Source organism: Polaromonas sp. P4_F9, assembly GCF_056401235.1.
Window position 1 is genome coordinate 172,342 of record NZ_JBFUJT010000003.1, and the last position, 57,671, is coordinate 230,012.

General features: G+C 61.6%; 49 protein-coding genes, 1 tRNA gene and 1 riboswitch (2 of these 51 only partly in view). Of the genes, 31 read left to right on the top strand and 19 right to left on the bottom strand.

Going from position 1 to position 57,671, the window contains the following annotated elements; translation table 11 throughout:
- A protein-coding gene (locus AC1DUB_RS04465) for an RNA-binding S4 domain-containing protein (protein ID WP_477728483.1) crosses the window boundary here: on the top strand, positions 1–398 show its 3' portion. 16 nt of this gene lie to the left of the window's left edge; the window shows 398 of its 414 coding nt (coding positions 17–414); the start codon falls outside the window, past its left edge; the stop codon is at positions 396–398.
- 221 nt (positions 399–619) lie between these two features.
- Here AC1DUB_RS04465 and AC1DUB_RS04470 read toward each other — a convergent pair whose 3' ends face one another.
- Positions 620–1,606 carry a Bug family tripartite tricarboxylate transporter substrate binding protein gene (locus AC1DUB_RS04470; RefSeq protein ID WP_477717089.1) on the bottom strand — a complete coding sequence of 329 codons (987 nt, stop codon included), beginning with the start codon at positions 1,604–1,606 and terminating at the stop codon, positions 620–622.
- Between the two features lie 39 nt (positions 1,607–1,645).
- Positions 1,646–3,001 (bottom strand): FAD-dependent oxidoreductase, encoded by a 1,356-nt coding sequence (locus tag AC1DUB_RS04475; RefSeq protein WP_477728537.1) that lies wholly within the window; start codon positions 2,999–3,001, stop codon positions 1,646–1,648.
- 137 nt (positions 3,002–3,138) lie between these two features.
- Between AC1DUB_RS04475 and AC1DUB_RS04480 the strand changes: the two genes are divergently transcribed.
- Positions 3,139–4,065, top strand: a complete 927-nt coding sequence (locus tag AC1DUB_RS04480) for a LysR substrate-binding domain-containing protein (RefSeq protein WP_477717090.1) — start codon at positions 3,139–3,141, stop codon at positions 4,063–4,065.
- Positions 4,066–4,071: 6 nt separating this feature from the next.
- Here the strand turns inward: AC1DUB_RS04480 and AC1DUB_RS04485 are convergent, their stop codons facing one another.
- The 3 genes from AC1DUB_RS04485 to pcaB form a co-directional block, all read right to left on the bottom strand.
- Positions 4,072–5,580, bottom strand: coding sequence for a fumarate hydratase (locus AC1DUB_RS04485; RefSeq protein WP_477728484.1), 1,509 nt, complete (start codon positions 5,578–5,580; stop codon positions 4,072–4,074).
- Between the two features lie 77 nt (positions 5,581–5,657).
- The gene (locus AC1DUB_RS04490) at positions 5,658–6,653 is read right to left on the bottom strand and encodes a tripartite tricarboxylate transporter substrate-binding protein (protein ID WP_477717092.1); all 996 of its coding nucleotides are present in this window, start codon (positions 6,651–6,653) and stop codon (positions 5,658–5,660) included.
- A gap of 50 nt (positions 6,654–6,703) precedes the next feature.
- Complete coding sequence (gene pcaB / locus AC1DUB_RS04495; RefSeq protein WP_477728485.1) at positions 6,704–8,077, bottom strand: 3-carboxy-cis,cis-muconate cycloisomerase; 1,374 nt, start codon at positions 8,075–8,077, stop codon at positions 6,704–6,706.
- A gap of 146 nt (positions 8,078–8,223) precedes the next feature.
- Here pcaB and AC1DUB_RS04500 point away from each other — a divergent pair, with 146 nt between their 5' ends.
- Positions 8,224–8,976, top strand: a complete 753-nt coding sequence (locus tag AC1DUB_RS04500; protein ID WP_477717094.1) for a GntR family transcriptional regulator — start codon at positions 8,224–8,226, stop codon at positions 8,974–8,976.
- Between the two features lie 126 nt (positions 8,977–9,102).
- Here AC1DUB_RS04500 and AC1DUB_RS04505 read toward each other — a convergent pair whose 3' ends face one another.
- Entirely contained in the window at positions 9,103–9,852 is a 750-nt protein-coding gene (locus AC1DUB_RS04505; protein WP_477728486.1) for an aspartate/glutamate racemase family protein, read from the bottom strand.
- A 191-nt stretch (positions 9,853–10,043) separates the two neighbouring features.
- Positions 10,044–10,928, bottom strand: coding sequence for a transporter substrate-binding domain-containing protein (locus tag AC1DUB_RS04510; protein WP_477728487.1), 885 nt, complete (start codon positions 10,926–10,928; stop codon positions 10,044–10,046).
- A 252-nt stretch (positions 10,929–11,180) separates the two neighbouring features.
- Here AC1DUB_RS04510 and AC1DUB_RS04515 point away from each other — a divergent pair, with 252 nt between their 5' ends.
- Entirely contained in the window at positions 11,181–12,392 is a 1,212-nt protein-coding gene (locus AC1DUB_RS04515) for a D-amino acid dehydrogenase (protein WP_477728488.1), read from the top strand.
- A 60-nt stretch (positions 12,393–12,452) separates the two neighbouring features.
- Here the strand turns inward: AC1DUB_RS04515 and AC1DUB_RS04520 are convergent, their stop codons facing one another.
- A complete protein-coding gene (locus tag AC1DUB_RS04520) occupies positions 12,453–13,352 on the bottom strand; it encodes a LysR family transcriptional regulator (RefSeq protein WP_477728489.1) in 900 nt (299 codons plus the stop codon).
- Between the two features lie 226 nt (positions 13,353–13,578).
- Between AC1DUB_RS04520 and AC1DUB_RS04525 the strand changes: the two genes are divergently transcribed.
- The gene (locus tag AC1DUB_RS04525) at positions 13,579–14,442 is read left to right on the top strand and encodes a class I SAM-dependent methyltransferase (protein WP_477728490.1); all 864 of its coding nucleotides are present in this window, start codon (positions 13,579–13,581) and stop codon (positions 14,440–14,442) included.
- A 57-nt stretch (positions 14,443–14,499) separates the two neighbouring features.
- Here the strand turns inward: AC1DUB_RS04525 and AC1DUB_RS04530 are convergent.
- The 7 genes from AC1DUB_RS04530 to cysS form a co-directional block, all read right to left on the bottom strand.
- Positions 14,500–14,592: transfer RNA gene (locus tag AC1DUB_RS04530), tRNA-Ser, on the bottom strand.
- Positions 14,593–14,628: 36 nt separating this feature from the next.
- Entirely contained in the window at positions 14,629–15,897 is a 1,269-nt protein-coding gene (locus AC1DUB_RS04535) for an aspartate kinase (protein WP_477728491.1), read from the bottom strand.
- Positions 15,898–16,030: 133 nt separating this feature from the next.
- Positions 16,031–17,032 (bottom strand): tRNA lysidine(34) synthetase TilS, encoded by a 1,002-nt coding sequence (tilS, locus tag AC1DUB_RS04540; RefSeq protein ID WP_477728492.1) that lies wholly within the window; start codon positions 17,030–17,032, stop codon positions 16,031–16,033.
- The gene (locus AC1DUB_RS04545) at positions 17,001–17,807 is read right to left on the bottom strand and encodes a phytanoyl-CoA dioxygenase family protein (protein WP_477728493.1); all 807 of its coding nucleotides are present in this window, start codon (positions 17,805–17,807) and stop codon (positions 17,001–17,003) included. Before AC1DUB_RS04545 ends, tilS begins: the two co-directional genes overlap by 32 nt.
- 37 nt (positions 17,808–17,844) lie before the next feature.
- Positions 17,845–18,825 carry an acetyl-CoA carboxylase carboxyltransferase subunit alpha gene (locus AC1DUB_RS04550; RefSeq protein WP_477717103.1) on the bottom strand — a complete coding sequence of 327 codons (981 nt, stop codon included), beginning with the start codon at positions 18,823–18,825 and terminating at the stop codon, positions 17,845–17,847.
- A 43-nt stretch (positions 18,826–18,868) separates the two neighbouring features.
- Positions 18,869–19,564 (bottom strand): DNA-3-methyladenine glycosylase family protein, encoded by a 696-nt coding sequence (locus AC1DUB_RS04555; protein WP_477717104.1) that lies wholly within the window; start codon positions 19,562–19,564, stop codon positions 18,869–18,871.
- 67 nt (positions 19,565–19,631) lie between these two features.
- Positions 19,632–21,008, bottom strand: a complete 1,377-nt coding sequence (cysS, locus tag AC1DUB_RS04560; protein WP_477728494.1) for a cysteine--tRNA ligase — start codon at positions 21,006–21,008, stop codon at positions 19,632–19,634.
- A gap of 315 nt (positions 21,009–21,323) precedes the next feature.
- On the opposite strand from cysS, the gene AC1DUB_RS04565 reads away from it, so the two are divergent.
- From AC1DUB_RS04565 to AC1DUB_RS04585, 5 genes are all read left to right on the top strand, one after another.
- The gene (locus AC1DUB_RS04565; RefSeq protein ID WP_477728495.1) at positions 21,324–21,959 is read left to right on the top strand and encodes a tetratricopeptide repeat protein; all 636 of its coding nucleotides are present in this window, start codon (positions 21,324–21,326) and stop codon (positions 21,957–21,959) included.
- A gap of 185 nt (positions 21,960–22,144) precedes the next feature.
- The gene (locus tag AC1DUB_RS04570; RefSeq protein ID WP_477728496.1) at positions 22,145–22,870 is read left to right on the top strand and encodes a peptidylprolyl isomerase; all 726 of its coding nucleotides are present in this window, start codon (positions 22,145–22,147) and stop codon (positions 22,868–22,870) included.
- Positions 22,871–22,899: 29 nt separating this feature from the next.
- A complete protein-coding gene (locus AC1DUB_RS04575; protein ID WP_477717108.1) occupies positions 22,900–23,409 on the top strand; it encodes a peptidylprolyl isomerase in 510 nt (169 codons plus the stop codon).
- A 34-nt stretch (positions 23,410–23,443) separates the two neighbouring features.
- Positions 23,444–24,298, top strand: a complete 855-nt coding sequence (locus AC1DUB_RS04580) for a UDP-2,3-diacylglucosamine diphosphatase (RefSeq protein WP_477728497.1) — start codon at positions 23,444–23,446, stop codon at positions 24,296–24,298.
- A 51-nt stretch (positions 24,299–24,349) separates the two neighbouring features.
- Positions 24,350–25,135 carry a M90 family metallopeptidase gene (locus tag AC1DUB_RS04585; protein WP_477728498.1) on the top strand — a complete coding sequence of 262 codons (786 nt, stop codon included), beginning with the start codon at positions 24,350–24,352 and terminating at the stop codon, positions 25,133–25,135.
- A gap of 327 nt (positions 25,136–25,462) precedes the next feature.
- Here AC1DUB_RS04585 and AC1DUB_RS04590 read toward each other — a convergent pair whose 3' ends face one another.
- A complete protein-coding gene (locus tag AC1DUB_RS04590; RefSeq protein ID WP_477728499.1) occupies positions 25,463–28,339 on the bottom strand; it encodes a DUF349 domain-containing protein in 2,877 nt (958 codons plus the stop codon).
- A 243-nt stretch (positions 28,340–28,582) separates the two neighbouring features.
- Positions 28,583–32,674, bottom strand: coding sequence for a DUF748 domain-containing protein (locus AC1DUB_RS04595; protein WP_477728500.1), 4,092 nt, complete (start codon positions 32,672–32,674; stop codon positions 28,583–28,585).
- Positions 32,675–33,436: 762 nt separating this feature from the next.
- Here AC1DUB_RS04595 and AC1DUB_RS04600 point away from each other — a divergent pair.
- The 3 genes from AC1DUB_RS04600 (at position 33,437) to nrdR (ending at position 36,330) form a co-directional block, all read left to right on the top strand.
- Positions 33,437–34,300: a lytic transglycosylase domain-containing protein gene (locus tag AC1DUB_RS04600; RefSeq protein WP_477717228.1), complete on the top strand. Its 864-nt coding sequence runs from the start codon at positions 33,437–33,439 to the stop codon at positions 34,298–34,300.
- A 129-nt stretch (positions 34,301–34,429) separates the two neighbouring features.
- Positions 34,430–34,561: riboswitch (ZMP/ZTP riboswitch) on the top strand.
- A gap of 47 nt (positions 34,562–34,608) precedes the next feature.
- Positions 34,609–35,853 (top strand): serine hydroxymethyltransferase, encoded by a 1,245-nt coding sequence (glyA, locus tag AC1DUB_RS04605; RefSeq protein ID WP_477728501.1) that lies wholly within the window; start codon positions 34,609–34,611, stop codon positions 35,851–35,853.
- 27 nt (positions 35,854–35,880) lie between these two features.
- On the top strand, positions 35,881–36,330 hold the full coding sequence (nrdR, locus tag AC1DUB_RS04610; protein ID WP_477717114.1) for a transcriptional regulator NrdR: 450 nt from the start codon (positions 35,881–35,883) through the stop codon (positions 36,328–36,330).
- Positions 36,331–36,337: 7 nt separating this feature from the next.
- On the opposite strand, the gene AC1DUB_RS04615 is transcribed toward nrdR, so the two are convergent.
- The gene (locus AC1DUB_RS04615; RefSeq protein WP_477728502.1) at positions 36,338–36,889 is read right to left on the bottom strand and encodes a GspH/FimT family pseudopilin; all 552 of its coding nucleotides are present in this window, start codon (positions 36,887–36,889) and stop codon (positions 36,338–36,340) included.
- Positions 36,890–37,207: 318 nt separating this feature from the next.
- Here AC1DUB_RS04615 and AC1DUB_RS04620 point away from each other — a divergent pair, with 318 nt between their 5' ends.
- The 16 genes from AC1DUB_RS04620 to tolA all read left to right on the top strand — a co-directional run bounded on the left by AC1DUB_RS04620 (position 37,208) and on the right by tolA (position 51,947).
- Positions 37,208–37,651 carry a type IV pilin protein gene (locus AC1DUB_RS04620; RefSeq protein ID WP_477728503.1) on the top strand — a complete coding sequence of 148 codons (444 nt, stop codon included), beginning with the start codon at positions 37,208–37,210 and terminating at the stop codon, positions 37,649–37,651.
- Positions 37,652–37,656: 5 nt separating this feature from the next.
- Positions 37,657–38,139: a GspH/FimT family pseudopilin gene (locus AC1DUB_RS04625; RefSeq protein ID WP_477728504.1), complete on the top strand. Its 483-nt coding sequence runs from the start codon at positions 37,657–37,659 to the stop codon at positions 38,137–38,139.
- Positions 38,130–38,795, top strand: coding sequence for a type IV pilus modification PilV family protein (locus AC1DUB_RS04630; protein ID WP_477728505.1), 666 nt, complete (start codon positions 38,130–38,132; stop codon positions 38,793–38,795). Before AC1DUB_RS04625 ends, AC1DUB_RS04630 begins: the two co-directional genes overlap by 10 nt.
- Positions 38,796–38,832: 37 nt before the next feature.
- Positions 38,833–39,792, top strand: coding sequence for a PilW family protein (locus tag AC1DUB_RS04635; protein ID WP_477728506.1), 960 nt, complete (start codon positions 38,833–38,835; stop codon positions 39,790–39,792).
- Between the two features lie 68 nt (positions 39,793–39,860).
- Complete coding sequence (locus AC1DUB_RS04640; RefSeq protein WP_477728507.1) at positions 39,861–40,403, top strand: hypothetical protein; 543 nt, start codon at positions 39,861–39,863, stop codon at positions 40,401–40,403.
- Positions 40,404–40,450: 47 nt separating this feature from the next.
- Positions 40,451–43,777 carry a pilus assembly protein gene (locus tag AC1DUB_RS04645; RefSeq protein ID WP_477728508.1) on the top strand — a complete coding sequence of 1,109 codons (3,327 nt, stop codon included), beginning with the start codon at positions 40,451–40,453 and terminating at the stop codon, positions 43,775–43,777.
- Between the two features lie 104 nt (positions 43,778–43,881).
- Positions 43,882–45,030: a bifunctional diaminohydroxyphosphoribosylaminopyrimidine deaminase/5-amino-6-(5-phosphoribosylamino)uracil reductase RibD gene (gene ribD, locus AC1DUB_RS04650; RefSeq protein ID WP_477728509.1), complete on the top strand. Its 1,149-nt coding sequence runs from the start codon at positions 43,882–43,884 to the stop codon at positions 45,028–45,030.
- A 100-nt stretch (positions 45,031–45,130) separates the two neighbouring features.
- The gene (locus AC1DUB_RS04655; RefSeq protein ID WP_477728510.1) at positions 45,131–45,784 is read left to right on the top strand and encodes a riboflavin synthase; all 654 of its coding nucleotides are present in this window, start codon (positions 45,131–45,133) and stop codon (positions 45,782–45,784) included.
- Entirely contained in the window at positions 45,781–46,884 is a 1,104-nt protein-coding gene (gene ribBA, locus AC1DUB_RS04660) for a bifunctional 3,4-dihydroxy-2-butanone-4-phosphate synthase/GTP cyclohydrolase II (protein WP_477728511.1), read from the top strand. The genes AC1DUB_RS04655 and ribBA overlap by 4 nt, the downstream gene beginning before the upstream one ends.
- A gap of 45 nt (positions 46,885–46,929) precedes the next feature.
- Entirely contained in the window at positions 46,930–47,394 is a 465-nt protein-coding gene (gene ribH / locus AC1DUB_RS04665) for a 6,7-dimethyl-8-ribityllumazine synthase (protein WP_477728512.1), read from the top strand.
- 39 nt (positions 47,395–47,433) lie between these two features.
- Positions 47,434–47,949 carry a transcription antitermination factor NusB gene (gene nusB / locus AC1DUB_RS04670; RefSeq protein ID WP_477728513.1) on the top strand — a complete coding sequence of 172 codons (516 nt, stop codon included), beginning with the start codon at positions 47,434–47,436 and terminating at the stop codon, positions 47,947–47,949.
- Positions 47,950–47,973: 24 nt separating this feature from the next.
- Positions 47,974–49,170: a pyridoxal phosphate-dependent aminotransferase gene (locus tag AC1DUB_RS04675; protein ID WP_477728514.1), complete on the top strand. Its 1,197-nt coding sequence runs from the start codon at positions 47,974–47,976 to the stop codon at positions 49,168–49,170.
- Positions 49,167–49,643, top strand: a complete 477-nt coding sequence (ybgC, locus tag AC1DUB_RS04680; RefSeq protein ID WP_477728515.1) for a tol-pal system-associated acyl-CoA thioesterase — start codon at positions 49,167–49,169, stop codon at positions 49,641–49,643. Before AC1DUB_RS04675 ends, ybgC begins: the two co-directional genes overlap by 4 nt.
- A gap of 26 nt (positions 49,644–49,669) precedes the next feature.
- Positions 49,670–50,362, top strand: coding sequence for a protein TolQ (gene tolQ / locus AC1DUB_RS04685; RefSeq protein ID WP_011483803.1), 693 nt, complete (start codon positions 49,670–49,672; stop codon positions 50,360–50,362).
- A gap of 209 nt (positions 50,363–50,571) precedes the next feature.
- The gene (locus AC1DUB_RS04690; protein WP_477728516.1) at positions 50,572–51,006 is read left to right on the top strand and encodes an ExbD/TolR family protein; all 435 of its coding nucleotides are present in this window, start codon (positions 50,572–50,574) and stop codon (positions 51,004–51,006) included.
- 50 nt (positions 51,007–51,056) lie between these two features.
- Positions 51,057–51,947 carry a cell envelope integrity protein TolA gene (gene tolA / locus AC1DUB_RS04695; protein ID WP_477728517.1) on the top strand — a complete coding sequence of 297 codons (891 nt, stop codon included), beginning with the start codon at positions 51,057–51,059 and terminating at the stop codon, positions 51,945–51,947.
- 110 nt (positions 51,948–52,057) lie between these two features.
- On the opposite strand, the gene dnaE is transcribed toward tolA, so the two are convergent.
- On the bottom strand, positions 52,058–55,540 hold the full coding sequence (gene dnaE, locus AC1DUB_RS04700) for a DNA polymerase III subunit alpha (RefSeq protein WP_477728518.1): 3,483 nt from the start codon (positions 55,538–55,540) through the stop codon (positions 52,058–52,060).
- 85 nt (positions 55,541–55,625) lie between these two features.
- Between dnaE and AC1DUB_RS04705 the strand changes: the two genes are divergently transcribed.
- Together AC1DUB_RS04705 and egtB are read left to right on the top strand one after the other, a co-directional pair.
- Entirely contained in the window at positions 55,626–56,381 is a 756-nt protein-coding gene (locus AC1DUB_RS04705; RefSeq protein ID WP_477728519.1) for a sulfurtransferase, read from the top strand.
- Positions 56,382–56,431: 50 nt separating this feature from the next.
- On the top strand, positions 56,432–57,671 hold the 5' portion of the coding sequence (gene egtB / locus AC1DUB_RS04710; RefSeq protein WP_477728520.1) for an ergothioneine biosynthesis protein EgtB. Its footprint extends 89 nt past the window's final position; 1,240 of the gene's 1,329 nt are visible here — the first part of the coding sequence; the start codon lies at positions 56,432–56,434; its stop codon lies off the right edge, out of view.

The window sequence follows — 57,671 nt, forward strand, 5'->3', positions numbered from 1 at the left end:
TCGACAAGTGGCTGTGGGCCGCCCGTTTCTACAAAACCCGCTCCCTGGCGGTTGAAGAAATCGACAAGGGCCGCGTTCGCATCAACGACCAGGAAGCCAAGCCTGCCCGAGAGGTCAAGGTGGGCGATACCCTGAGCTTGCGGCAAGGCCCGGTGATGCGCACGCTGGTGGTGCGCAACGTCAGCAGCCAGCGCGGCCCAGCGCCGGTGGCGCAGCAGCTGTATGAAGAAACCGCAGAAAGCCTGGCGCTGCGGGCGCAGGCGGCCGAACAGCGCCGCCTGAACAGCGACCCTGCCAGCAGCCTGGAACACGGCCGTCCCACCAAACGCGACCGCCGCGAGATGGACAAGACCCGTGACAAGGCCTGGAACAGCCGCTGGAGCGCGTCGACGGATTAACCGCGCGGCGCTTGTCTGCTACTTTTTTAATAGCTGCTTGCGTCCGCCCTGATTGGGCCGAAAGCCGGTTTTATTCACTATTCAGGTTTTTTTCAAGCTATTCAGGCTGCGCGTAAGACGCAAACCAATATGCCGATGAATCGAACGCCCCGTCGCATCCACCGCCACGGTGACCGGGACCGGGACCGGGACCGGGAAATCCTTGCGCTCAAATCTGGCAACTACTCCAGCTTGATCCCCCGCGCAGAAATGATGCCGTTCATGATGCTGGCCTCTTCTTTAACCCGGCTCTTCAGACCCTCCGGTGAAGTTCCCACGGCTTGCCAGCCTTGGTTGAACAGCTTTTGCCGTGTGTCGGCATTGCGGATGATATTGGGCACTTCGGCATTCAGCCGGTCCTGCGCTGCTTTGGAGAGACTGGCCGGTCCGACCAGCGCGGTCCACACTTCCAGGTTGAAATCGCGCACACCGGCATCGGCCAAGGGGGCCACTTCTGGCACCAGGGCGCTGCGCCCGCTGGTGAGGCCTATGGCTTTGAGCTTGCCTGCTTTGACTTGCGGCATGGCAATGCCTGGCGGCACCAAGGCCATCTGAATCTGGCCCCCCAGCAGCGCCGTGATGACGGCAGGGTTGCCCTGAAAGGGCACATGCATGGGCGTCAGGCCCTTGGTCTTCGATTTGAGTAACTCCATGCCCAAATGCGCCACCGAGCCGTTGCCGACCGAGCCGTAGCTCCACCGGTCGCCGTTTTGGCTGGCTGCAGCCATAAAGGCAGCACCGTCGGGCACGCTGGTGGGGGCCACCAGCAGCAAGGGCGCGGTTGCCAGCAGCGAGATGTAGCTGAAATCCCTGGCCGGGTCATACGGCAGCTTCGGATAGAGCATCTTGGCGGAGGTCAGGTTGCCGTTGATCACCACGCCCAGCGTGTGGTCGTCCGTGGCCTTGGCCACCTGGTCGGCGGCGATATTGCCCGACGCGCCAGCCTTGTTCTCCACGATCACGGGCTGCCCGAGTACTTTGGAGAGTGCTTCAGCCAAGGTGCGCGCCGCAATATCAGGGGTGGAACCGCCGGGAAAACCCACCAGAATGCGCACTGGTTTGGTCGGCCATGGCGGCACGACAGGGGCATTGGCTTGCGCTTGTGCCAGCGGGGCCATGGCGATCAGGGTGGCGGCCAATGCCGCGATGTTCAGACTGCGTTTTTTCATGAAAGTCTCCAGTTGATTTATGGATCGGGAATGCGGTGCTCAGGACTTGTCTCGCCCCAGGTAAGCACCATCGGCCTCCAGCCTGGCTTGCAGGGTTTTCACATTCAAATCACGGGGACGCACATTCGCCTGGATCGCCAGCGCAGCGGCCGTGCCCGCAGCCTGGCCCATCACAAAGCAACCACCCGAGACCCGTGCGGCGGATTGGCCCATGTGCGTCATGGAAGCACAACGGCCCGCCGCCAGCAGGTTGTCCACCTGAAGCGGCAACAGCATGCGGTACGGCAGGTGGTTAAAGCCACGGCAGTTGGGAATGTCTTGCCATTTGAAGGCGATGTTGCCCGCCACATGCTCTTCAATCATCCAGCCGTTGACACCCACGGTGTCGTCAAAGCTGGCGCATTGCAGCACGTCGCTTTCATTCAGCTGGTATTGGCCCACCATACGGCGCGTTTCACGCACGCCCACCTGGGGGGCGATTTCCAGGATGTAGGACTGCTCGAAGCCCGGCGCGGATTCACGCAGAAACTGAAAGAAATCCACAATTTGCCTGCGCCCCTGCACCTCGGCATCGCTCAGTTGTGCGGCATTGGTGCCGTCCACCGGGCTGCCATCGGCATTGGCCAGTTGCGTCACGTTGGCGCGCCACTCGGCAGGGTTCTTTTGCGGGCGGATGATGGGGCTTTTGCGAGGGAACTCGCGGCCCAGCTTTTCGGCCTCGTCCATCAGATGGCCAAAGTGATTCCAGGCGTCGCCAGCCCGTACCGGGTCCACGCCGTTCACGCGGAACATGGTGGAGGGGTACATCATGTCGTGGCCCTGACCGTTCGGCCCCTTGCCTTTCTCGAACGGCGCACCGGCATGGGTCGCCAGGTCGCCATCGCCCGAGCAGTCAATAAAGGTTTTGGCTACCACGGCGTAGCGGCCTGATTTGGTCTCGATCAGCACCGCACCAATTTCGTTGGGCTTGTTCATGATGACCCCGACCGCCTGGGCGTGGAACAACAGCTGGGCGCCGCTGGCCAGCACCAGGGCATCGGCCGCGACCTTGAAGGCTGCGTTGTCATAGGCCTGGGCGGCGATCCTGTTGCCAAAGATGACATGCGGCTCGTTCAGGCCACCCAAGGCGCGCATGCGGGCCAACAAGTCGCCCGCCACGCCATGCACCACTTGCTCAATGGTGCCGTGCACATTGGCATGCAGGCCGCAAAAATTGGTCACCCCGGCCGCCGTACCCATGCCGCCCAGGAAGCCATAAGCCTCGATCAGCAAGGTGGATTGTCCGGTTTGTGCCGCAGCGGTCGCAGCTGCAATGCCTGCCGGGCCGCCCCCCAGCACCACCACGTCATAGCTACCCCAAACCGGGGTTTGGCGGCTGGGTTCCATCAAGGTCATTGGCTTGGCTGTGGTCTGCATGTTTTGGTCTCCTGCCCGGTCGGGCATTTATTGCTGAGGCTTTGATCCTAGTTTCGATAGAATTTGAGAACAATAGATCAAGATAAGAACAGTGAATTTTCTAATCGAGAATAATCATGGATACTCTGGCCAATCTCAAAGCCTTCCTGGCGGTGTCACGCACGGGTAGCTTTGTCGGCGCTGCGCGCGAGTTGAAGGTGGCCCCCTCGGTCGTCACCAAGCGCATCAGCCAGATCGAGTGGCGCCTGAAAAGCCCGCTGTTCGAGCGCAGCACACGTCGCGTCAGCCTGACGCCGACAGGCCAGCGCTACCTGCCCACGGTGCAACGCCTGCTGGCCGACGTGGATGACCTGTTCAGCGAGGTGCAAGGTTCGGCCCACAGCCTTCAAGGCAGTATTCGGCTGAAAGTGCCGAGCACGGTTGCAGCCGTGTTGATTGGTCCCTTGCTCGATGCTTTTGCGCAGCAGTTCCCGCTGATTCGTCTGGAAGTTATTGCGCTGGACCGCGCCGTCAATCCGATAGACGAGGGCTTTGACATGGCCCTCACCCTGATGCCCTACGCCTTTGGTGGTGTGGTCGATGTGCCGCTATGTGCCATGCCACGCATCCTCTGTGCTTCACCCCCTTATCTGACGCGCAAAGGCATTCCTGCGCATCCGCGTGAGCTGGCGCAGCATGACACGCTGAATTTTTTGCCCACCGGCAACACCTGGGAGTTTGGCAGCGGCACCGGCCCGTTGCGGGTGGAGTTAGAGCCCCGTCTCAGTACCAACGAGGCGCAACTGTTGCTGTCTGCCGCCCTCGCAGGCAATGGCATTGCGATTCTGGGGGCCTACCTTGCCGCCCCGGCACTGCGTACCGTGGCCTTGGTGCCGGTATTAAGTGACTACCCGATAACGGACCTGTGGCTCAAGGCCCTGGTGCCGGAAAGCCGCATTCAGGTTGCCAGGGTGCAGGCTTTGCTGCGCTGGCTGCAAACCAAGCTGTCAGCCGGGCAGCCTGAAGAACACCTGCCGCGCCATGAAACCCGGATCACACCATGACCGCGTTCAATCCACCAGGTCGTTTATCTCGATATGCCGATGGATCGACCGCCCCGTCGCATCCACCGCCACGGTGACCGGAAAATCCTTCAGTTCAAACGCGTGAATCGCCTCCATGCCCAGATCCTCAAAGGCCAGCACTTTGGCGTGGGTGATGGCCCTGGACAGCAGGTAGGCGGCACCGCCCACGGCCACCAGGTAGGCGACGCCGTGCTTCTGGATGGCGGCGATGGCGGCCGGGCCGCGTTCGGCCTTGCCTATCATAGCCAAGAGGCCGGTTTGAGCCAGCAGCGTGTCCACAAACTTGTCCATGCGCGTGGCGGTGGTCGGGCCGGCCGGGCCCACGGCCTCACCGGGCACCGCGTCCACGGGGCCGACGTAGTAGATGACGCGGCCTTTCAGGTCGACCGGCAGGGGCTGACCCGCACGCAGCAGGTCAGCCAGGCGCTTGTGCGTGGCGTCGCGCCCGGTCAGCACACGGCCGCTGAGCAACAGGGTCTGGCCGGTGCGCCAGCAGGCCACCTGGGCTGCGTCCAGGGTATCGAGGTTGACGCGTGTGGCCTGCGGTGACTCAAAGCGTTCGGGAATGCCGTCCCACAGTTCCGGCGGCGGCAAGGTCAGCGCGGCCGGGCCGCTGCCGTCCAGCGTGAAGCGGGTGTAGCGGGTGGCGGCGCAGTTGGGCACCAGGGCGATCGGTATCGTGGCGGCGTGGCAGGCCGCGGTGGCCACCTTCACGTCGAGCACGGTGGCCAGGCCGCCCAGGCCCTGCGCGCCTATGCCCAAGGCGTTGATGCGCTGGTGCAGCTCCAGCCGCAACGCCTCTTCGGCAGTAACCGCACCGCGCTCGCGCAGCAAGTCGATGTCGATGGGGGTGAACAGGCTTTGCTTGGCCAGCAGCATGGCCTGCTCGGGGCTGCCGCCTATGCCTATGCCCAGCACGCCCGGCGGGCACCAGCCGGCGCCCATGCCGGGCAGTTGCGCCAGCACCCAGTCCACCACGCTGTCGCTGGGGTTCAGGGTGGCAAAACGCGCCTTCACATCGCCACCGCCGCCCTTGGCAACCACCAGCACCTCCAGCGCATCGCCTTCCGTCAGTTCGACCTGCACGATGCCGGGCGTGTTGTCGCGGGTGTTGCTGCGCGCGCCCAGCGGGTCGCACACCATGGACGCCCGCAGCGGGTTGGCCGGGTCGGTGTAGGCCTGGTGCACGGCCTCGTTGACCAGCGCTTGCAGACTGCGCAGGCGCTGACCATCACCGCGCGTGAAATGCACTTCGGCGCCCAGACGCACAAACACCTGCACCACACCCGTGTCCTGGCACAGCGGCCGTTTGCCGAAATAACTCAGACGGCTGTTGATCAACAACTGCGCCATGGCATCCCGTGCCGGAGCATGGGTCTCGGCATCATGGGCGCGGCGCAAGGCCTGCACGAAATCAGCCGGGTGGCAGTGGCTGATGGTTTGCAGTGCGTCGGCAATACTCTGAACCAGGTCTTCCTGGGCGATGTGGCGCATGGCGGTGGTTTCTTGAATAAAATGGCCGTTCGCCCCTTTCCGATGGGCGCCAACAGCTATCAAAATAGTAGCAAGTGTCAATCCAGAGCCAGGTTCGACTTGGCGGCCACGGCTCGCCAGCGGGCCACTTCGGTTTCTGTATGCCGGGCCAGCGCCGCGCCGGTGTATTGCTCGGGCGGCAGCATCTGGATCGCTTGCTCGGCCATCTTGCCGGTGAAGACGGTGTCCTTCATCACCTTCAGGTAGGCGTTCTGCACCTTGTCCAGCGCAGCTTTAGGCGTGCCCCTGGGAGCGTAAATGCCGTACCAGGTACTGGCCTCGAAGCCGGGCAGTACGGTCTCGCTGAGCGTCGGCACATTCTTGAACTGGGGCAGTCGCACCTTGGAGGTCACAGCCAGCGCGCGCACCTTGCCCGAGCTGATCTGCGGCATGGCAGTATTGGTCTGGTCGAACATGCCGTCAACCTGGCCGCCAATCACATCCACCAGCGCGGGGCCGGCGCCCTTGTAAGGCACCATGGTGACCTTGATGCCGGCGGAGTTGGCGACCAGTGCCGCGATCAGGTGCGAACTGGAACCTGCGCCTGCATTGCTGATGAACAGCTTGTCCGGGTTCTTCTTGCCAAATTCGATCAGGCCTGCAATGTCCTTGACGGGGTGGCCTGCGCGCACCATCAGCACCAGCGGCGTGTCAGGGAAACGAAACACCGCGTCAAAGTCCTTGACCGGGTCGTAGCCGAGTTTTCGGTAAAGCGCCGGCGCTGCGCCCATATAGCCCATGTGGCCGACCAGGAAGGTGTAGCCGTCGGCCGTGGCCTTGGCCACCTTGGCCGCACCTACCGTGCCGCCGGCACCTGGAGAATTGTCAATGATGATGGGCTGCCCCAGTTCACGCGCGACGCGCTCGGCAATGTGACGGGCGAGCGCGTCGGTGGGGCCCCCTGCCGCAAACGGCACCACCCAGCTGATGGGTTTTTGCGGATAGTCCTGGGCATGAACCAGCAAGCTGCAGGCGGCAGCGGCGAGCGCGATGAGAGCGAGGCGAATGGGGCGAACAAAAGGGCTGGGACGCATGAAAGTCTCCGTGATGAATGCAAAGCGGGGGAAGGAAGAGAAAAGAACAGTCAAACCCTGGCCGACAACGCCAGCGCCCGGTCCACCATCTGCGGAGCCAGGCCCAGGTAATTGGCGGGGTCACACAGGCGGTCGATGGCGCCGCGGTCCAGGTGCTGCGTAACAGCGGGCAAGGCGGCCAGCGCTTCAGCCAGGCTGCCGCCCTGTTCGTTGACGGTACGGCAGGCGTCGTAGACCACGTCGTGCGCCTGCTGGCGGCCCATCTGCGGGGCCAGGCCCATCATCACCGCCTCGGCCACGATCAGGCCGCGGGTGATGCCGAGGTTGTGGCGCATGCGGTCGGCATCCACCACCAGGCCGCCCAAGGCAAACCGGGCCTGGTGCAGCGCCCCGGCGGTGAGGATGAAACTCTCGGGAATGGCAATCCACTCCGCATGCCAGGGGCCGGTGGCGCGTTCAAAGTCCTGCACCATGGCATCCACCATCAAACCCGCATGCTGGCGCACGGCCTTGGAGGCTGCCAGCATCAACTCGCTGGAGATCGGGTTGCGCTTTTGCGGCATGGTGCTGCTGGCGCCGCGCCCCTTGACGAAGGGCTCGTAGACCTCGGCAAACTCGGTCGAGGCCATGATCATGATGTCCAGCGCGATCTTGCCCAGCGAGCCGGTGACCAGGGCCAGCAGGTTCACGGCCTCGGCAAAACCGTCGCGCGCCACATGCCACGTGGTGGCCGGCACACCCAGGCCCAGTTCGTCGGCCATGGCTTTTTGCACCGCAAACCCCTTGTCGCCCAGTGACGCCAGCGTGCCCGCCGCACCAGCAAACTCCACCACCGCCACGCGCGGGCGCAGTTGCGCCAGACGCTGCTGATGGCGGTCAAACATCGCCAGCCAGATGGCGGCCTTGTAGCCAAAGGTGATGGGCAGGGCCTGCTGCAAGTGGGTGCGGCCCGCCATGGGCGTGTCGCGGTGTTTCTTCGCCAGGTTGGCGAGGATTTGGCGCAACGCACGGATGTCCGCGTCGATGCTGTCCAGCGCATCGCGCACCTGCAGGGCCACGGCAGTGTCCATGATGTCCTGCGTCGTGGCGCCCCAGTGCACATAGCGCCCGGCTTCGCCGCACATGGCCACCAGCTGGTGCACCAGCGGCAGGATGGGATAGCCCACGATGTCGGTCTCTTCGCGCATGTGGTCGAAGTCGATGCGGTCCAGGCGGGATTCGCGCGCAATCACTTCGGCGGCTTCAGCCGGAATCACGCCACAGCGCGCCTCGGCGCGCGCCAGCGCCACCTCGGCATCGATGTAGCGCTGAACCAGTGCCTGGTCTGAAAAGAGGTTGCGCATGGCCTGGGTGCCGAAGGCATCACGAAACAGGATGGAATCCATCACGGTGCTGGCGCTGAAGAGGGGTGGCGGTGTTTTCATGGTTTAGGTTCAAGCAGAAATGGCTTTATATGTTCGGACATATTGAATGTTAATAAGTCCGGACATAAATAAAATCAGTAGTTACCCGTACAGCCCTGCTCGTCACGCCAAGACCATGGCAAGCCGCGCACCCTACACTTGATGCCATGACTGCCAAGCCCCGTTTTTCCGACATTGCGCACCACCTGCGCGAGGCCATCCGCACTGGTCATTTCGCCGTGGGCAGCGTGTTGCCCACCGAGCTGGAGTTGTGCGCCCACTACCAGACCAGCCGCCACACGGTACGCGCCGCCCTGCAGGAATTGCAGCAACAGGGGCTGGTGTCGCGCCGCAAGAATGCGGGAACGCGGGTGGAGTCAGTCACCCCCAGCGTGGGCTTTCATCAGTCGCTGGCGTCCATTGACGATCTGGTGCAATTTGGGGCCACCCACTCGCGCGTGGTGCAACAGATTGACCGCATTGCCACCCCGGCGGCGCTGGCGCGCCTGCTGCACTGTGCCGAGGGCACGCCCTGGCTGCGCATTGCCAGCCTGCGCCTGGACGGCCAGGGGCCCGGCTCCAAAAAGCCGCAGGGTGAACCGATTGGCTGGACCGAGGTCTATGTCGCGCCCGACTACGACGGGCTGGAAGGACGCGTGCGCGAGTCCCCCGGCACACTGGTGAGTACGCTGCTGGAGACGCACTACGGCCAGCACATCAAGGAGATGACGCAAGACCTGTGTGCCGTCCCCCTGCCCGATTCCGTGGCCCGCCGCCTTGGCGTGGAGCCGCAAGCGCCGGGACTGCGCATCGTGCGCCACTACCTCAACCAGCAGGGTGAAGTCGTTGAGATCAGCGTGACGCACCACCCGGCAGAGCGCTTTTCATTGCGTACCCGGCTGACGCGCGCAGGGTTTTGATGGTGCAGCGGGTGAAATGACACGCCGTGGTGGCGGCGGGTAATTTGCTATTTTTTTATAGCACGTTGCATAAACCCTGACTCACCCGGAACCCGTTTTATCCAATATCCGGTATTTCCAAGCCCTTCAGGCGGCGTAAGCCCGTCTGGCCAGCGCCCGCGCCAGCAAAGCCGCCGGGTCCACCAGAACCAGCTCATCCATTTCCGGAACAGCGCCGAGCGCCAGCGGAATTTCCGTACACCCCAGCACCAGCGTGGACAGCCCGTGCCGCCGGGCCAGCGCCTGGGCCACACCGGCAAAGCAGTCTCGGGCCAGCGCCATGTTGCCGACCTTGACGCCGTGGTAGATACCGTCCATCACGCGTTCGCGTTCTTCGGCCAGCGGAATGTGGCATTGCAGTCCGGCCTGGCGCAGCGCCTGGTCGTACAGCCCGGCGCGGTAGGTGCCCTCTGTGGCCAGCAAGCCCACCTCACGCACGCCGCGGCCGGCCAGCGTGCGGGCCACTTCGCGTGCCACATGCAGCACTTCGAGCTGCGGAAAGCGCTCTTGCAGTTCAGCATGCCAGGCATGCGCCGTATTGCAGGCCACCGCCACCGTGGTGGCTCCCAACGCGGCCAGCTTGCCCATGGCCTGCAGCATCGGGTCCAGCGGCTGGTGCCCGCCCGGGCCGGGCGACTCGAGGGCCGTGCTGCGGTCCGGCACCGGCACCTGCGCCAGCCAGTGCTCGGGAAACGCCTGGTCCGACACGGGTATATTCTGCTCGCGCATGCGGTCTGCGCAGGCCTGTACAAACAGCCGGACAAAGTCCGCGCCTGCGGCCGGCCCCATGCCGCCCAGAATACCCACGATCCGTGTTTTGTGCGTGGACCTGCTCATGATGTGATGCCACTCCTGCAAACCGGCGCGCATGCTCGCGCCATGACCTTCTTCCGGCCACGCCGGAAGGGCTTGATAACTTGACACTCTGGAGCCGCGCGGACCGCGCAGCCTGGCACGAGGCCAGCGCGGCCAATGGCTGGCGGGGCTAACAGGACACCATGCGCCTCACACCCCTTCAGCCTGCGGCTTTACGTGGCGGGCTTGTCGCTCTGCGCCTTCAAGTTGTCCTTGAGCTGCTGACTCATGGGCAAGCCCAGGTTCGTGCCTTTTGGAGGCATGGGCGACTCGAACCATTTGGTGTACAGCTTCGTAAATTCGCCGGACTTCATCAGACGCGCAATGGTGCCATCCACCAGCTTCTTGAACTCCGGGTCGTCCTTGCGCAGCATGCAGGCATAGGGCTCAACCTGCAGCGAATCACCCACCACTTGCAGGGAAGCCGGATTCTTGGAGTTGGCCATCAGGCCGAACAGCAGGATGTCGTCCATGGCAAAGGCCACGGCGCGATCGCTTTCCACCAGCAGCAGCGAGTCGTCATGGTCCTTGCCGAGGATCAGCTGCATGTCCAGGTTCTTTTCAGTGTTGTACTTGCGAATCACCTGGGCGTTCGTGGTGCCTGTGGTACTCGCAACGGTTTTCTTGGCCAGGTCTGCGTAGTTCTTGACGCCGGAGGTCTTCTTGGTCAGCAGGCGCGTGCCGGTGTAAAACATGTTGATGGAGAAAGCCACGTCCTTGCCGCGCACCGAATTGTTCGTCGTCGAGCCGCACTCCAGGTCGTACGTCCCGTTGACCAGCAGCGGGATGCGGTTCTGGGATGTCACAGGCATGTAGGCCACTTCCAGATTGGGCTTTTTGGTCTTCTTGCGCACGTCATCAATGATGGCTTCGGTCAGCTCGACCGAAAAACCCACCGCCTTGGTCGATCCGATCAGGTAGCTGAAAGGCACCGACGCCTCGCGATAAGACACCGTGATCTTGTTGCTGTCGGCCACTTTTTTCAGTGTCTGCGCGCTGGCGGTGGCGGCCAGGCCTGTTGTCAGCAGCACGGCGGTCATGAGGGTCGAGAATTTCATGCGAGTCCTTTCGGGGGCAGGGAGTTGGGAATTTCAGGAAGAAGGCATTGCCAGTGTAGGAACATGAGCAGGATGCGTGCCATTCATTTTCACGGCAAACCCATGTCAAAAACTCATGGTTTACCCATTCCGGGGCGTCAGGCCTGCGGGCATAACCACAGGTCATGGGCGGTGGCGAATTCAGCATTGTTCAAACCTGCCGGCACTGCGTAAAGTGGCGCTCTTTCAAGAACAAAAGACGAAAGGACTTTCATGCATGTCTGTGTGCTCGGCGCGGGAATCGTGGGGCTGGCCACGGCCTACAGCTTGCGTCGTGCCGGCCACGAGGTCACGGTGCTTGACCGCGCCAATCCCGGCAGCGGCGCCAGTGGCGGCAACGGTGCACAGCTGAGTTACTCCTATGTTCAGCCATTGGCTGATCCGGGCATCTGGCGGCAACTCCCCAAACTGCTGCTCTCGCCCTCTTCGCCGCTGAAGCTGCGTCCACGCCTGGACCCCCGGCAGTGGTTGTGGGGCGCACAGTTTCTGGCCGCATGCAAGGGCAGCACGTCGCGCAGCACCACGGCCCAGCTGCTCGAACTGGCGGCGCTCAGCCGGCAGACCTTCGACGCCATGATGAACGAGGAACAACTGGACTGCGATTTTTCCACCACCGGCAAGCTGGTGCTGTATCCGGACCAGCCGTCATTCGCGGCCGCGCGCCGGCAAATGCTGCTGCAGCGCGAACTGGGCAGCAAACAGGAAGCGATGGGTGCCGACCGTTGCGTGGAGATTGAGCCTGCGCTGACGAGCCGCCACCGCCACATTGCCGGCGCCATCTACACGCCCAGTGAATGCGCCGCCGACTGCCTGAAAACCTGCCGTGCGCTGATGGCTGTGCTGCGCCGCCAGGGTGTGCGGTTTTTACTCGCCTCGCCCATTGAGAAACTGGTGATGCGCGGGGGATTGGTGGTGGCTGCGGCCACGCCGCAAGGCCTCGTCGAGGCCGACCAGTATGTGATGGCGCTGGGCGCCCACTCCTCCCGCCTGGCCCGCACGCTCGGCGTGCACCTTCCCGTCTACCCGCTCAAGGGCTACAGCATCACGGTGGAGGTGGGCGAGGCGCCACGCGCGGCGCCGTCCGTGAGCGTGACGGACAGCGCCCGCAAAGTCGTGTTTGCGCGCATCGGCTCGCGCCTGCGGGTGGCGGGCATGGCTGAGCTGTCGGGCTATGACACCGCTGTTTGCCCCGCACAGATTGCCTCACTGAAGGCCACGACCCAAATGCTTTTCCCGCAATGCAACGCGTTGGCGGACCTGAGCCCCTGGGCCGGCATGCGCCCGGCGACGCCCACCGGCTTGCCCATCATCGGCAAGCACGCCAAAGGCCCACGCAACCTGCTGTTCAACACAGGCCACGGCGCACTGGGCTTTACGCTGGCATTTGGTTCGGCGCAGCGCATCAGCCGCTTGCTGAGCCCCTGACCCCTGACACATGCCCCCTGATCACGACTGAGCACAACACCGCAGACAACGGGAGCCGGCTCAGACTGTCCGTGCCAGCGCCTGTTGAAAACAGCGCACAAACGCCCGCACCACGACCGAGCCTGGCTTGCCCGCGGGCAGCACAGCCTTGATGGGCACCGGAATCAGGGGCTCCAGCGCCAACACATCCACGCGCGACAGATCGGCGGATACCGCCGTGCAGGTATCCACCACGGCAATGCCGAGCCCGTGGTGAGCCAGTGCCAACGCCGAGTGATAGGTCTGCACGGTAATGGAGAACTCCAGCCCCACGCCGGCCTCACGACAAGCCTGGTTCAGGCTGCGGCCCACCGGGTCCAGGACGTCGAGCCCAATGACGGGCACCTTGGTCAAATCCGCCAGCGTGACGCTGCCGCGTTTGGTCAGGCGCGCGGCCAGCATGCCTTTGGGCGCGATACAGACCATGCGGCCATCGGCCAGATGCTCCTGCGCCAGCGCTGAATGCACTACCGGGCTGAACAAAAAGCCGACATCCCCTTCCTGCAACGCCAATGCCGAGACAATTTGCGGCGAATGCAGCGCCTTGACCGTGATGGCTACATCAGGATGCCTGACGCGAAACAGCTTGATGGTGTGCGGCAGGATCTCGTAGCTCAGCGCCAGCACGGTCAGAATGCGCAACTCTTTGGCGCTCTCCCCCGTCTTGAGGTTGACCGCCAGACGCTGCACCTCATCGAGCTGTGCAAACAGCCGCTCGATGTGCGGATACAGGGTGAGCGCTTCAGAAGTTGGCGTGAGTCGGCCCTTGCCGCGCTGAAAGAGTGCGAAACCAAGCTGCAGCTCCGCATGCTGCAGGACTCGGCTGACTGCCGGCTGGGTGACATTGATCAGGCGCGCCGCACCGCTGACACTGCCAGTGAGCATGACGGCATTGAATACTTCGATGTGGCGAAGGCGCATGGGTGTCCTGTCGACTCAGTTTTTTTGAACAGTTCCGGATTATGGTGTGCGGCCACGTCAACCGGGCGCGCGGGCATCCGATAGCCAGCAAGCGTTTGCGAGCTGTGTCCTGAAATTGTGTATCAGAATGGCAGGGACGGCAGGGGAAGCGCTTGCACTTACGCTTGCGTTCGCAACTGGTTCGGATCAAACTGGCTGCCGCGCGACTTTCCCCAAGGGAGCTTTCATGAACACATTGAGCCCGGAACAGTTCAAGGCGGCCACCAGACAAGCCTGGGATAAGTCTGCCAGCGGGTGGAACGCTCAAACACGGCCTATCCATGACTGGCTCGCGCAAGCCACATCAGCCATGCTGGATGCTGCCCACATCACAGTCGGCATGCGGGTGCTCGACATCGCCGCAGGCGCCGGGGACCAGACGCTGGACATCGCTCGGCGGGTCGGGCCCGGCGGTTATGTGCTGGCCACCGACATTTCCCCAGGGATTTTGCAGTTCGCACAAGACAACGCGCGCGATGCCGGCTTGTCCAATGTTGAAACCTGCGTCTGCGATGCCGAACATCTGGGCGTTGATGCTGCGAGCTTCAACGCGGCCGTGTCCCGGCTCGGCCTCATGTTCTGCCCCAATCCCCTGCAGGCCCTGCAGCAGGTTCACCACGCCCTGAGACCCGATGGGCATGCCGCTGTGCTGGTGTTCTCCGAGCCGCAACACAACCCCTGCATCGGCATCCTGATGTCAACGGCGCTCAAGCATGCAGGCCTGCCGCCGCGAGATCCATACCTACCGGGAACCTTGATGAGCCTGGGCAAGCCGGGCCTGCTTGACGAGCTGTTCCGCGCCGCAGGATTCACAGACGTGGCGACCACCCGGGTTTCTGCGCCCTTTCGCCTGCCCTCGACCCAGGACTATTTGACTTTCATACGCACGTCGGCCTCGCCGATCGTGCAGATTCTGGGCAACCTGAGCCAGGAAGCCCAGGACGCCGCCTGGGCCGAGATGGAAAACAAGCTCAGCGCATTTCAGTCGCCAGGCGGCTGGGAAGGGCCAAATGAGCTGCTGGTGGCCCGCGGAACCCGGTTGTCCAGCTGATCTGTCGGCCAGCCCGGGACAGACGTAAAAAAGCCGCCCGAAGGCGGCTTTTTGTACTGGCGGAAACGGAGGGATTCGAACCCTCGATGAGGCTCTACACCCCATACTCCCTTAGCAGGGGAACACCTTCGGCCACTCGGTCACGTTTCCAATAAAGCGATTATCTCACGACTTTCAGGCCGGTTTTCAGGCGGCGGGCTGGTCCAGGTCAAAAGCCTTGTGCAAGGCACGAACGGCCAGCTCCATGTATTTTTCGTCAATGACCACGGAGGTCTTGATTTCGCTGGTCGAGATCATCTGGATGTTGATGCCCTCTTCGCTGAGCACGCGGAACATCTTGCTGGCAACACCCACATGGCTGCGCATGCCGATGCCCACGATGCTGACCTTGCAGATCTTGGCGTCGCCGGTGACTTCCTGCGCGCCCAGCGCCGGCAGCACCTTGGTTTTCAGCAGGTCAACGGCTTTGGAATAGTCGTTGCGGTGCACGGTAAAGCTGAAGTCCGTCTTGCCGTCCTTGCTGATGTTCTGGATGATCACATCGACTTCGATGTTGGCGTCGGCCACGGCGCCAAGGATCTGGTAGGCAATGCCCGGGGTGTCTGGCACGCCGAGGACGGAGATTTTGGCTTCATCGCGGTTGAAAGCGATGCCCGATACGATGGCTTGTTCCATGTTTTCGTCTTCCTCAAAACTGATCAAAGTGCCTGATTTGGCTTCTTCGTTGATGTCGATGTCCCAGTCGGTGAAGCTGGACAGCACACGCAGCGGCACCTTGTACTTGCCGGCAAATTCCACCGAGCGAATCTGCAGCACCTTGGAGCCCATGGAGGCCATCTCCAGCATTTCCTCGAAACTCACGGTGTGCAGGCGGCGTGCCTCGGGCACCACGCGCGGGTCGGTCGTGTACACGCCGTCCACGTCGGTGTAAATCAGGCACTCGTGGGCTTTCAGGGCTGCCGCGATCGCCACAGCCGAGGTGTCGGAGCCGCCGCGGCCCAGCGTGGTGACGTTGCCGCCCTCGTCCACACCCTGGAAGCCGGTGATGATCACGACCTTGCCGGCGTCCAGATCGGCGCGCACGCGCTCGTCGTCAATCGACTCGATGCGGGCCTTGGTATAGGCGTTGTTGGTCTTGATGGTGACCTGCCAGCCGGCGTAGCTCACGGCCTGCATGCCTTCGGACTGCAGCGCAATGGCCAACAGCGCACTGGAGGCCTGCTCGCCGGTCGCGGCCAGCGCGTCGAGTTCACGGTGATAGTCGTCACCGGGCCGTGCGGGGGCCAGCTCTTTGGCCAGGCCCAGCAAACGATTGGTTTCGCCACTCATGGCGCTGGGAACCACGACCATCTGGTGGCCGGCCCGCGCCCACTTGGCGACGCGCTTGGCCACATTGCGGATGCGCTCGGTTGAGCCCATCGATGTGCCGCCGTATTTATGAACGATCAAAGCCATTGCAGGATGTCAATTCAGGAGTTGGTTGCAAACATTGCGTGCTGCTTTTTGCAGGCCTCTCATGCCCTTTCTGCATTCTGCAGGGAAGGCTTTGGCAGCCAGCAAAGCTCTCAATTATACCCAGGGCTATTACCTACTCGTCCGTCTGGCCCGCCCCGGCGGTGTAGTGCAGCACCGCGCCGGCGCGCGTCACGTGGCCGGTCGCCACCTTGAGGTGGATCTTGTGCCCGCGGGTGGTGCAGGCGGCAACTTGCGCCAGCAGCTGCTCGAGCTGCGCCGCGCTGGGCGTTGCCTGCTGCAGCTGCAGCCAATGGCGCAGCACATTGGCCTGGCGCGCCTGCGAAAACGCCTGCAGGGCCGCGATGGCAGGCGGCAAGCCGACCGCGGCCAGATCCTGCTGCGCCACCTCCACCAGCAGCGCCTGGGCCTGGGCCGCGTGCCGGGCACTGCGTGCAAAGGTCTCGCGGAACTGCGGAAACGCCTCCGCCAGCGCGGGCAACAGCCGGGCCCGAATGCGGTTACGCGTGAACTGCTCGTCGGTGTTGGTCGGGTCTTCCACCCAGGACAAGCCCCGTTCGACCAGCCAGGCTCGCAGCAGCGCCCCCGGCACCGCCAGCAACGGGCGGTGGTAGGTGATGCCGTCCCGTTCCCACCGCGCCGGCATGGCGGCCAGCCCCGGCAACCCTGCCCCGCGCGACAGCGCCAGCAGCATGGTCTCAACCTGGTCATCGGCATGCTGAGCTATGGCGATGTCCTTGATGGCATGCGGCGCCCATTCTTCACGGGCGACCGCCCCAAAAGCCGCATAACGGGCCTTGCGGGCCGCGTCCTCGGGGCTTTCCCCGGGTGCATGGCGGGCCTGCACGCGTTTCACGGCAAGCGGCACGTTCAACTGCGCACACAGGGCCTGGCAGTGCCGTTCAAAGTCGTCGGCTGCGGCCTGCAGGCCGTGATGGATATGAACGGCCCGGACCTGACCGGGCCATTTCTCGGCGCAGCCCACCAGCAAGGCGGTCGAATCGGCGCCGCCGCTGAGCGCTACAGCGAAAGGCAGGCCCGGAGAGAAAGAAGCCAGCGCTTCGGATAAGCCGTGCGCCGGTCCGCTACGAGCCACGGTGGCCCACCGAAAAATCATTGCGTCCCGTTCGGTCCTCGCCCCGCAGCAGCCACAAAGGCCGCGTGGCGAAACTAACCGGAACGCCGGTCTCGCCGTCCGACGGGCGCAGGCTGCGGTCGAATAGTGAAGTGCCCGGCATGTAGCGCAGCGCCACGCCGGTGCGCCTGGTGCCGGAGGTATTGGCCTGGGCGCCATGGATCATGTAGATGTCGTGCAAAGACATCTGGCCGGGCTCAAGCTCCAGGTCGACCGCGTCATTCTCGTCAAAGCTGCCTTCGGCCATGCGCTGGTTCAGGGTCAGGTCGGTGCGGTCTTCATGCAGGTGAGGATGCAGCACTTTGGYGGCGTGCGAGCCGGGGATCACGCGCAGGCAGCCGTTCTCGCGCGTGCTCGGCTCCAGCGCCACCCAGACGGTGCAGTTGGCCAGCGGGCGGATGGGCCAGTAATGGCCGTCCTGGTGCCAGGGCGTTTCAAAACCTTCGCTGGCCGGCTTGCAGAATACGTGGCAGCCCCACAGGATGACGTCGGGCCCGATCACCTGCGTGACCAGGTCAACGATATCCGGGTTCATGGCGAGATCGAAAAAATCCCGGCTGCCCCGCACGCCCTCATCGTTCTGGCCCTCGATATGGGCGCTCACCAGTTTTTCGGGGCGCACGCCCGGGTTGTTGCGGATCAGCGTGTTCAGCGCATCCTGCATCCGGCGGACCCAGGCATCGCTGAGCCGGAACTGCGGAATAACGTAGCCCTGCTCCCGGTAGTGCCGGATTTCCTGATCGGACAGGCTGGCCATGGCCTTGTTCGCTTGAGCTTGAGCTTGCCGTGGCGCCCTATTTCCCGGCGTCGGCTTTGGTGTCGGTAAAACGGCCGTAGCTTTGCAGCCGTTCGTAGCGGCGGTCCAGCAGTTCCTTGACCTTCAGGTCGCTGACCTGCCGGAACGCGTCGTTGAGCGCCCGCTTCAAAAATGCCGCCATCTGCTTGTGATCGCGATGGGCGCCGCCCACGGGTTCGTTGACGATCTTGTCGATCACGCCCAGAGCCTTGAGCCGGTGTGCCGTGATGCCCAGCGCATCGGCGGCTTCCTGCGACTTTTCCGAGGTTTTCCACAGAATGGATGCACAGCCTTCCGGACTGATCACGGAGTAAATCGAATACTGCAGCATCACCACCTGGTCGGCCACCGAAATGGCCAACGCGCCGCCGGAGCCGCCCTCGCCGATGATGGTGGTGATGATGGGCACCTCGAGCTGCGCCATTTCAAAAATATTGCGGCCAATGGCCTCCGACTGGCCGCGCTCTTCGGCGTCGATGCCGGGGTAGGCGCCGGGTGTATCCACAAAGGTGAACACCGGCAGCTTGAACTTCTCGGCGGTCTTCATGAGGCGCAAGGCCTTGCGGTAGCCCTCGGGCTTGCTCATGCCGAAGTTGCGCAGGCCGCGCTCCCGGGTGTCGCGCCCTTTCTGGTGGCCCAGCACCATGCAGGCAGTGCCGTTGAAGCGGGCCAGGCCGCCCACAATGCTCAGGTCGTCCGAGAAATGCCGGTCGCCGTGCAGCTCCACAAAATCGGTGAAGATGTCGTTGACGTAATCCAGCGTGTAAGGCCGCTCCGGATGGCGGGCGATCTTGGTGATCTGCCAGGGGTTCAGGTCGCTGTAGATGTCTTTGGTCAGCTGCTGGCTTTTCTTGGCCAGCTGGTCGATTTCTTCCGAGATATCTACGGCCGACTCGGTCTGCACGTAGCGCAGCTCTTCAATTTTCCCTTCAAGCTCCGCAATGGGCTGCTCAAAATCGAGAAAGGTTTTTTTCGCCATGTAATGCTCCTCAAGGCTTCTTAAAACTTAAGGCCTGTTACCGTTACTTTTGCTCGGTACCCAGAACCGGTAATGGGTCCAGCGAGCGCCAAATATACCAAGTTGCGACACTGCAATACGGCGCCCAGGCCGCAGCCACCTCGCGCGCATCGCTGCGGCTGACGGATTCACCCGAAAAATAGTTCTGGCTGATGCCGCTGATCAGGCCGAGATCGTCCAGCGGCAGCACGTTGGGACGCATCAGGTAAAAAATCAGAAACATCTCGGCCGTCCAGCGGCCAATGCCGCGGATGGCCACCAGCTCGGCAATGATGGCTTCGTCGTCCATTGCCTGCCAGTCTTTCACATGGACCGCGCCGGTATCGAAGTGTATCGACAGGTCTACCAGGTACTCCACCTTGCGTGCACTCAGGCCCGCAGCCCGCATGTCGTTAACCTTGAGCCTGAGCACGTTGGCGGGCGTGATTTTCTTGGGCAGGGCCGAGAACTTTGTCCAGACGCTCTGGGCCGCTTTCACGGAGATCTGCTGCCCCACGATGCTGCGCGCCAGCGTGCTGAAGGCATCGCCTCTTGCATGAAGACAGGCATCACCAAACTGGGGAATCAGCCGCTTCATCACCCGGTCTTTCTTGACCAGGTGCTTGCATGCGTCGCCCCAGTACTCTGGCACCGTGGTGGCGGGCTCGGGAACATCGGCCAGTTCAACGCTGGCGGGGCCGGTTTTTACTATCTTTTTCATGGTTGCCCGCGCCCGCACTGCGCCGATGGGTAGCCAGAATGCGCAAAAAAATGATTACGCCCTGAACTCACGATTGCACCTCCCAGGTAGTGCCTGCAGGTGAATCCTTGAGGACAATGCCCTGGGCCAGCAAATCGTTGCGGATGCGGTCTGCCTCGGCGAAGTTTTTCGCTTTCTTGGCATCGGCACGCTGAGCGATCAGTTGCTGGATGCTGGCGTCATCCAGCCCCGCGCCGGCCTGAAGGTAGCGACCGGGAGCGCCCTGCAGCAAGCCCAGGCAGCCGCCCAGGCTCTTCAGCAAACCGGCCAGTTCGGCGGAACGGGTTTTGTTGACTTCACCGGCCAGATCAAACAGCACCGCCACGGCTTCGGGTGTGCCGAAGTCCTCGTCCATGGCAGCCTTGAAGCGCGCTGCAAACGGATTGGCCCAGTCAATCGACACGTCGGCCGGGCTGACGAGGTCCAGCGCCGTGTAGAGGCGCTTGAGCGAATTGCGGGCGTCGTCGAGGTGGGCGTCGCTGTAATTCAGCGGGCTTCGGTAGTGCGCACGAACGATGAAAAACCGCACCGTTTCGGCGTCGTATTTCTGCAGCACTTCACGGATGGTAAAAAAGTTGCCCAGCGACTTGGACATCTTCTCGTTATCAACCCGCACAAAGCCGTTGTGCACCCAGAAGCGTGCCAGCGGCTTGCCGTTGGCGCCTTCGCTCTGCGCAATTTCGTTTTCATGGTGCGGAAACTGCAGGTCGGCCCCGCCGCCGTGAATGTCAAAAGTTTCGCCCAGCGTCTGGCAGCTCATGGCAGAGCATTCGATATGCCAGCCCGGCCGGCCGGACCCATAGTCACTATCCCATTTAGCTTCCGGTGGCTCGGCAGGCTTGGCGCGTTTCCAGAGCACGAAGTCCAGCGGATCTTCCTTGCCGTCCAGCACCGCTACGCGCTCGCCCGCCCGCAGCTCATCGAGTGATTTGCCGGAAAGCTTGCCGTAGCCCGGAAATTTGCGCACCGCATAGTTCACGTCCCCATTCGAAGAACGGTAGGCCAGGCCCTTGGCCTCCAGCGTGCTGATCAGCGAAAGCATCTGCGGTACGTATTCCGTCGCGCGCGGCTCCAGGGTGGGCGGCTCGATGCCCAGGGCTCCGATGTCCTGGTGCATGGCGACGATCATCTCGTCGGTCAGCGCGCGAATGGTGATGCCGCGCTCGACCGCCCGTTTGATGATCTTGTCATCGATGTCGGTGATGTTGCGCACATAAGTCACCTGCAGGCCGCTGGCCTTGAGCCAGCGTTGCACCACGTCAAACGCCATCATCATGCGCGCATGGCCGATGTGGCACAGGTCGTAAATCGTCATGCCGCACACATACATGCGGACATGACCGGGGACCAGGGGAGAAAAATCTTCCACGTCACGCGACAGCGTGTTGTAAATGCGAAGGCTCATGGAGTATCTGGATGCGTGGCCTGACTGGAATCGGTCGATCGGTCAGAGGGGAGACAGGAAACGGAATCTGGCGGACAGTTTTGGGCGCAGAAAAATATAAAAACGGAATGCAAAAGAAGCTGCCATAAAGGGGAAAGCACGATTTTCGGGCGGCAACGAACTATACCCCCTCAGCTACAATTGGTCAGTATATCCAGCCGACCTGACAGCATGCAGCATGCGGAAAATCCAGGGGCCACTGAAAAGCCGGACCGTTTCAGGGCGATTTTCTGCCCGACGGGTAACCAACGCTTCCAAACAATTGCGAGATTTCTCATGCCCACGCGCGCACCGTTCTCAAGCAACTCACGCAACCCCTTGCCGGCGGCCCTGCGCATGCTGTTGCTGGCCGCCATGCTGTCGGTATCCGCAGCCCATGCCGACGACTACGCCGATGTCAGCCGCCTGATACGGGCCGGCCAATACCCCGAAGCGCTGGCCAAGGCCGACCAGTACATCGCCGCAAAGCCACGCGACCCCCAGATGCGTTTCTTCAAGGGTGTCATCCAGACCGAAACCGGCAAGACCGGCGACGCGATTGCCACCTTCACCAAAATCACGGAAGAATATCCCGAGCTGCCGGAGCCTTACAACAACCTGGCAGTGCTCTACGCCGGCCAGAACCAGTTTGACAAGGCCAGGGCTGCGCTTGAAATGGCGATCCGCACCAACCCCAGCTACGCCACCGCCCACGAAAACCTGGGCGACGTCTACGCCAAGCTCGCCAGCCAGGCCTACAGCAAAGCCCTGCAGCTTGACGGTGGCAACACCAGTGTGCCGTCCAAGCTGGCGCTGATCCGCACCTTGTTGTCAGCCGACCCCAAAGGCCAAAAGCCGGCCGCCGCTGGCGCGCAGGCATCCAGCCCGACGGTTGCCAGGCCCGCCCCTGCATCCGGGGCATCGCCCCGGTAGCCCGTGCTTCGCATTGCATGAGCCGCTGCCCTGAGACCTGCGCTGGACCGACAGCAGCGACACGATGGTGGTAACCTTTGGCAAACTGGCCAGAGGCGCTAAAACAGGCCGTGCCAGGCGCTCGTGGGGGGCAATACCCCTCGCCGGAGCAGCCAGTGAAAATATTTTTTTGAAGAGGTAATTCAATGGCATTTGCCAAACTCGCCATGTCCGCCATGTTGACCCCATTCAGCCCGGCTCGCCGCGCAGCGCTTGCGGCAGTGGCTGCATCTGCCGTCATCGCCTGCCTTGCCGGCCCGGCCCTGGCGCAAAGTGCCCCCAAGGTGAAGTTTGTGACCAGCGAAGGCGAGTTCGTGGTCGAGGTCTACCCCGACAAAGCGCCCAAAACAGTCGAAAACTTTTTGCAGTACGTCAAGGACAAACACTACGACGGCACCATTTTTCACCGCGTGATCAGCAACTTTATGGTGCAGGGCGGTGGCTACGATGCGAAATATGCCGAGAAAAAGACCCGCCCCCCGGTAGTCCACGAAGGCCGCGAAGCCCTGGCCAAAGGCGGCGCCAAAAACGTGGTGGGCACACTCGCCATGGCCCGCACCAACGACCCCCATTCGGCGTCATCGCAGTTTTTCATCAACGTCAAGGACAACGACTTTTTGAACCCGACGCCGATCCCGCCGGGCGACCCGGTGCCACGGTTTGAGTACCAGGGCCAGGTCTATGAAAACACGCCACGCGCGCAACTCGTCAACGCTCCCCAGCTCTACGGCTACACGGTGTTTGGCAAGGTCATCAGCGGCATGGACGTGGTGAACAAAATCAAATCGGTGCCCACCGGCCCCGGCGGCCCCTTCCCCACGGACGTGCCTAAAACGCCCGTTCTCATCCAATCTGCAACCCTCGTCAATTAATCAATTGACTCACTGATACAGGAACCACCATGAGCAACCCGAAAGTCGAACTCCACATCAAAAACTACGGCGTGATCACGCTGGAGCTGGATGCCGCCAAGGCACCCAAGACCGTCGCCAACTTCCTGAGCTACGTCAACAAGGGCCACTACGCCAACACCGTTTTTCACCGGGTGATTCCCGGCTTCATGGTGCAGGGCGGCGGCTTTGAAGTCGGCATGAAACAAAAGCCCACCGACGCCGAGATCGAGAACGAAGCCACCAACGGCCTGAAGAACGACAACTACACCGTCGCCATGGCCCGCACCAATGCGCCGCACTCGGCCAGCTCACAGTTTTTCATCAACGTGGCTGACAACGGCTTTTTGAACCACACCGCACCCAGCGCATCGGGTTGGGGCTATGCCGTGTTTGGCAAGGTGGTGGCGGGCACCGAGGTCGTTGACAAGATCAAGGCCGTCAAGACAGGCCGCAAGGGCTTTCATGACGACGTGCCGCTCGAAGACGTGGTGATCGAAAAAGCGGTAGCGCTGGCCTGAAGCCCTTCGGACTGAGCCTGCCCAAGTCCAGCCCGTGACCTCCTCCTTGACCGTGCCCCAGATCGCGGAGCTCCATGCACCGCCTTCCTGGCGCACGGTCGATTTCATCGCAGACCTGCATTTGCAGGCCGGGGAGCCTGCCACCTTCACGGCCTGGAGGCATTACCTTGAGAGCACGCCTGCCGATGCGGTGTTCATTTTGGGCGACCTGTTTGAAGCCTGGGTCGGTGACGACGCGGTAAGCGATGACCTGTCGGCCCCAGCGACTGGCCTGGAGACCAAACCAGAAACCAGCTTTGAAGACCGCTGCGCCCGCCTGCTGGGCGAGACGGCCGGCCGGCTGGCTGTTTTTTTCATGCACGGCAACCGCGACTTCCTGGTGGGCCAGACACCGGCCGGCCCAACGCTGATGGACCTGTGCAACATCACCTTGCTGGCTGATCCGACTGTGCTGGTGTTTCCAGGCCAGTCCGCCCACCGCTGGCTGCTGTCGCATGGCGATGCGCTGTGCCTGGGTGATGTGGACTACCTGAAGTTTCGCCAGCAGGTACGCAGCCCCGACTGGCAGAAGGCCTTTCTGGCCAAACCGCTGGCCGAACGCCTGGCCATTGCGCGCGGGCTGCGCCTGCAAAGCCAGCAGCAGCATGAACGCCGCAGGCAATCGGGGGCTGGCTATGCCGATGTGGACGCCCAGGCCGCCCGCCAGTGGCTGGAGGCTGCGGGGGCACGTACCCTGATTCACGGCCATACTCACCAACCGGCGGTGCATGACCTCGGCCAGGGTTTTGTACGTGTGGTCCTCAGCGACTGGCACGCAGAGGCCAAACCGCCGCGCGCCGAAGTGCTGCGCCTTTCTGCCGGCGGCCTGCGGCGCATTCCCCTGCTGTAGGTCCGGCTGCCGGCCTGCTCACAAAAAGCCTGCAATCGACACACCCGCTTCATGCTGAACTGGTTGCGAACACTGCTGGGGCGCGTCCGTGCCGATCCTGGCGCCATTCCCGAGACCCTGTGGCTGGACACGCTGGCCCACTACCCTTTTCTGGCCCGGCGCCCCGCGGCCGAGCAGTTACACCTGCGGACCCAGGTCAGCCAGTTTCTGACCCAAAAGGAATTCAGCGGTGCGCACGGCCTCGTCGTCACGGACGAGATGGCGGTTGCGATTGCTGCGCAGGCCTGCCTGCCCGTGCTGCACCTGGGCCTCGACTATTACGACGACTTCAAAGGCATCGTGGTGCACCCGGGGGCCATGCTGGCGCGCCGCGAGGTCACGGACGGCAGCGGCGTGGTGCACCGCTACAGCGAAGTCCTGCTGGGCGAAGCCATGGATCGGGGCCCCGTCACCCTGAGCTGGCAGGATGTGGCTGCCGCTGGTGAATCGGCCAGCCATGGCTACAACGTCGTGGTTCACGAATTCATCCACAAGATCGACATGCGTGACGGCGCCGCCAACGGTTGCCCGCCCCTGCCCTCGCGTGCGGCACGCGAGGCCTGGCAATCCGTGATGCAACCGGCCTATGACGGCTTTTGCGAACAGGTTGCCATGGCCGAACGTTTTGGCGGCGCGCCACCCTGGCTGGACCGCTACGGCGCCACGTCACCGGCCGAATTCTTCGCCGTGACCTGTGAAGCGTATTTTGTAAACCGCCCTCGCTTTGCGCAGGACTTCGCGGCCCTGGCTGGGCTGTTTGATGAATACTTCAAGAGAAACAAGGCCTCAGCCCATTAAGGACAGGGAAGTACAAGGAAGAGCAGAGTAGCACAGGGGAAACGGCTATCTATTTGATAGCATCCTGGCCGCATGCGCTGAAAATTCGGGGCCGGCAGGTGCTTGAGTATTTCCTCGTATGGCATGCCGACGCGATAGCCGGCCGGCCATGGGCAACTGCAACGCCCATTATTTCTTGCCCAGTGATGTCAGGCCGCTGGCACTGACATCCCTGAGATGAACACCCCGGCTGGCTCATGCCTCCATGCCGCACCAGAATGCAGCGCGAAGAACGCAGACCGGGAGCGTGAAAGCCCAAGCCAAACCCCTGCGCTGCGGGAGGTCAGCTCAACGCTTGAGCAACACCTTCAACACGTTCTGCACACGCCTGGCGTTGCCGGCATCGAAGTCGGCTGCCAGCACCTGGGCGGCGTCTTCACCCCAGGTTTCAGCGGGCGCGGGCGCGTTGCGCCGGGTCAGCAGCTGCAGTTGCAACATGCGACGGGCGCTGAGGTGCTCGGCAGGCGTGGGCAGTTCGGCGGCAATCTCCAGGCGCAGCAAGGCCTCGGACGCGTCCTTGCCTGAGGGCGCGCCAACCGCCTGAACCCAGCGGTTGCGCACGGCGGGCGCGACCTGCTTGCCCAGCTCCTGCGCGCCGGGCAGCAGCGACGGATCGCGCTTTTCCCAGGCGGTGATCAAGTGGGTCAGCACTTCACCATGGGCCTGCATGGCGAGCTTTTTCAGGGCGTGGTTGGCGGCCTCAAAGGCTTCGCGTTGGGCGCGGAAAGCGGCATCGCCCAGGCGCGGACCGCGGTCTTCGAAGGCCGGGCGGTCATTGCCGCGAGGGCCCCGGTCGTCACGGCCGGAACGGCTGCCATCGCGGTCGGGGCGGTAAGGCTCGAACTTGTTGTCAGTGCTTTGGCGCGGGCCGCCCGGGCGCGAATCCTTGCGGTCACCGAATTTTCCGCCTCGTCCTGCGGGCGCTGCTTCAGCCTTGCGCATGCCAGGGCGGTCATCACCGCGCATGGCCACGATGGGCCTGGGTGCGGCTTTGGGCGGCGGCGGGGGCTCAGCGGGTGCAGAGGCAGGCTCGCCGGCTTGCGCAAACTCGGTGGCGGCCGCTTCAGAAGCGGCTTCCATGACGGGCGATTGGTCTGCTACTGTTTCCGTAGCTTCCTGCGTAGATTCAACGGAGGCTTCGGCATCATCTCCCGCTGCAACAGGTGTTTCGTTGGCGGCGGCAAGCACGGCCTCGACCGAAAGAGCCGACGGCACGTCGGACTCCGATGTAGCCGCAGGTGCGGGTACGGGCGCAGGGGCCGGCACGGGAACCTGGCCACGAACAATCGCCTCAAGCGCCTTGGCGGCGGCGTGGATTTTTTGCGCATCGCCGCTGGCCGTGGCGGCTTCCACCGCTTTGGAGGCCTCGAGCACCATGCGGTCGAACTCGCCAAGCGCAGCTGCTGCTTTTTCGCGCTCGGCGGTTTTGCGCTGGAAGGCGTCATCAATCGGCTTGCGAAAAGCGTCCCACAGTTTTTGCTCCTGCTTGCGCTCAATCGGCACACTTTGCGCCTCATGCTGCCAGCGCTGCTGCAGGGTCTTGACGGCATCAATGCGCAACTGGGGCTCAGCCCCCAGAACTTGCGCCTCTTCAATCATGGCTTTGCGGTGCGCCAGGCTCTCGTTGCGGGCGGCCGTTAGCGGTGCATCAGCCGCATCCATGGCGGCTTTCCAGACAGGCTGGATTTCGGCAAAGGCCTTTTCACCCAGGTGCCCCGCTTCGCGCCATTTCTCCACAAACCCGTTAAGGCTGCGAATGTGATGCTTCCAGTCGGTGTTGGTCTTGTTGGCTTCGGCCCAGGCCAGCACTTCATCAATCAGTGCGCGGCGCTGAGCCTTGCTGGCCTCCGTCTGCTCCTTGACTTTTTCGAGCCAGGTTTCGACCACTTTATGGGCTTCATTGCAGGCGTCGTCAAAGCGCTTCCACAGCGCATGGTTGGGCGTGCCGCCCTGATCGCTGGTCTTCCATTGCTCGCGCATGGCGCGCAAGGCTTCCTGTTGCTTGCGGCCGCCCATGGGGTGCGCCACCAGCGCTTCGGCTTTCACCACCAGCTCTTCACGGATCTGGTCGGCGCGCCAGCGCTGCCAGCCTTCCAGTTCACCCGCAGCCGTCAACGCGGCGTGGGCGGCGGCTTCGAGCTTGCTGTCGATGTGGCGGACATGCTCTTTCAGTGCATGGCGCAGGTCAGCGGCGACTTTGGGTGTGGACTTGCCATGGCCTTCAGTGACTTCGTGCTCCAGCCTGGCCAGTGCCTCCTGCACGGCCGCCGTCGCCTTCTCGCGCATGTCCTGCAACACGGCGGGGTCGATTTTGGCCTTGGGGGCGCGCGTCGGCTGCTCGCCCGCAGGCGCCGGCACACCGCGCGCGGCACGCAGTTCGTCGGCCCACACCGGCACGGCGGGCAGCGGCGCCGCCGCGTCCTCCGCGGCTTTCACAGCCACGGCCAGGGCCCCCTGGAACGCGTCCCACACAGCGAGCAACTGGCCACGCGAGGCATCCAGCAGCGGTGGAAACTTGGCATCGACACTGGCCCAGTTGGCGTCGTGCATGATCTCGTCGGCCTGGTTCTGCCAGTGCGTCACGTCGGTGCGCAGCGTATCGAGCGCCGCTTCCGCATCGCGCCAGGGTTTGATCGACAGCACCTCGATGCGCTGCGCAATCAGCACGGCGGCTTCGCGCTGCACCTGGGTGCGATGCTGCAGGTCCTCGATGGTTTTGACGCGCTCGGCCAGTTGTACCTTCAGGCTGGCCAGGGGATCCCGGGACAAGGGAGCGCCGGCTTTGGCGGCATCGCGCTGCCAGGCCAGGGCATCGGCCAGATTGAGTTTGGGCAAGGCGAGCAGGCCCTGCGCTTTTTCCGCCCATTCAGCCGCCACGGCTTCCTGGCCTTTGCTGCGTTTGACTTCGTCGAGCTTTTCCTTGAGGGGTTTGGCGGCGCCCTTGTCGCGGTTGGCCAGGTCCTTGTAGACCTCGGCCATCTGCTCTGCCGTGGGCTCCGTCACCAGCCACTGACGGATGCGCGCCGCGCGCTCGCCCGAGGTAGGCGCTGAAAACGCGCCGCCCGTCAGGCCATCCAGCGGATGGGCTTCAGGCGATTTGGCCGGGCCGGTTTTCACGGCGGATGCATGTGCCGGGGTGGCGTCGGCTTTGGAAGATTTGGACATGGGAAAACGCAGCATAAAAAATTAATAACACTCGGTTCGAGAAAAACAGCCGAAGACGGCACGCGAGCCGGGGCGCCCTGTGCTCCGGGATGCTTGCGCCATGCCAGCACTTGCTGCCATGGGTAGGGCAATGGGTGGTGAACCGTCAGCGGGGAAAGCGGGTCGCGGCGTACAAGGCCTTTACCTCCTGCGCCCCACCCTCACGCTTTAAAAAATAAAGCACTGCGCGTATTTTCGCTGTTTTTAGGGCATCGCCAAATTAAGTTCGGCGCGTGGCGTCCATTTGGCCTCTGGCGGCACCGCTTTGGCGGCCCCCAGAAAGAGGCGATCAGGTGGCAGATTTCGGGTGGCGAGATAGTCCTTGACGGCCATGCCGCGCTGCACCGCCAGCTCGCGCATGGCGTCATCGCTCACGTTGATGTCGGCCAGCAGCAGTTTTTCCATCTCGGGCACGGGCAGCTCTTTGGCCAGGCCGATGAGGTTGCGCGGTTTGGGCATGTCCGCGCGTTTATAGACCTCCTTGAGCAAGGTGGGGTACTCGGCGGCGCTGATGCTGACCGCGGCCCCGGTGGTACCGCCCTCTTTGACCGTACTGCGCCGCTTTTCGGCCCCTACCAGTTCATCAAGCCGCTCGCGCTTGAAACCCTCACGCTCGGCCTCCAAACTGCTGGTGCCAACTACCGTGAGCTTGAGCGCAGGTCTATCAGCCAGCGCCTTGGCCACCTTGTCGAGCCCTGCCCTGGCTTCTGGCCCCAGCTGGGCGCTGCCGGTCTTGAAACTGACGGTGCTCAACTCCTCTGCGCCACCGCCCAGCGCACTGGCCAGCAGGCTGAACGGTGCGGTAATTGCCTTGACGATCACATTGACAATGACCTTGACGATGATGGGGCCGAGGCTGAACTGCGGGTCGTTCAACGAGCCGCTGATGGGCAAGTCCAGGTCAATCACGCCGTTGCGGTCGGCCAGCAACGCTACCGCCAGCTTGACCGGCAGGCTGGCGGTGGAACCCTCGACCTTGTCACCAAAACTGAGCTGATTGAGGATGAGCTTGTTGGTGGCGGTGAGCCGCCCGTCAGGCAGAACCACATAGTTGACGTCCATACTGAGCTTGCCGCGGCTGATACCGTACCCGGCGTACTTGACGGCATAGGGCGAAAGCGGCGGCAGCTCCAGGTCGCGCACCTTGCCGGTGATGTCAAGCGCAAGCGGCTTGGCCAGCGGGTTGAGCTTGCCCAAAATCTCCAGCGACGCCGTGCCCTCGGCCCGGCCTCGCAGCTCCAGGTCGGCCATGTTGGGCGTCGTAGCCGTGCCGCTGCCCGGCGTGCTGGATGTCACCACCGGGGACACCGAGGAGAACGCGCTGAGCTTGCCGGTCAGGTCGCTCAGGTTGGCCGAATAGTTGGGTTTGACAAAACGGTCCGAAAACAGCACCTTGCCGTTGACCAGGCTCATGGGGCCAAAACTCACTGCCGGAGGCGGGCCGGGGCTGGCGGCGGGAGGGGTCGAAGCAGGCGATTGCGCTACGGTTTGCGAGCCTTTTGGCGCTACAGCCTCTGTTTGACGGGCACCACCAGCTATGGTTTTGGTAGCCGCTTGAGATGCGGGCGTGAAAGCGGCGATCGTTGCCGTGCCCCCCGCCGTGCTGGCAGAGGCGCCCGGCTTGAGCAGGTCTTGCAGGTTGATGCGGCCCTCGGGTGTGACGATCACGCGGGCGAAGAAGTCTGTCAACACGGTTTCCTTCACGTCCACCCGCGTGGCCTTGGCCGGGTCCAGCGCAAAATTCAGGCCGCGCAGGTTCAGCGCCTTCCAGGCCAGCAAGTCTTCGCTGGGCGCCAGCGTATTGGCCTTGAATTCTTCCAGCGCCACATCGCCGGCAACCTGGGCCTGTGGCCCGGCCGGGGTCTGGCGGTAGGCCACGCGGCCCTTGAAGCTGGCGTCTGCGCGCAGCAGCTCGATGTTGAGCGTGTCGGCAAAGTAAGGCTCAAACGCCTGCGCCGGCAGCCGGTCCACCACCAGCTGGCCCTGTGCCTGCAGCGGCACGAGGCCCACACTGCCCTTGAAGTCAAGCTTGCCGGGTTCAAAATGCCCGGCAGCCAGGCGCAAGGAGGCGGTGAGCGGCATGGGCTTGGCCGCTTGCGCCCTGGCCGAAGGCCGGTCATCAAGCACCAGACCGCCCAGTTGGGCCCTGGCCGCCGAAACCTCAAACGCGACCGGTTTGGCGCCGGCCTTGTCGGAAAACGATATGGCGCCACCATCAAGCAGCACCTCGTTGATGGCCACGGCCCAGGAAGGCGCGTCTGCTTTGGTGGCGACGGGCGCTGACGGCGGCGATGGCGATGGCGTGCTGTGGCTCACCATCCAGCGCTCATACATCCAGCGTTTGCCGCTGTCGCGGTCGATCTTCGCCCTGGGCTGGGTCAGCTGCATTTTGGCGGATTTGAAGGTCTGGCCGGCCACATCGATGCCCACCTCAAACAAGTCCACACGCTTGATGGACACCAGCGAGGTTTTGCCTTGCGCCAGCACCACGTCGCTGACGGCGATCTGCGGGGCCGTGACCTGCAGCGCCTGGCCCTTGTCGCCGCTAGCGGCCTGCCACGTCACGCCCAGTTGGGCATCGAGTTGGCCGTTCAACGCTGGAAGCAAAAACTCGCCAACGTACTTGGCTGCCATGTTGAGCGGCCACGCAGCCACTGTGGACGTGACCTGGGCCGCCTGGTCGGTGGCCGTTCCGCTGAAGGTCAACAACGCCGGGGTGGCGGCCGGCTCGGGCGCGGTGGCTTTCGCAGAAACCCCGGCCGCCATCGCCTTTGCCTTTGTCAGTGCTTTTGTGTTGGCGCCTGCCGCTGCAGCGGGCGGTTCCTGGATGGATTGATCCAGCCCTACCGATCCGTTGAACCGCAAGGGTGCGCCGGCGGCAAACGGCACGGCAATGGCCGACGCGTCCAGTGCGATGCCAGCCAGCCGGATCTGGGCAGGCGAGCTCAGGGTTTCATCCAGCCAGTTCAGTGCACCACCGCGCACGGTGACCTTGCCCACCTGCACTTTCCAGGGCGTCGCCGCCGTGGAAACCGCTGCGGCGGGCGGGATCACCGGTGCGCTGACCGCGGCCTTTGGTTGGACATCGTTTGGTGGGGTTGCTCCCGGTTTCTGGCCGTCAGCTCCCATGTTTTTTGCAGCGCTTTGCCTGCTGGAAGGCAGCACATTCAGGCGCCCGGCCCGGTCCCGCGTGATCTGCAGCGTAGGCGCGGTGAGCTCCGCCGCAGAGAGTTTGACGAATTGCTCCAGTGGGCGCACGTCGTCCATGCTGATCTGCAGCCGATCGAAAGACAGCAAGTCCCGGCTTGACGACGAAGCCGCCGACAAGACGGGGCCTGGAACAGTCAGCAGGCGGACCTTTTCTGCCGTCGCCGTGCCCGATATCCTGACTACGGCGTTCGGCGTCTGCTCAAACGCCACCTTGACATCGGCATGCAGTACCGCGCTTTGCAGCCGGAACGGCAGGCTAGCCGGCCAGTAAGCCAGGTAGGGGCTCAGGTCAAAGCCGCTAAGCGTGACGCTGGCGTCGGTCTTGCGGGTCTGTGCAAAGGGCGTACCGACGGCCGCCGTGTCGAAACTGCTGCCATTGAGCCGGAAAGCCAGGTGCGGCGTGGTTTTGATCTCGCGCTGGGACTGCAGGTTGCTCAAAAAAGGCACTGTGAGCTGCAGGTCCCGCAGCACGTGGGTCTTGCTCACCGACTGGTCGATAAAGTCCAGTTGACCGCCATTGAGCTCCAGGTTGTAGAGAGCAAACCGCTGAGGCTCACCAGGCACCTCGCCTGCGGAGGCCTTGAAACGGTCCAGGATGTCGTCAATGTCGTAGCGCCCTTCCCCAAGATAAGTCAGCGAAGCCGCGGGTTCCTGCACCACGATCGCATCGGCCACCGGTGCCAGCCGCAGCAGGGACTCGAGTTCCGCATCTATATAGATACGCTTGATCGTGAGCTGAGGCGCTGCGCTGGCCTGGGCACTCCCGGCTGCACCCGGTGTAGTGGCGCTTGCTGGACTGGTTTTGGCGATGACGAGGTCATTGAGAGTCAGCTCCAGCGACCACGGCTTGAAGTCCACTTGCCCCACGGTCACCCGACGACCCAGTTTTTCGGAGGCAATTTTTTCCAGCTGCGATGTCAGGATGACGGGGACCACCGCATAGGCCAGCGCCCACAACAGCAACAGCCCCCCGAAAGCCCAACTCGCAYGGCGCCGCCACGACGGTGACCGGACCCAAGCGCTGGCCTTGGCCTGAAAACTCTTTCCCCCCGCCCACCACTTGTTCTTCAATTCATTGCTTGGCATAAGACCCGAGTTTTTTATGGCCGGGCCAAAAGGTCAATGATTTATTTGAAAAAAAGTGGTGATTCAAAACGAAAAACCCCGACCAGCTTGACTGACCGGGGTTGACGGCGGGCGTAATGCTCATGCCGTCGGTCTTCGCAAAAGGAGAGAGTAATCGTCTCACAGTGCGATAGAAGCAAGTGATTGCTTCCAGTTTTACCGGGGTTGGTTACCCAGCGGGAGCCTGAATCAATCAGGCAACTAGAGGTTAAACCGTCGACAGGCCGGGGGCAAGTCCAAATTTTCAATCGTCGGCACAGGAGTGATTGCCGTTTTCTTGAGGCAGCGCCGGGGGAGCCCTGCGCCTGCAATGAGAAGCTATCTGGCAGACACACGGGATTTTGGATGACAGTGAAATTTGAGTAAGTAAATTTAACTGGGGCGGTTCTTCAAAAGGCAGCGCAAAAGGCAGCGAGGCAACGCTACAGCTCGCTCTTTGGCCATTTTTTGAGTAAAAAGCAGGGGCTAAATTCACTTTTATGCATATAAAACAACTTTGTTATTCTTGACAGGTTATTAAAGCGACCACTAAAATTCGGCTTGCTCCCAAAACCACCTAGGGGCAACCCGAATCCGCTGCCGATCCCGGCAACGTCAAACAAGGGTCAACACCCGCAAGGCCAAGCCTTGGTTTGATGGCGACCCAATCAAAGTCTGCATGGCCCCCGCGCCTTTGCAGGCGTAGAAAGGAGTGCTATGACAGCGCTAGGAAACCATGGCTTGATGCCGTACCTTGAGGCGCACTTCAAAAGTGCACGCAGCAGTGTTTCAAATATTGCTGACGACATTGCCCAAGGCTTTTTCGAGATCATCCACAACAGCTTTGCCCTGCTGGGGCTGGCCGTTGTGTTCGCGGTGATTACGCTTGTTGCCCGGCCCGATCTGCGTCAGGCCGGTGAATCCGAACTCATCACCTGGCTGCAGGAGCGCCAGGAGGAAGCGATCGGCTTTACCGAGCCCGCCGCCATTGACCGGGCCACCGCATCCAACCCGAAAGACCTGCCGTCCCAACAGGCGGCAGTGGCTTACTGGTTGAGCAAAAAATACGGCGTGGCGGCAGAGCCCCTGAGCGTTCTGGTGTCGGAGGCGTTTGAGATTGGCCAGAAGGCCAAGCTTGACCCCACCCTGATTCTGGCCATCATGGCGATCGAGTCGGGTTTCAACCCTTTTGCCCAAAGCCCGGTCGGCGCGCAGGGCTTGATGCAGGTGATGACCAAGGTGCATCACGACAAATATGAAAACTTTGGCGGCAAGCTGGCGGCGTTTGACCCGGTTACCAACCTTCGCGTCGGGGTTAAGGTACTGCAGGAGTGCATTGCCAGGGCCGGCTCGATCGAGGGCGGCCTGAAGTATTACGTGGGTGCGGCGAACATGGAAGATGACGGCGGTTACGCCGGGAAAGTCATGGCCGAGCACGCCCGCCTGCTGGCGGTGGTGGGGAGCAAGCGCCTTTTGCCCTCGCCATTCTTCGCTTCCCCGGCGCCTGCGCGCCCCATGCCGGCCTCGTTGCCGGCAAAACCCGGCGCGGTGGATGCCGGCGACGGCAGCAAAACGCCTGAAAAAGTGGCGCTCCTCAGCCGCTCCTGAGCCCCTCTGTTTCCTGGCCGCCAGCCCTTTGCGGGTGGCTGGGCGCACTCTCCTTCCATGCCGGGCTCCACCCCGGCTTTTTACTTTTGAACCCACGCCTGCCCCCGAACGCCCGGCCTCAGTTACACTAGCGAGGTGCGCGACTGGCGATAGGTATCATGGTCTTGCCGGCCATTGATGCTGACGTGGGGACACCACTGGGAAGCGCACCGCTCAAAGCCGTTTGGCCACAGCGTTCAGCCGTTCGCCTGGGCAGCCCTTGCTTCCTTGCTACCCAAGGACAAGGATCAAAGTCTTGAAGGACTGCCATGTACCATCGCAATATTCTGGTCGAACAGACCGACCCCGAAATTTTCGCTGCCATCCAGGCTGAAAACGCCCGGCAGGAACACCACATCGAGCTGATTGCCAGCGAGAACTACGCCTCGCCCGCCGTCATGGCAGCCCAAGGCTCGCAGCTCACCAATAAGTACGCCGAAGGCTACCCCGGCCGCCGTTATTACGGCGGTTGCGAGTATGTGGACGTGGCCGAACAGCTGGCGATTGACCGCGTCAAGCAGATTTTTGGCGCGGATGCCGCCAACGTGCAGCCGCATTGCGGCGCTTCCGCCAATGAGGCGGTGTTTCTTGCCTTCCTGAAGCCCGGCGACACCATCATGGGAATGAGCCTGGCCGAAGGCGGTCACCTGACCCACGGCATGGCACTCAACATGAGCGGCAAGTGGTTTAACGTTGTCTCCTACGGGCTCAACGACAAGGAAGAGATCGACTACGACGCGATGGAGCGCAAGGCGCACGAGACCCGCCCCAAGCTCATCATCGCCGGCGCCTCGGCCTACAGCCTGCGCATCGATTTCGAGCGTTTTGCCAAAGTCGCCAAAGCCGTAGGCGCCATCTTCATGGTCGACATTGCGCACTACGCGGGACTGGTTGCTGCGGGCGTGTACCCGAACCCGGTGCCGCACGCCGACGTCGTGACGTCCACTACGCACAAGAGCCTGCGCGGCCCGCGCGGCGGCATCATCCTGATGAAAGCCGAGCACGAGAAAGCCATCAACAGCGCGATCTTCCCCGGCCTGCAGGGTGGCCCGCTGATGCACGTGATTGCCGCCAAGGCGGTGGCTTTCAAGGAGGCGCTCTCCCCCGAATTCAAGACGTATCAGCAGCAGGTGCTGACGAACGCGCGAATCGTGGCCGAAACGCTGACGCAGCGCGGTTTGCGCATTGTCAGCGGCCGAACAGAGAGCCACCTGATGCTGGTCGACCTGCGCGCCAAAGGAATCACCGGCAAGGAGGCTGAAGCCGTACTCGGAAACGCCCACATGACCATCAATAAAAACGCGATTCCGAATGACCCGGAAAAGCCGATGGTCACCAGTGGCGTGCGCATCGGTACACCGGCGATGACTACGCGCGGCTTCAAGGACGAAGAGGCACGCATCACGGCCAACCTGATTGCAGATGTGCTGGACAACCCCCGCGATGCCGCCAATATCGAAGCGGTTCGCGCCAAGGTCAATGCCCTGACCAGCCGCTTCCCTGTTTATCGCTAAAGCGCATTTCGACGTCTTGGCAAACCGATGAAATGCCCCTTCTGCGGCAACCTTGAGACCCAGGTGGTAGAAACCCGGGTGTCGGAAGATGCAGATTTCATACGCCGCCGCCGCCAGTGCGGCGCGTGTGAAAAGCGCTTCACGACCTACGAGCGGCCAGACGTCAATTTTCCGGCGATTGTCAAAAAAGATGGGCGCCGCATTGAGTACAAGCGCGGCAAAATCCTGGGCTCCATGAACCTGGCGCTGCGCAAGCGGCCGGTGAGCACAGAGCAAATCGACTCAGCCATCGAGCGGATTGAAGAAAAACTCCTCAGCCTGGGCGTTCGGGAAGTCGCCTCCAACCGCCTCGGCGAGCTGGTCATGCGGGAGCTGAAGAAACTCGACAAGGTAGCCTACATCCGCTTTGCCAGCGTGTACCGCAGCTTTGAAGACATTGATGAATTCAAGACGCTGGTGGATGAGGTGAGGCGCTGATATCAAATCAAGGGCAGTTATTCACCGTCGCACGGGCCATGCGGGGACGCCCAGCGATGTTGATAATAATCTGCCGGGCCTCCGCGGTGGTAGCCGACTGCGTGCATACCGTGAAGGTGCCGACCTGAAATGCGCCAGAAGCCAACTTGGTCGTTCCGGTGGAAGTGTAGGACAGGTACTTGGCGACCGAGCTGTTGCCTGACAGCCGGATGGGCTCCGGCAAGGCAGCCTCCCGCGACAAAATCACCTCACCCTCGTCCAGTGAAGCGTTGTTGTTTGAGTCGTGAAACACAATCCACCCCTGCTCCCATCCCCCTGATGTGGCGCAGGCATCCCCGGTAGCCGACTTGCACATCACAGCTCGAGAATTGTGCTTGATGGCCTCGCTGCGAGCCAGCAGCAAACTGGAGAAAAAAGAATTTCCCGCGGTGCTTAACTTCATGGAGTTGGCCATATCAGACATGGCCGGAGCCGCCAGTGATAGCAGCACGGACGCAACTGCAACCGTCCCCAGTAATTCGATCAACGTGAAACCGGCACAGCCGGAGCGTTCACCCATGCGCATCCACTCCCTTTGAGTTCGGGCCAACCCAATGCCGACCTCAGAGGCACGAGACTACCTCGGGCACAGGGAGAAAACCATCCCACACTTGGGGGAGACAAGACAAAAAAACCATGATCGATCGAGTGGCGATGCAATAGAAAACATATTGCAACTGCCTCACGCAAAACGTACGCAACCAGCAATCTGCGAGGGTGAAAAGTTTCGACACCGCGCCGATCGCTGAACACAGGGCGGGGCCGCGTATCGACAGGCGTATGGAGTAGAGCGACAAGCGGCAACCAGCGCAAAGCCTGGAACAATGACAATCCAGCTGTGAAAACTAAATACACCCTCAGTTGGCTGGGCACCCGCCGGACCATGAAGCAACGTGGATTCACACTCATCGAGTTGATGATTACGGTTGCAATCGTCGGCATCCTCGCGACAGTCGCCTATCCGTCTTATACGCACTACATTCGCAAGGGCAAGCGCGCAACGGCCCAGGCGGCATTGATGGAGCTCGCCAGCAAGGAGCAGACCTACCTGCTGGATCGCCGGATTTATACAGCCAACCTGACCAGCCTTGGTTTTATCGCGCCCAAGGAAATAGAAAATGATTACACCTTTGCCATTGATAGCATCAGCGACGTTCCCCTTGCCTTCCAGGCCAAGGCAACACCATCGGCTGCGCTGACCGCCAAAGGCGAGAAAGCCCTGACGGTGGATCACTTGGGGACCAAGGGCCCGGCGAACACAATTGGTTATTGGGGTAAGTGATCACCATGAAATTGCCGCCCCGCGCCGCAGCCTGTCGCTCTAGGTCACTGGTGGCGCCGGCGGATGCGCGCGGCTTCACGCTCATTGAGTTGATGATTACCGTTGCGATCATGGCGATCTTTGCCTCGCTCGCGGCGCCATCCTTCCGCAATCTCATTGCCACGCAACGCATGCGTTCAGCCGCTTCGGCATTAACCGAGTCATTGTGGATGGCTCGTAGCGAGGCCCTCAAACGCAATACTGCCGTCGGGTTTTCGTTCGCCAACATCACCACAGGATGGGACGTCAAGGCCGGGGCAACAATCCTGCGTACCCAGGATGCGTTTCCCACGATAAGCTCGGGCGCGGGCAGCTTCCAGTTCAATGCCTATGGGCGGTTGTCCGATGCAGTGACGATAGAGCTAACAGTAGCAACGACCGACCTTTACCGTTGCGTGACCGTATCGACCGCCGGACGAACCGCAGAAAAGGAAGGGAAATGCCCATAATCGTCCCACAGACGCGCATTCGGTACCAACGTGGCTACGCCGTTGGTACATATTCCCGCGTGCGCGGCTTCACGCTCATCGAAATTCTGGTCACGCTTGCCATCATTCTTATCGGAATATTGGGTACCTTCGGACTCCAGACGAAAGCCACGAAAGTAGAGTTTGAGTCCTACCAGCGCGGTCAGGCACTCGCACTGGTCCGGGATATGGAGGCACGTCTGACAGCCTCTCGCGGCATTATCGATAGCTTCCTGACTGCAGAGCTCAGCTCAACAAATGGCTCCGTGTACGTCGGGGTCGGCAATGGCGGGCTCAACGGCGTGCTCGACTGCACAGCTATGGCAACGCTAGCCAAGACGCAGCTTTGTGCCTGGGGCGACTCTCTTCAGGGCGCGGCCGTAACAGAGGGTGGAAAATCCGTCGGAGCGATGATTGGCGCGCGTGGTTGCCTGATCCGTATGGAGCCACCCCAATCCAATTCGCTTGCGGATCTGTACGTTGTCGTGGTCTGGCAAGGCGTTGTAGCTGGCAATGATCCACCAGCTGACGCGGTCACAGGGCAGAACAACTGCGCCAGCGCAGTGAATTTCGGCACTGGTTTGCGCCGCGGGGTTTCGATGCGGGTGATGGTTCCAGACCTGAAAAAAACGCTGTGAGGTTTGACATATGTTCCGAATAAACAGCATTGCAGGTATGTCCATGCATTCATCGCGCCAACGCGGATTGACTCTGGTCGAATTAATGGTTGCGATGGCGGTTGGGTTGCTGCTGGTTATCGCAATGACGGTCATCTTCGTTAACAGCAGTACGTCTCGCCGCGAACTGGCACTCAGCGCCGAGGTGATAGAAAACGGCCGGTACGGGCTGGACGTGCTGGCCCGCGAACTGTCGCAGACCGGGTTTTATGGCACGCTCGCAACCCCCACCGGCAACACTCCCGTCGACATGTGCTCTACAGCCCCGGCGGTGTGGGCTGGCTCCCTCTTGAATCACGTCACCGGGCTCAACAATGCTGCGGCGAGCCCCGTTTGCCTGACACGCAAGGCGGGCACCGATGCCATTTTTATCCAGCGTGCCAGCACCTGTCAGGTCGGCGACGCCGAGTGCGATGTCGAAAGCAACAAGCAGGCTTACCTGCAAGTATCCGAATGTGGCGCGGAATACAACACCACACCTTTTGTCCTGGACAAAGGCCTTGAAGCGACTTTTACCCTGCAATCCAAGGCCTGTGACAGTGCGATAAAGGCCGGGAAGCGGCGCATTATCCGGCGCATTTACTACATCAGTACCGCTTCCGCATTAAAGTCTTCCGCATTAAGCTACATTGACATCACGCCGGACGGCATATCAACCCCGGTAGCGCTGGTTGAAGATATTGAACAGATGCAGTTCGAGTACGCAGTTGACAGCGACGGGGACGGCACCATCGACAGTTTCAGCCCGACGCCCGCCACCTGGTCAGACGTCATCGGCGTTCGCGTCTGGTTGCTTGCGAGTTCCACCAGCGCGAGCCGCAACGCCGCCGATGCGACCACATTCAAGTTGAGTGCTGACACCACCGTCGACATTCCCGCCGCCAGCAGCAACCTCAAGCGCCGCGTCTACAGCACCTACATCTCTTTCGAAATGCCGAAAGCGCGCAAGGAATCTTGATGAAACGCAGCCACCGCCTGTCTTGCCGAGCCTCTCAATCCGGCGCAGTTCTTTTAATCGGAATGATCATGCTGCTGATGCTGATGCTGGTAGCCGTCGGAGTGATTCGTCTTTCCATGAGTCACACCCAGATCATCAACAATGAACAGGTGCGCACGGAAGCAAACACGGCAGCAAACTATGCGCTGGACATGGTGCTCAACGCACCGGCAAGCACCTGGGACGGTTACAAGAATGGCGGCAAGAAGGAATACATCAACCTTGGAACATCGGTCATCACTGACAGCGCCGATGTCTCGGTCGCCGTCACGGTAAGCAATCTCACCTGCAAGCGCTTGCGCATCATCAAAAACTCAGAGCTGATCAAGGTGTCGGGCTCCCTCACCTATGTCCCGGCTAGCGACAGTTCCTGCTTTGGCGGCGGCGGCTCGCCACTGACCATTGTTGACCCTACGGCCCTGGGCCCACCAAACGCCGAATCGCTGTGCGCCAATGTGCTCTATGAAATGCAGGCCACCACGAGCGACGCCAAGCTGCTGGGAGCGGGTGCCACTGTTGTCCAGGGTGTTGAGGTGCGCCGCGGAGTTGACGAACTGGGCAGCTGCGACTAACTCAATGCAATTTGCTGCGGCAGGCAGCCGGCACGAAAGAAACCATCATGAAACTATCTACCTTGCGAATCTGGCTGCTGGCACCGTTGGCAGCGCTGTTCACGACCCTGCCTGCAGCGGCCGCGGATATTGACATTTATTCGGGCGTAGCCGGCGGCGGCGAACCCAATGTGCTGTTTTTTATTGACAACACGTCCAACTGGTCCGCCAGCAACCAGGCTTGGGATGTGACCGAGGTAACCGCCAAGTGCAATTTGCTCCCGGATCCAGCCAAAACCATATGCAAGGGTTACGTGACCACGATTTTCGGCGCTGAAACGAAACTGGTACAAGGACGCGTGGAATTACGTGCACTAAGGCTCGTATTGGACGAACTGGTCTGCAAGACCGGCGCAAAAATCAAAATAAACGCGGGCATCATGCTGCTCAACGATGCGGGCAGCGTCGACAGTTCAAGTGTGGTATCAGGCTACATACGGCATCGAATCACATCGCTCGATACGGCTCAATGTAAGGTGGTGCTGGATGACCTTGACAGAATCGACAGCAATATTACCACCCCGGAGTTCAAGGGGCCGTCGTCAGCCGAATACGGCACGGCACTGTACGAAGCTTTTAAATATTTTGGCGGATGGACCAATCCCGCAGGATCACGTACCGCCACAGCAGGCACCCCAACCGGCGCCACCGGTTTTGGGCCAATCCGCTACTCCAAGCCACTTGACCAGGAAGATCCCAAGGCATTCACCGACTCAAGCAAGACCACGTACCAGAGCCCTATTGGAGGTACTGCGGCCTGCGGCAAAAACTACATTGTCCTGATTGGTAACAAATTTCCGAATCAGGAATACGGCACCAACACCAATTCGTCACCCTACCCCACCAACACACAGATGACCCGGTTGAACTACAACCCGGAAGCGCAAATTTATCCCAAACCCCTGGCAAACTCCGACAAGACAAACGTGCGCTTCGCCGACGAATGGGCCAAATTCCTCTATCAAACCGACGTTAGCGACATACCCGGTGAGCAGCACGTCAGCATGTTTACGATTGACGTCTATAACAAAACAGCCGATCCATCGCAGGGCGCCCTGCTCAAATCGATGGCCGATCAGACTGGCCCCAATGGCTACTTCCCCGTGGGCGGCGACCTGTATGGCCTGATCAACGCGTTTATCGACATCCTGACGCAGGTTGCTGCGGTCGACAGCGTGTTTGCCTCAGCATCGCTGCCTGTCAGCGTCAATGCCCAAGGCACTTTCCTGAACCAGGTGTTCATGGGTGTTTTCCGGCCAGATGACAATGCGCAGCAGCGCTGGGTGGGTAATCTCAAGCAATACCAGTTTGCCCTTAACGGCAACACGCTGTTTTTGGCTGATGCAACGGGCAAGTCTGCCGTGGATGCCGTCAACTCCGGCTTTATCCAACACTGTGCTCAGAGTTACTGGACAAAGGATAGCGACACGTACTGGCAATCCATCACCGGAATGAACAGTGCCTCTGCCTGTGATCCAACGAACAACCTGAAACCCTATTCAGATTTACCCGATGGGCCCATTGTCGAGCGTGGCGGAGCGGGTCAACGGCTGCGTGACCTGGGATATGCCGCACGCAACATTCAAACCTGTTCGACATCAGGCTGCACGGCCCTGACAGATTTCACGACAACCAACATGACCAGCCTGAGCCCTACCCTGGTCAACTGGGCACGTGGACAAAACAACGGTGATGGCAACATCAAAGCATCTACCGGCGCAGTAACTTACATTGACTACGGGCTGGGTGGGCTGGGTGACTCGTCCACGGCCAACACGGTCACACGTCCAACGGTGCACGGTGAGGTCGTTCATTCGCGCCCGCTGGCCGTGAACTACGGGGTCGACAAAGCCAACGACGTGGTGGTTTTCTACGGCGCCGGTGACGGCATGCTGCATGCCGTCAATGGCAACCAGGCCGTAACCGATGGCAACGAACTCTGGTCGTTTATCGCACCCGAGCACTGGAGCACCCTTGATCGCGTGCGCACCAACAGCCCGCTGATTTCCTATCCAAACGTCAATGCTGGGCTGAACCCGACCCCCACGCCGAAAACCTATTTCTTTGACGGAACCATCGGCGGTTACCAGGAACGAACCAGCAGCTCAGTCATCAAGCTCTGGATCTACCCGACCATGCGCCGTGGCGGGCGTTCGGTCTACGCTTTTGACGTGACCACAAAGCCAAGTGCCAGCGTTCAACCCAAATTGTTATGGCGGTACAGCGAGGCCAATGACAGCCGCATGGGCGAGACGTGGTCCACTCCTGTAGCGATTCGCGTCAAAGGTATGAGCTCGCCGCTTGTGGTCTTCGGTGCCGGTTACGACAAATGCGATGACGCCGAGGACTCAAACACGGCGTGCGCTTCGGTGACCCAAGGCAAAGGCATCGTCGTGATGGACGCGGAGAAAGGCGCCGCAGCCAACTACCGGTTCATCGGCGTCGCAACAGGGGAGCTGGACAGCTCAGCTGGCCGCTTTGTCGCTGACATTACCGCTGTTGACGTAGACCGCGACGGCTACACCGATGTGCTCTATGCGGTCGACACACGGGGCAATATCTGGCGTATCAACACCAGCGACCCGAATTCTTCTTACACCGGCTATTCTGATGTGAGTAAATGGCCGGTCAACAAGATCGCGCAGGTCAGTGACTGGACCGTGGTGTCGGAAAAGCGAAAATTCATGTCCGCTCCCAGCGTAGTGGTGCTGGGGTCGCAAGCCACCGTACTGGTAGGCACAGGCGACCGCGAGAAACCATCCGCCGACTCCGCGGCAGCGAAGGTAAACAACCGGTTCTATGGAATCCGTGATGACGTCACCATAACCAAAGCAGCGGATATCACGACAGCAAGGGGATACGGCGTTGTCGTCGACCCTGCGAATTTGCCAGATCTCAAGAATGTGACGACTCTGTCCATTTTCGATCCGACGGCACTTTCGTCCTTTAAGGGTTGGTTCAGAAACCTTTCGACCACAAGCGAGCCTTACGAACAGGTGATTACCACGCCGCTCACCTTTGCCGGTGTGACTTACTTCAACACCTACCAGGCCAAGCCCTCTGGCACGAACATCTGCGCGAACCTCGGCACGGGGCGCGCCTACCAGATCGACTTCCAGACTGGCGCCAAACTTACCGACCTTGATCTGGTGACAACATTCATCACACAAGGCATCCCTCCATCGCCAGTAGGCGGCCTGGTCGAGATCGATGGTAAAACCGTGCCATTTTTGATTGGCGGCCCTGGCCCTACCCCGCTGTCGCCGAAAAAGGTTGTCCCGAAGGTTCGACCCGATCGCAAGCCTGTCTACCGCTACCATCGAATCGACAAATAAAACTGCCTTGCCGCCCGTGCATGCGGGCGGCGAGCTTGTCTATTTAAGCCAAATACGGCTATAACTGGTTTACTCTCGCCGCTCCAAATAAGGCTGTGAGTGCAATGAACCCAATACGTAATTCGTCTCCCCCCGACATCTGCTTCCAGCAAGCTGCCGCGCAAGCGGCGCAAGCCACCCTGGCATGCGATCCAAACCCCCGCGTCGGCTGCATCATCGTAGACGCCAACGGCCGCACATTGGGACAGGGCCATACCCAGCAGGTGGGGCAGGCGCATGCGGAAATCATGGCATTGCGAGCTGCGCGAGCGGCAGGCTTCGATGTGCGCGGCGCTACCGCTTACGTCACGCTGGAGCCATGCTCCCATCACGGCCGCACTCCCCCGTGCTGCGATGCATTGATTGAAGCCGGCATTGCCAGGGTAGCGGTGGCGCAGAAGGACCCTAATCCCCTGGTGGCGGGACAGGGTATCGCGCGCATGCAGAAGGCGGGAATCGAAGTGAGCGTGCTCAACCCGGATAATCCCGTGGCTTTGGCAGCGCGGGAACTCAACATCGGATTTTTCAGCCGCATGATCCGCAAGACCCCCTGGGTGCGCATGAAAATCGCGGCATCGCTGGATGGCAAAACGGCGCTGGAAAATGGCGCAAGCCAGTGGATTACCTCGGAAGCGGCACGCACGGACGGGCATGCCTGGCGCGCACGTGCCAGCGCCGTCCTCACCGGCATCGGCACAGTCCTCGAAGATAACCCGCGCCTGGATGTCAGATCGGCTGCCACGCCTCGCCAGCCCCATCTGGTGGTGGTGGACAGCCGGCTTCAACTGCCATTGAACGCCAATCTTTTCACAGGTAACCGCACGATTTATGTCTATGCTGCCGTGCCAGATGATGCCAGGAAGACTGCATTGGAAGAGCGCGGAGCCACCGTGATCTATTTGCCCGGCCGGCAAACCGGAACGCCGGACAAAGTGGACTTGGCCGCCATGTTGCGCGATCTGGCGCAGCGTGAAATCAACGAGGTGCACGTTGAAGCAGGCCACAAACTCAACGGCTCCCTGCTCCGGGAAGGGCTGATCGACGAATTCCTGGTCTACCTGGCCCCGAAACTGCTCGGTGCTGGCCATGGCATGGCTTCATTTGGCCCCTTGCAACAACTTTCCGAGGCAATCCCGCTGGAATTTTTTTCCACAGAGAGGGTGGGTGTCGATTTGCGGGTGATCGCCCGGGTCGCAGGACGGGACCGGTTCTAACGCCACGCGGACACCCGGGAACCCGGTGTTCAGGCGCTCTTTTCCAGGCCTTTAGTGCCTTTCGGGGCGCAATGGCTCGATTCCCTGCGAAAATGGCGGGATGTTTACCGGAATCATCACCGGCATGGGGCGCATCGTCGCCATCCATAGCCTGGGCAGCTCTTCAGACCATGGCAAGCGACTGACCATTGAAACACCCGCGGGTTATCTCGACGATGTGGGTCTGGGCGACAGCATTGCCCTCAGCGGCGCCTGCATGACCGCGGCTTCACTGGACAGCGCCAACAACCGCTTCTGCGTCGACGTCTCGGCCGAATCCCTGGCCAAAACCAGCGGCCTGACCCAAACCGGCATCATCAACCTGGAAAAAGCCCTTCGCGCAAATGACCGCCTCGGTGGGCATATCGTTTCCGGCCATGTCGATGGCATTGGCCGTGTGACGCACTTTGCCCAGGTCGGCGAAAGCTGGGAACTGCGCATCCGCGCGCCCCGGGAGCTGAGCAAATACCTCGCCTACAAAGGCTCCATCACCGTCAATGGAGCAAGCCTGACGGTGAACCGTGTCGTGGACCTGACGGACGACGATGCCGGCGGCAGCGAAATCAGCATCAACCTCATCCCCCACACCGTTCAAAACACGGCACTGGGCCAACTGGCGCCGGGCTCACAGGTCAATCTGGAAATCGACCTGATCGCGCGCTATGTTGAACGCATGCTCAAAGACACCCATTCACCCCGAAAAAGCTGCCCATGACCACTGTAATTTCCCCTGTTGAAGATATCGTTGCCGACATACGCGCCGGCCGCATGGTGATCCTGATCGATGAAGAGGACCGCGAAAACGAAGGCGACCTCGTTCTGGCAGCAGACCACGTCAGCGCAGAGGCCATCAACTTCATGGCCCGCTTCGGCCGTGGCCTGATTTGCCTGACACTGACGCGCGAACGCTGCGAGTTGCTGCAATTACCCCCCATGGCCACCCGTAACGGCACCAAGCATTCAACCGCCTTTACCGTGTCCATTGAAGCGGCCGAAGGCGTCACCACGGGTATTTCTGCCGCTGACCGGGCTCGCACGGTACAAGCCGCCGTAGCCAAAAACGCCAAGGTCAGCGATTTGGTGCAGCCCGGCCACATCTTTCCCCTCCAGGCTGTCGATGGCGGCGTTCTGATGCGCGCTGGCCACACCGAGGCGGGCTGTGACCTGGCGAGCATGGCCGACTGCTCACCGGCCGCCGTGATTTGCGAGATCATGAAGGACGACGGCACCATGGCCCGCCTGCCGGACCTGCTGTTATTTGCCGCTGAACACGGCCTGAAGATTGGCACCATTGCCGACCTGATCGAGCACCGCAGCCGCAACGAGTCGCTGATCGAGAAAATTGGCAACCGCACGCTGCAAACCGCGTTCGGCGAATTTACCGTACATGCGTTCAAGGATAAACCCAGCCAGGGCCTGCACCTGGCACTGGTCCGGGGTCAGTGGTCGGCGGACGATACCGTCGCCGCGCGGGTGCATGAGCCGCTGTCGGTCCTCGACGCGCTGGAGGTCCAGCGTTCCATGCATTCGTGGAGCCTGGACCAGAGCCTGAACCATATCGCCAGGGAAGGCAAAGGTGTGGCCGTGCTGCTGAACTGCGGTGAAAGCGCGGCGCAGCTGCTGGCGCAGTTTGAAGGCACCGCCCGTGCCAGCCATGGACCCGAGCGCGGCCGCATGGACTTGCGCACCTACGGCATCGGCGCGCAGATCTTGCGCGAATGCGGCGTACACAAAATGAACCTCATGGGCAACCCGCGCCGCATGCCCAGCATGACCGGCTATGGCCTGGAGATCGTCGGCTACATCACTCAATAATTCAATCATTCAATCATTCAAATAATTCAATCAAGGGAGCTCATTGTGTTTGGTGCAGAAAAAGGTTCGACTGACAAGCTTGACGGCAGAAAATTTTCCATTGGCATTGTGCAGGCGCGCTTCAATGAAGGCGTTACCAATGCCCTCGCCGAAGCCTGCAAGCAGGAGCTTGCAGCCTTGGGTGTGGAAGAAAAAAACATCAAGCATGTCAAGGTGCCCGGCGCACTCGAAGTGCCTTGCGCGCTGCAGGCCATGGCCGAAAGTGACAAATACGATGCCCTGATCGCCCTGGGCTGCATCATTCGCGGTGAGACCTATCACTTTGAATTGGTGGCCAACGAAAGCGGCTCGGCCGTGACACGCCTGGCGCTTGACTACCAGTTACCGATTGCCAACGCGATTTTGACAACCGAGAACCTGGCGCAGGCCGAGGTGCGCCAGGTTGAAAAAGGACGTGATGCGGCGCGCGTTGCCGTCGAAATGGCCAATCTGCTGGACGAGCTTGCATAAGCCCTGTTCCAGAAAACCTTTATTACCAACCGGCGCTTCATGGCTGAACCCCTCAACAAACCCAAACGACCACCCCAAATCCGCACCGGCCTGACCGACACGGGTGTCAAAAAAGCAGCCGACAAATCGGCCCGCACCCGAGCGCGCGAGTTCGCCCTGCAGGCGCTGTACCAGCACCTGGTGGGCCGTAACGACGCCGACTCGATTGATGCCTTTACCCGCGACCTGGTCGGTTTCCACAAGGCGGATTCGGCGCACTACGACGCACTGCTGCATGGTTGCATTGAAGGCGCCAGCGCCCTCGACGCAATCATCAACCCCCTGCTGGATCGGCCCATGGCCGAAATTTCACCGGTTGAACACGCGGTGCTCTGGATGGGCGCTTACGAATTCAGGCAGTGCCTGGATGTTCCCTACCGCGTCGTGATCAACGAGTGCATTGAACTTGCCAAGGCGTTTGGTGGCACCGACGGGCACAAATACGTCAACGGGGTTCTGCATAAAATGGCGCCCTCCCTGCGCGCTGCCGAAGTCGCCGCTGACCAGACAAAATAAATTGCTGACCATGAAAGGCTTGCCGTGAAAATCGCCCAGCGGGCTCAGCGGATTGAGCCGTTTTACGTCATGGAGGTTGCCAAGGCAGCCTCGGCGCTGGCCCAGGAGTTTGCCGGTAGCGACAAACCCATGATCTTCCTGAACATCGGCGAGCCGGACTTCACGGCCCCGCCGCTGGTGCAGGAAGCAGCTGCACGCGCCATCGCGCGGGGCACCACGCAGTACAGCCAGGCGACGGGCCTGCCGGCTTTGCGCGAACGCATCAGCGGCTGGTATGCCTCGCGCTTTGGTGTCCAGGTGGCGCCCAGCCGCATCATCGTTACGGCGGGTGCCTCGGCCGCGCTGCAACTGGCGTGCCTGGCACTCATCGAGGTGGGGGATGAAATCCTGATGCCCGATCCGAGCTATCCATGCAACCGGCATTTCGTCAGCGCGGCGGAAGGCAATGCGGTGTTGATTCCAACCACAGCCGAAGAGCGATTTCAGCTCACGCGCGAGAAGGTACAGGCGGCGTGGAAGGACAAGACCCGCGGCGTGCTGCTGGCCTCGCCCTCCAACCCGACGGGCACCTCCATTGCCCCCGAAGAACTGCAGCGCATCCATGAGTTTGTGCACGGCCAGGGCGGCGTGACCCTGATTGACGAGATCTATCTGGGACTCAGCTATGAAGAGCACTTCGGGCACTCCGCGCTGGCCATGCCCGGCGAGCTGGGGCAAAGCGTGATCAGCATCAACAGCTTCAGCAAATACTTCAACATGACGGGCTGGCGGCTGGGCTGGCTGGTGGTGCCCGAGGCACTGGCGCCCGTCGTGGAGCGCATTGCGCAAAACCTCTTTATCTGCGCCAGCACCGTGGCGCAACATGCCGCACTGGCCTGCTTTGAGCCCGACAGCCTGCTGGAATACGAGCGCCGCCGCGCCGAATTCAAGGCGCGCCGTGATTACTTCATTCCCGAACTCAACCGGCTGGGCCTGCGCGTTCCGGTCATGCCGGACGGGGCCTTCTATGCGTATGCCGATTGCACGGAAACCGCCGCGCGACTGGGTGTCAGCGGCAGCTGGGACCTCGCGTTCGAGCTGATGAAGCGCGCCCATCTGGCCGTCACGCCCGGACGCGACTTCGGACAGGCCGCACCAGAGAAGTTTGTGCGTTTCTCAACCGCCAGCTCCATGGAGCAATTGCGGGAAGCGGTGGCGCGGCTCAGGACCTTGCTGGCATGAGCGCATTCGTTCGTCCCGAGCCCGTCGAGGGGTTGCGGCAGCCTCAGCCCCAACAGGTCTTCGAATGGCCGCTCAGGGTGTACTGGGAAGACACCGACGCCGGTGGCATCGTTTTTTACGCCAACTACCTGAAATTTTTTGAACGTTCGCGCACGGAATGGCTCAGATCACTGGGCATAGAACAGCAGCGCCTGAGGGACAGCACGGGGGGCATGTTTGTGGTGAGCGACACCCAGATCCGCTATCACCGCCCTGCCCGGCTCGACGATGAACTGATTGTTACGGCATGCATGGTCGAAACAGGCCGCGCGTCTTTGATAATCAGACAGCAGGCGCTATTGAAAACAGAGCAGGCGGCCGGGCAATCGCCCCCCTTGCTTTGTGAAGGCACGATCAGGATTGGCTGGGTCGAGGCCGCCAGCCTCAAGCCCGCGCGCATACCCGAATCGATTATTTCCTGCTTCCTTTCCTGACAGCTTAAACCGGGCAAAGCTTCAACATGAACCAAGACCTCTCCATTGTCAGCCTCATCCTCAACGCCAGCTGGGTCGTCCAACTGGTGGTGGCGCTGCTGGTTGGCGTTTCCATAGCCAGCTGGGCCGCGATTTTCAGGAAAATTGTGGCCCTTAAAAAGGTTCAGAAACTCAACGACGACTTCGACCGCGAGTTCTGGTCCGGCACCAGCCTGAATGATTTGTTTGCAGGGGCCGCGCAAAACGCCAAGCACTCGGGTGCCATGGAGCGTATTTTTGCCAGCGGCATGCGTGAATACCAAAAACTGCGCGAGCGCCGCATCGCCGACACGGGCACGCTGCTGGATGGCGCGCGCCGGGCAATGCGCGCCAGCTACCAGCGCGAACTCGATGCCATCGAAGTCAACCTGTCGTTTCTGGCAACTGTCGGCTCGGTCTCCCCTTATGTCGGCCTCTTCGGCACGGTCTGGGGCATCATGCACGCCTTCACCGGGCTGGCGGCCCTGGAGCAGGTCACGCTGGCCACGGTAGCCCCCGGCATCGCCGAAGCACTGGTGGCCACCGCCATCGGCCTTTTTGCGGCTATTCCAGCCGTGGTGGCCTACAACCGTTTCGCCCACGACATTGACCGCGTAGCGAACCGGCTGGAAACCTTCATCGAGGAGTTTTCCAACATCCTGCAGCGCAACCTGGGCGCCCAGTCGCCCTCGGGCCACTAGAGATGTTGGCCCCCACGCTTTTCACTTCATGTAATGCGCTGCCCCCCGAGGGGGCGCTGCGCCTGCGGCCCGGCAAAGCCGGTTCCGCGGCCCCTGCTGGAATGGTCTTGGCTCCCACGCTCGTCATTTCGTGTACTACGCTGCCCCCCGGGGAAGCTGAACTTGCTTGGGCCGGCCCTTCGCGGCGGCCGTCCGCCTAGGAGATCGCCATGCCAGCTGTCACTTCCCGCGGCCGCGGCCGCCGCACCATCAGCGAGATCAACATGGTGCCGTTTATCGACGTCATGCTGGTGCTGCTCATCATTTTCATGGTGACCGCACCGCTGATCACGCCCAGCATGATTGCATTGCCCAAGGTTGGCAAGGCCAGCAGCAAACCGCCCAATCCGGTACAGATCGAGATCGGCAAGGACGAGAAAGTCCAGATCAGGATCAAGACGGACGCCCTGCCCAGCAACGTGCGCAACGTGGCCGCCGACATCGTGAAGCGGGAGCCGGCCGTCCGGGCGGCGGGCACAGACGCGGTCCCGGTCGTCATCAGTGCCGACAAGTCCATCAAGTACGAAACCGTGGTCCAGGTCATGGACAACCTGCAGAAGGCCGGTGTGTCGCGGGTTGGCCTGTCGGTACAGACCAGCAACTGACCCCAAGCCGGCTCAAACCTACCATCTCCACTATCCTCACCAACTTCACCATGCCCAGCGCTGCAGACCGCCTTGAATTTGGCCCGCCTCGCGATGCGGGCTACTTGCGCGCTTTCGCCCTGGCACTGCTTGCCCACATCCTGTTGATGGCCGCACTGACCTGGGGCGTCCACTGGAAACGCAGTGACCGGGCTGTCTCGTTTGAAGCCGAGTTGTGGTCCAGCGTGCCGCAGGAGGCAGCGCCCAAGCTGGTCGAAACACCGCCGCCACCTCCGCCGCCACCGGAGCCCAAAGCGCCGGAAGCCAGGGTGGCTCCACCCACACCGAATGTAGACATTGCCCTGGAGCAGGAGAAAAAACGCAAGTTGCTGCAGCAGCAAAAGGAAGCCGAGACGCTGAAGGCGCAGAAGCTGCAGGAAAAACTGAAAGCCGAGCTTCAGGCCAAAAAAGAAAAAGAGCAAAAGGCCAAGGAAGAACTGGCCAAGCGCAAAGCCGCTGAAGAAGCCCAGAAAGCTGAAGCCAAAAAGCAGGATGCAAAAGACCTGGAGAAGAAAAAGCAGGCTGAAGCCCTGGCACAAAAGCAGCGGCAGGATGCACTGAACCGCATGATGGGACTGGCGGGCGCCACGGGTGACGCCAATGCCAAAGGTTCAGGCCAAAAATCCAGCGGACCGTCTGCCGGCTATGCCGGAAAAGTCAGGGCCAGGGTCTTGCCCAATGTGGTGTTCACCGAAGATATTGCCGGCAACCCCACGGCCGAAGTTGAAGTGCGCAGCACACCCGACGGCGTCGTCCTCGGCCAGCGGCTGGTCAAGTCAAGCGGCAACAAGGCTTGGGATGAGGCGGTGATCAAAGCCATCATTCGTACCGGCACCCTGCCGCGCGACGATGACGGGCGGGTTCCCACTCCGATGATCCTGGAATTCAGACCCAAGGGCTAGCACGCGCTGGCCTGGCACGGGCCCGCATGTCGGCACGACGACCGACGACCGACGACCGCTATCAATACAGTAGCTTACTGTCCCTGTATCGGTTCGGCTCAGGCCTTGTTTCACTCATAAACAATCTGCACCAGCCCCCGGTCGGCCTGCGCCATCCAGCTGGCCAGCGCGGCATCCGTCGGAAAGAACCGTGCGGCCTCACCCAGGTGAAGCTCGGCGGTGGCGCCCATCCTGCCGTCCTGCCGGCGCAGGCTCAGCCGCACGGGCAATCCGCGCTTCAGTTCCCCCTGCTCCGTCATTTCGGGCCGCGGTGGAAAGTCGCGGACCAGCCTCGAAATATCGGGCGCTGCGCCATTGACCGCCACGCGCAAATATTTGCCGAACTTGCAGCGCGCCGTCTCAAGGTCCCAGACCTGTGTGACCTTGAAGCGCCGCCCGAAACGCTCGGAAGCGCCCTGCAGCGTGCCTTGCACAATCACCAGTTCGTCGTCTTTCAACAGGTTGCGGTTGGCGTTGAAGACAGTCTCGTCCACCGAAGCTTCCAGCACATCGGTCTTGTCGTCGAGCTTGAAAATGATCAACTTGCCCCGGTTGCCGTTGATCACCCGCAAATCACTGAGAATGGCGGCCAGCAGCTGCGGCTCGCGGGAGTCAATCAGGTCTTCAATCTTGCGCTTGGCAAACTGCCGCACTTCGGTCTCGACCTCGTCAAACAGATGGCCTGAAAGGTAAAAACCGATGGCGGTTTTTTCAAGCACCAGGCGCGCTTTCACACCGAAAGGAACCGCCTCGACCAGCGCCGGCTCCTGGGTGCTGGCGGCATGCGAGTCGGACATGTCAAACAGCCCGCCCTGGTTGGCATTGGCTTCAGTGGCGGCGGCAAACTCGAAGGCACGGTCGACCGACGCGAGCAGCTCCGCACGGTTCAGATGCAGGTTGTCAAATGCCCCGCCCTTGATGAGCGCTTCCACGGTGCGCTTGTTCAGCTTGCTGCGGTCCACGCGAACGCAGAAGTCGTACAGCGAAGTGAAGGGGCCGCCTTCCTTGCGGGCCGCCACGATCGCCGCAATCGCCTGCTGGCCGGTGCCCTTGACAGCGCCCAGGCCATAGCGCACCGATGTGGCGCTGATCGGCTCGAACCGGTAGTCGCCGCGGTTGATGTCAGGGGACTCAAACTGGATGCCCATTTTTTGGGCATCGCCGAACAACACCTTGAGCTTGTCGGTGTCGTCCATCTCCACGGTCATGTTGGCCGCAAAGAATTCGGCGGTGTAGTGCACCTTGAGCCAGGCCGTGTGGTAGGCCAGCAGCGCGTAGGCGGCAGAGTGCGACTTGTTGAAGCCGTACCCTGCAAACTTTTCCATCAGGTCAAAGACCTCGTCGGCTTTTTCCAGCGTCAGGCCGTTTTCGCCGGCGCCCTTGCGGAACACCTCGCGCTGGGCATCCATCTCCTCTTTCTTCTTCTTGCCCATCGCACGGCGGAGCAAGTCGGCGCCACCGAGTGAATAGCCGCCCAGGATCTGCGCGGTCTGCATCACCTGCTCCTGGTAGACCATGATGCCGTAGGTCTCTTCCAGGATGGGCTTGACGCGCGGGTCGGGGTATTCCGGTTCTTCCTTGCCCTGCTTGCGCGCAATGTAGGTCGGGATCAGCTCCATCGGCCCGGGGCGGTAGAGCGCGTTCATCGCGATCAGGTCTTCCAGCCGGTTGGGTTTGGCATCCTTGAGCATGCGCTGCATGCCGATACTTTCAAACTGGAACACGGCTTCGGTCTGACCGCTGCCAAACAGGGCATACACCTTCTGGTCGTTCAGCGGCAGGTCCTCGAACCTGAAGTTCTTTTGCGCCGGATGGCGCTGGATGATGAATTCCCGCGCTATCTCCAGAATGGTGAGGGTGGCCAGGCCCAAAAAGTCGAACTTCACGAGGCCGATGGCCTCCACGTCGTCCTTGTCGAACTGGCTCACCGCGGAATCGCTGCCGGGCTGGGCGTAGAGCGGGCAAAAATCGGTCAGCTTGCTGGGGGCAATCAGCACGCCCCCGGCGTGCATGCCGACGTTGCGGGTCAGGCCTTCCAGCTTTTGCGCCAGCTCCAGCAGGGTGCGCACGTCTTCTTCCTTGCGCTCGCGCTCGGCCAGGATCGGCTCGGCCTCCTTGGCCTTTTCAATCGTGATGTGCTGACCCGGCTTGTTGGGAATCAGCTTGGAAATGCCGTCGCAAAACCCGTACGGGAAATCCAGCACACGCCCCACGTCCCGAATAGCGGCACGCGCCGCCATGGTGCCGAAGGTCACGATCTGGCTCACCGCCTCCTTGCCGTATTTGTCCTTCACGTAGTCAATCACGCGATCTCGGTTGGTCTGGCAAAAGTCAATATCGAAGTCGGGCATGGAAACCCGCTCAGGATTCAGGAACCGCTCGAACAGCAGGTTGTACTGCAACGGGTCGAGGTCGGTGATCTTCAGGGCATAGGCCACCAGCGAGCCCGCACCCGAGCCGCGGCCGGGCCCCACCGGACAGCCGTTGTTCTTGGCCCAGTTGATGAAATCGCCCACGATCAGGAAGTAGCCCGGAAACCCCATCTTCAGGATGGTGTTGATCTCGAACTCCAGCCGCTCGACATAGCCCGGCCGCTTCTGGTCGCGCAAGGCCGCATCAGGGTACAGGTGCGCCAGGCGCTCTTCCAGCCCTTCGAACGAGGCATGGCGAAAGTAGGCATCAATGGGCAGGCGCACACCATCGACTTCCGGCGTCGGATAGTCGGGCAGCATGGGCTTGCCCAGCTCGAGCTTGAGGTTGCAGCGCCTGGCAATTTCCAGCGTATTGGCCAGCGCCGATGGCACATCGGCAAAGAGCTGCGTCATTTGCGCTGCCGACTTGAAATATTGTTCGCGCGTGAACTTGCGCACACGGCGTGTGTTCCCCAGGATTTCACCTTCGGCAATGCAGACACGCGCCTCGTGCGCCTCATAGTCGTCGTAGGTGAGGAACTGCACGGGATGCGTGGCCACCACCGGCAGCTTGAGCCGGGCGGCCAGCTGGACGGCTGCCGCCACATGGCGCTCGTCATCCGGACGCTGGGCGCGCTGCAGCTCCAGGTAAAAGCGGTGGGGAAACAGACCCGCCAGGTGCAGGGCGCATTCCAGCGCCCGTGCGTCGTCCCCCTGAAGCAGGGCCTGGCCCACGGCGCCACCCTGAGCGCCCGAGAGCGCAATCAGGCCCTCGTTCAGTTCTTCAAGCCACTCCAGCTTGATCACGGCCTGGTCGCGCACCACGTTTTTGGTCCAGGCGCGCGTGAGCAGCTCCGACAGATTGAGGTAACCCCTGTGGCTTTGCACCAGCAGCAGCAGGCGGGCCGCAGGCGTCGCAGCATCTTTTCCCGGAACCTGCACCCAGACGTCGGCACCTATCAAAGGCTTCACTCCGGCGCCACGGGCTTCCTTGTAGAACTTGACCGTGCCGAACAGGTTGCTCAGGTCGGTAATGGCCAGTGCCGGCTGCTGGTCGGCCGCGGTGGCCTGAACAATCTCATCAATGCGGTTGGTCCCGTCGACGACTGAAAACTCGGTGTGGATACGTAAATGAACAAACATGCGCTTCATTTTAGGGCTGGGGCCACCGCCCATTTCGCCAATACCCCCATTGCCCGCCCGCACCTTGCCTACAATTAGCCGCATCATGCAAATTCTGAACATTGCAGCGTATAAATTTGTCGCGCTGGACCGCCTGCCCGAGCTGCAGGCTGCGGTGCTGGCGGCCGCGCAATCACGCGGCATCAAGGGTACCGTGCTGCTCGCGGAAGAAGGCATCAACCTCTTTCTGGCCGCCGGCCGTACCGACATTCATGATTTTTTGGCATGGCTGCGAACCGACGCCCGTTTTCATGACCTGGAAACCAAGGAAAGCTGGTCCGCAGGACAGCCCTTTCGCAAGTTGCTGATCAAGATCAAGCCTGAAATCATCCGCATGAATCACCCGGCTATCCGGCCTTCTGCCGGCCGGGCACCGGCCGTTGGCGCCGCCACGCTCAAGCGCTGGCTGGACAGCGGGCACGATGACGAGGGACGTCCCGTGGTGACACTGGACACGCGCAACGCCTTTGAGGCCGATGTCGGCACCTTCAGGAATGCCATCGACTGGCGCATCGACAAATTCACCGAGTTTCCGCAAGCCTTGCTGGATCACCGTGACGAGCTGCAAGGCAAGACCGTGGTGAGTTTTTGCACGGGCGGGATTCGCTGTGAAAAAGCCGCGATTCTCATGCAGGAGGCAGGCGTGGCGCATGTTTACCAGCTCGACGGCGGTATCCTGAAGTATTTTGAGGAAAGCGGCCACGCCCACTTTGAGGGCGAGTGCTTTGTGTTTGACGAACGCCGGGCGCTGGATCCGGCGCTCAATCCCCGGGTGCAGGTCGGCGCTTTGTCTGACAGCTGACGGGGGCAAGCTATGGAAAGCTGCGGAAATCACCCCCAAGGCGATAACCCATGACTCCCTCACAACCCGTGCTTCGCACCGTCACGCCGGCTTCCGATCTGGAAAAGCGCTTTCAGCAGGTCCGCGCCCAGACCGAGGCTCTTATACAGCCGCTAAGCGCTGAAGATTGCCAACTCCAGTCCATGCCGGATGCGAGTCCCGCCAAATGGCATCTGGCGCACCTCACCTGGTTTTTTGAGACCTTCATCCTCGAAAGGTTCGAGCCGGGCTTCACACCTTTCAATCCTGGCTTCCGCGTGCTGTTCAACAGCTATTACAACGGCGTTGGGACTAAATACCCACGGCCACAGCGCGGCCTCATCAGCCGCCCTTCGCTTGAGGAAGTACTGGCTTACCGGGCGCAGGTCAATGAACGTGTGCTGAACGTGCTGGCTGCGGGCCGGCTGGCCGACCAGGGCGAACTCGCGCAGCTCGTCACGCTGGGCCTGCATCACGAGCAACAGCACCAGGAGCTGTTGCTCACCGACATCAAGCACGCCCTGTCCTTCAATCCGCAGCAGCCCGCCTATGCCAGACGCTGGCCGCTAGCCGGCATCCATCCCCAACCGCTGCGCTGGCATGGCTACGCCGGCGGCCTGACAGAGCACGGCTTTGACACCGGACGGGATGGCGGGTTTGCGTTTGACAACGAAACACCGCGTCACCGCGTCCATGTTGCCCCCTTTGAGCTGGCGAGCAGGCTGGTGACCAATGGGGAAATGATGGCCTTCATCGCCGATGGCGGCTATCAGCGGCCCGAGTTATGGCTGTCCATGGGCTGGGACTGGGTGGAGGCCGGTCAGCGCCGTTTACCGCTTTACTGGCAGGGCGATCTCCCCGATACCCACGCGGATGCCAACTACCGCAACTTCACGCTGCAAGGGCTGGTGGAGGTAGACCCGAATACCCCCGCGTGCCATCTGAGCTACTTTGAGGCCGATGCGTTTGCGCGCTGGGCTGGCGCACGGCTTCCCACCGAGTTTGAATGGGAAGCGGCGGCTCGCACCCTGCCCGCGCCAGGCGAACGGCCGGGGAACTTTGTCGAGAATGCGGCCTACCACCCCTTGCCGCTGCAGCAGCCCAGCCAGGGCGCTCCCGCGCAGATATTTGGCGATGTCTGGGAGTGGACGCAGTCCAACTACAACCCCTACCCCGGCTACAAACCCTGGGAGGGGCTGGTGGGCGAATACAACGGCAAGTTCATGTGCAACCAGTTTGTGCTGCGCGGCGGCTCGTGCGCCACGCCGCAAA

Bases quoted from the DNA above. Each gene is read 5' to 3' on its own strand.
- AC1DUB_RS04470 (WP_477717089.1), bottom strand. From the start codon at position 1,606: ATGAAAAAACGCAGTCTGAACATCGCGGCATTGGCCGCCACCCTGATC.
- AC1DUB_RS04475 (WP_477728537.1), bottom strand. From the start codon at position 3,001: ATGACCTTGATGGAACCCAGCCGCCAAACCCCGGTTTGGGGTAGCTAT.
- AC1DUB_RS04480 (WP_477717090.1), top strand. From the start codon at position 3,139: ATGGATACTCTGGCCAATCTCAAAGCCTTCCTGGCGGTGTCACGCACG.
- AC1DUB_RS04485 (WP_477728484.1), bottom strand. From the start codon at position 5,580: ATGCGCCACATCGCCCAGGAAGACCTGGTTCAGAGTATTGCCGACGCA.
- AC1DUB_RS04490 (WP_477717092.1), bottom strand. From the start codon at position 6,653: ATGCGTCCCAGCCCTTTTGTTCGCCCCATTCGCCTCGCTCTCATCGCG.
- pcaB (WP_477728485.1), bottom strand. From the start codon at position 8,077: ATGAAAACACCGCCACCCCTCTTCAGCGCCAGCACCGTGATGGATTCC.
- AC1DUB_RS04500 (WP_477717094.1), top strand. From the start codon at position 8,224: ATGACTGCCAAGCCCCGTTTTTCCGACATTGCGCACCACCTGCGCGAG.
- AC1DUB_RS04505 (WP_477728486.1), bottom strand. From the start codon at position 9,852: ATGAGCAGGTCCACGCACAAAACACGGATCGTGGGTATTCTGGGCGGC.
- AC1DUB_RS04510 (WP_477728487.1), bottom strand. From the start codon at position 10,928: ATGAAATTCTCGACCCTCATGACCGCCGTGCTGCTGACAACAGGCCTG.
- AC1DUB_RS04515 (WP_477728488.1), top strand. From the start codon at position 11,181: ATGCATGTCTGTGTGCTCGGCGCGGGAATCGTGGGGCTGGCCACGGCC.
- AC1DUB_RS04520 (WP_477728489.1), bottom strand. From the start codon at position 13,352: ATGCGCCTTCGCCACATCGAAGTATTCAATGCCGTCATGCTCACTGGC.
- AC1DUB_RS04525 (WP_477728490.1), top strand. From the start codon at position 13,579: ATGAACACATTGAGCCCGGAACAGTTCAAGGCGGCCACCAGACAAGCC.
- AC1DUB_RS04535 (WP_477728491.1), bottom strand. From the start codon at position 15,897: ATGGCTTTGATCGTTCATAAATACGGCGGCACATCGATGGGCTCAACC.
- tilS (WP_477728492.1), bottom strand. From the start codon at position 17,032: ATGATTTTTCGGTGGGCCACCGTGGCTCGTAGCGGACCGGCGCACGGC.
- AC1DUB_RS04550 (WP_477717103.1), bottom strand. From the start codon at position 18,825: ATGGCGAAAAAAACCTTTCTCGATTTTGAGCAGCCCATTGCGGAGCTT.
- AC1DUB_RS04555 (WP_477717104.1), bottom strand. From the start codon at position 19,564: ATGAAAAAGATAGTAAAAACCGGCCCCGCCAGCGTTGAACTGGCCGAT.
- cysS (WP_477728494.1), bottom strand. From the start codon at position 21,008: ATGAGCCTTCGCATTTACAACACGCTGTCGCGTGACGTGGAAGATTTT.
- AC1DUB_RS04565 (WP_477728495.1), top strand. From the start codon at position 21,324: ATGCCCACGCGCGCACCGTTCTCAAGCAACTCACGCAACCCCTTGCCG.
- AC1DUB_RS04570 (WP_477728496.1), top strand. From the start codon at position 22,145: ATGGCATTTGCCAAACTCGCCATGTCCGCCATGTTGACCCCATTCAGC.
- AC1DUB_RS04575 (WP_477717108.1), top strand. From the start codon at position 22,900: ATGAGCAACCCGAAAGTCGAACTCCACATCAAAAACTACGGCGTGATC.
- AC1DUB_RS04585 (WP_477728498.1), top strand. From the start codon at position 24,350: ATGCTGAACTGGTTGCGAACACTGCTGGGGCGCGTCCGTGCCGATCCT.
- AC1DUB_RS04590 (WP_477728499.1), bottom strand. From the start codon at position 28,339: ATGTCCAAATCTTCCAAAGCCGACGCCACCCCGGCACATGCATCCGCC.
- AC1DUB_RS04600 (WP_477717228.1), top strand. From the start codon at position 33,437: ATGCCGTACCTTGAGGCGCACTTCAAAAGTGCACGCAGCAGTGTTTCA.
- glyA (WP_477728501.1), top strand. From the start codon at position 34,609: ATGTACCATCGCAATATTCTGGTCGAACAGACCGACCCCGAAATTTTC.
- nrdR (WP_477717114.1), top strand. From the start codon at position 35,881: ATGAAATGCCCCTTCTGCGGCAACCTTGAGACCCAGGTGGTAGAAACC.
- AC1DUB_RS04615 (WP_477728502.1), bottom strand. From the start codon at position 36,889: ATGGGTGAACGCTCCGGCTGTGCCGGTTTCACGTTGATCGAATTACTG.
- AC1DUB_RS04625 (WP_477728504.1), top strand. From the start codon at position 37,657: ATGAAATTGCCGCCCCGCGCCGCAGCCTGTCGCTCTAGGTCACTGGTG.
- AC1DUB_RS04630 (WP_477728505.1), top strand. From the start codon at position 38,130: ATGCCCATAATCGTCCCACAGACGCGCATTCGGTACCAACGTGGCTAC.
- AC1DUB_RS04635 (WP_477728506.1), top strand. From the start codon at position 38,833: ATGTCCATGCATTCATCGCGCCAACGCGGATTGACTCTGGTCGAATTA.
- AC1DUB_RS04640 (WP_477728507.1), top strand. From the start codon at position 39,861: ATGCTGCTGATGCTGATGCTGGTAGCCGTCGGAGTGATTCGTCTTTCC.
- AC1DUB_RS04645 (WP_477728508.1), top strand. From the start codon at position 40,451: ATGAAACTATCTACCTTGCGAATCTGGCTGCTGGCACCGTTGGCAGCG.
- ribD (WP_477728509.1), top strand. From the start codon at position 43,882: ATGAACCCAATACGTAATTCGTCTCCCCCCGACATCTGCTTCCAGCAA.
- AC1DUB_RS04655 (WP_477728510.1), top strand. From the start codon at position 45,131: ATGTTTACCGGAATCATCACCGGCATGGGGCGCATCGTCGCCATCCAT.
- ribBA (WP_477728511.1), top strand. From the start codon at position 45,781: ATGACCACTGTAATTTCCCCTGTTGAAGATATCGTTGCCGACATACGC.
- nusB (WP_477728513.1), top strand. From the start codon at position 47,434: ATGGCTGAACCCCTCAACAAACCCAAACGACCACCCCAAATCCGCACC.
- ybgC (WP_477728515.1), top strand. From the start codon at position 49,167: ATGAGCGCATTCGTTCGTCCCGAGCCCGTCGAGGGGTTGCGGCAGCCT.
- tolQ (WP_011483803.1), top strand. From the start codon at position 49,670: ATGAACCAAGACCTCTCCATTGTCAGCCTCATCCTCAACGCCAGCTGG.
- AC1DUB_RS04690 (WP_477728516.1), top strand. From the start codon at position 50,572: ATGCCAGCTGTCACTTCCCGCGGCCGCGGCCGCCGCACCATCAGCGAG.
- tolA (WP_477728517.1), top strand. From the start codon at position 51,057: ATGCCCAGCGCTGCAGACCGCCTTGAATTTGGCCCGCCTCGCGATGCG.
- dnaE (WP_477728518.1), bottom strand. From the start codon at position 55,540: ATGTTTGTTCATTTACGTATCCACACCGAGTTTTCAGTCGTCGACGGG.
- AC1DUB_RS04705 (WP_477728519.1), top strand. From the start codon at position 55,626: ATGCAAATTCTGAACATTGCAGCGTATAAATTTGTCGCGCTGGACCGC.